The organism is Enterococcus sp. E5-162 (assembly GCF_035725965.1).
GTDB classification, from domain to species: Bacteria; Bacillota; Bacilli; order Lactobacillales; family Enterococcaceae; genus Enterococcus_B; species Enterococcus_B lactis.
On the sequence record NZ_JAPRFV010000006.1, the window covers coordinates 115,343 to 173,013 of the forward strand.

Consider the following 57,671-nt stretch of genomic DNA (forward strand, 5'->3'; position numbering starts at 1 on the left):
AAAGACAAAACAATCAAAATAAAAAAGAAATTCAGCCAACTGGTAAGGAAATTCAACCAGTTGGCTTTACTATTTACCTTAGAAAAGGTAAAATTTGTGCTGAGTGGCTTTAAATAAATGATATTTGAGAAGCCGTAACTGACGGAATTTTTACTGTTAGTCAAAGTCTAGTTTGAAAGAAGAGGAAGAAAATGACGAAAGTACGCGTACGCTATGCACCAAGTCCAACTGGGCATCTGCATATTGGAAATGCAAGAACTGCATTGTTCAATTATTTGTTTGCCCGCCACAATGATGGAGACTTTATTATTCGTATTGAGGATACTGACCAAAAACGTAATATCGAAGATGGCGAAAAAAGCCAGTTGGAAAACCTTGCTTGGTTGGGAATGGATTGGGATGAATCTCCTGAAAATCCTGGAGAATACGGCCCTTACCGTCAATCTGAACGTAAAGAAATCTATCAACCGCTGATTGATCAGCTGCTTGCTAGCAATCGAGCATACAAATGCTATTGCACAGAAGAAGAATTAGAAGCAGAACGGGAAGCACAACGCGCAAGAGGAGAAATGCCTCATTACGCAGGAACATGTGCGAACTTGACACCTGAAGAACAAGCAGAAAAAGAAGCACAAGGTCTAGAATCTGTTGTACGTTTCCGTGTGCCTCGCAATACAGAATACGCATTTACAGATATGGTAAAAGGCGCTATTTCGTTCGAATCCGATAATATCGGCGGCGACTTTGTCATCCAAAAACGCGATGGTATGCCAACCTATAACTTTGCTGTTGCGGTCGATGACCATTTGATGAAAATCACTCACGTTTTACGTGGAGATGACCATATTGCCAATACACCAAAACAACTGATGATCTATGAAGCATTTGGCTGGACGCCACCAACATTCGGACATATGACGTTGATCATCAACAGTGAAACAGGCAAAAAACTAAGCAAACGTGACGAATCAATCTTACAATTTATCGAACAATATCGCGAATTAGGTTATCTACCAGATGCAATGTTCAACTTTATTGCATTATTGGGCTGGTCACCTGTGGGCGAAGACGAAATCTTCGAACACCAAGAATTGATCAAAATGTTCGATCCAAAACGCCTAAGTAAATCACCCGCAGCTTTCGATGCGAAAAAACTGCAATGGGTAAACAACCATTACATCAAAGCAATGGATCTAGATGCATTTACTGACATGTGTCTGCCTTATCTAATCGCTGACGGACGTGTAGCAGAAAACCCAGATGAAAAGACAATCGAATGGGTGAAGAAGATCGTTAGCCTGTATCAACCTCAAATGAGCTATGCTGCAGAAATCGTTGATCTGTCTACGCTATTTTTCAATGAACATCCAGTATTGAATGAAGCAGCAAAAGAAGTACTTGCTGGTGAAACAGTTCCTACTGTTCTCCACGCATTTAAAGCACAGCTAGAACAAATGGAAGTAGTAGATGCTCCAACTGTAAAAGCTGCCATCAAAGCTGTTCAAAAAGAAACTGGCGTAAAAGGGAAAAATCTTTTCATGCCGATCCGTGTAGCTGTATCAGGACAAATGCATGGCCCAGAATTGCCTGAAACGATCGAATTGCTTGGTCGTGAAAAATCATTAGCACATTTAAATCAAGTACTGAACTAAACACGATGAACAGAAAAAAGTAAGCAGCTGATCATTACAAGAGAGATGCCGGGTGGTGCAAGGCGTCAATGAATAGTTGCCGAAATGCCTCTGGGAGTGGTCTTGGCGAAAACACAGAAAACAGGAAAAACTGTTTTACAGGAAACGAAGTAGCCAAGAACGTATAACAGGCGTTAGCTGTTAGAGATAATCGTTGATTATGAAGAAAAGTGGAACCACGCGGAAAGCGTCTTTTGATAAGGAAACTTATTTAAAAGGCGCTTCTTTTCTTTATAAGCTGTTTTCCTACATAAAATACTTACGAAAGGAGTGGAAAGTCATGAGTTGGTTTGCCCGAGCGATTGATGCAGCAAAGAGAAACGATCCGGCTGCACGTTCGACAGCGGAGATCGTTTTGACCTATCCCGGTTTTCATGCCTTGTTTTGGCATCGTTTCTCTCATTTTTTATATCAGCATCGGCTCTTTTTATTGGCGAAGATCAATGCTCAATTTTGGCGTTTCCTGACAGGTGTTGAAATCCATCCAGGAGCAACGATTGGAACAGGTGTGTTCATCGACCATGGAATGGGGATCGTCATTGGCGAAACCGCAGAAATCGAGGATGATGTGATTTTGTTCCATGGCGTAACATTAGGCGGTACGGGAAAAGAAACAGGTAAAAGACACCCAACGGTCAAACAAGGAGCCATGCTCTCTGCGAATGCGCAGATATTAGGACCGGTAACGATCGGAAAAAACGCAAAAATCGGCGCAGGTGCCGTTGTGTTGAAAGATGTTCCAGACGACGCTACAGCAGTAGGAGTACCAGCAAAAGTCGTTCGAATCAAAGGAGAAAAAGTGAGGAGATCAGAATGATAAAAATCTACAATACATTGACCAGAAAAAAAGAAGAATTCATCCCTATACAAAAGGGACATGTCGGTATGTATGTCTGCGGACCGACTGTGTATAATTATATCCATATTGGAAATGCTCGTAGCACCATTGCTTTCGATACGATTCGACGCTATTTTGAATATCGAGGCTATAAAGTCGATTTCGTATCGAATTTCACGGATGTAGACGATAAAATCATCCGTACAGCAAACGAATTAGGCATCACAGCACCAGAAGTCGCTGATCGTTTCATCCGAGCATTTGAAGAAGATACGAAAGCGTTGAATGTCGAGCCTGCTACACTGCATCCAAGAGTCATGGACCATATGCCAGATATTTTAGCATTTATTCAAGTGTTGGTTGAAAAAGGCTATGCTTATGAATCTTCAGGTGATGTGTATTACCGTACCCGTAAATTTGAAAACTATGGGAAATTAAGTGACCAATCCATCGATGAATTGGAAGTCGGCGCAAGTCAGCGTACTGGTGAAGAACAGCAGCAAAAAGAAGACCCATTAGATTTTGCTTTATGGAAACAAGCAAAACCAGGCGAGATTTCTTGGGATTCACCATGGGGCAAAGGGCGTCCCGGTTGGCACATCGAATGTTCCGTCATGGCGACAAAACATTTAGGCGAAACGATCGATATCCATGGTGGTGGGCAAGATTTGGAATTTCCTCATCACGAAAATGAAATCGCACAAAGTGAAGCGAAAACAGGGAAAAAATTCGCTAATTACTGGATGCACAATGGCTATGTAACGATTGGCGAAGACGATGAAAAAATGAGTAAATCTCTAGGGAATTTCATCACTGTACATGAAATGATCCAAAACGTTGATCCACAAGTCTTGCGTTTCTTCATGGCGACCACACAATACCGTCGTCCGATCCGTTACAGTGAAACGACGATGAAAGAAGCAGCCACCAATTTACAACGACTGAAGAATACGTTTGACAATTTGAAATTCCGCCAAGAAACTGCCTCAGAGAATTTGGCAGATGATGCGGATAAAATCACTTTGTTAGAAAATTTGGAACAGCGATTCATCGAAGAAATGGATGATGATTTTAATGCAGCAAATGGGATCACAGTGGTCTATGAGCTTGCTAAATGGCTGAACACTTATCTAGACCAAGCGGAAGTTTCTGCCGCTGTCTTGGCACAGGGAGAAGCTTTATTCTCGCAATGGCTTTCGATCTTCGGTATTTTATTTACAGCAGAAGAATTATTGGATGAAGAGATTGAACAATTGATCGAAGAACGAAATCAAGCAAGAAGCAATCGTGATTTTGCCCGAAGCGACGAAATCCGTGATTTGTTGAAAGAAAAAGGGATCTTATTAGAAGATACACCCCAAGGAACCCGATGGAGAAGAGAAGCATGAGAGATTACACACAATTGAACGGTTTAGCCCTGGCTTACGTGGGTGATGCGATTTACGAAATCTATGTTCGTGACCACCTGATCAATCAAGGAGAAACAAAACCCAATAAGTTGCATCGTGCGGCAACGAATTATGTTTCTGCAAATGCACAAGCTTTTTTGATTCAGCAAATGCTGGAGGAACATCTTTTGACAGAAGAAGAAGAGCTTTATTATCGCAGAGGAAGAAATGCCAAAAGCCATACGAGTGCAAAAAATGCTGATGTTACGACTTACCGGGTCGCAACAGGATTCGAAGCACTGATGGGCTATCTGCATTTGACAAAACAAACCGAGCGGATGGAAGAATTGATCCGCTGGTGTATTCAGAAAGTTGGTGAAAAAAATGGGTAAAGAAAGAACAAACAAACATCAATCGAAACGTGGATTTGAAGACAAAAAACAAAATAGATATCCAAATAAAAAGCAAACTGGACGAAATCAGTCAGTTTCTGATCAAAATGAAGAAGCATTAGAAGATAATTTCGTCTTTGGACACCACGCCGCAGTAGAAGCGCTACAACAAGGGCGAGGGAATAAACTCTTTCTTCAAGAAGATTCACGAGGAGAAAAAGTAGAAGAACTGAAAGAAATCGCACGTGAGCAAGCTGTACCGGTCAAATGGGTCCCTAAACAAAAGTTAGAAACTTTGAGCGATCATGGCGTGCATCAAGGAGTCGTTCTTGCGATTACACCTTATGAATATTTATCCCTTGACCAACTGATTGAACGAACAAAAGAGAAAAAAGAAGCCCCCTTCTTTTTGATTTTGGATAGCATCGAAGATCCACACAATTTTGGGTCGATTTTACGGACAGCAGACGCAAGTGGCGTCGATGGTGTGATCATACCAAAACACCGAGCAGTTGGAATCACGCCTATCGTAACAAAGACTTCCACTGGTGCAGTGGAATATGTGCCTGTTGCACGTGTGACGAATTTGGTACAAGCTGTGCAACAGCTCAAAGAGACAGGATTTTGGGTATTTGGCACAGATATGACCGGCACAAACTTCCAAAAATGGAATGCCAAAGGATCCATTGCTTTAGTCATTGGTAATGAAGGCAAAGGAATGAGTCCAGGATTGAAAAAAGAAATGGATGAATTACTGACGATTCCAATGACTGGGCACGTCCAAAGTTTAAATGCCAGTGTTGCCGCTGGATTGCTGATGTATCAGGCTTTTTCCCAACGTCAGGGGGAGTAGGTCATGAAAAAACAGCTGTTGATTGTAGATGGCTACAACATGATCGGTTCGTGGCCGGAACTGGTCCAGCTTAAAAAGCAGGACAAAATGGCAGATGCAAGAGAAGCTCTTTTGCATCGTTTATCAAATTATGCGAAATATGAAGGACTGGAAGTCATCGTTGTCTTCGATGCTCAATTAGTACCAGGCATCCAGCAAAATTATAGGAAATATCAGTTGGATGTTGTTTTTACGAAAGAAGATGAAACGGCTGACAGTTATATCGAAAGAATCGCTGGGCAGCTGAATGATCGTTTGACACAAGTAACAGTGGCGACAAGCGATCTAGCAGAACAGTGGATGATTTTTTCTCAGGGGGCGTTGCGGACTTCTGCTTATGAATTATATAAAACGATTAAAAAAACGGAAAAAACAATAGCCCAAGAAAATAAAGATATGCATTTTGTTGATTTCCGACGTAATTCTCCGTGGAATGAAGAGCAGTTAAAAAAATTGTCCCAAAAATTGGACGATTTAATGAGAAAAAATAAATAACATATCGTTCTAATCAGTTCGATGAATCATTGATGATAAGATTCCTCCATAAACGAATTTATGGAGGAATTATTTTATGTCTGAGGAGTTATTGCGCGCTGCACGTAATGGTGACGAAGAAGCATTTGCTGCCCTGTATCAAAAATATTTTCCACTCTTACTACGTTTGAAAAACACTTATTATTTAAGAAATTATGTTACTGAGGATTGGGAACAAGAAGCGAGGATCGCTTTATATCAGGCATTGAGAACTTACGAAAAAAGCAAAGGAGTTAGCTTTGGAAGTTATTATAAAAGTATTATAAGCAATCAAATTTATTCTTTATTGAGAAAACAGAACGCGCTGAAGCGCCGTGACCAAAAAGATGAAGTCTCGATCGACCAAAAAATAGAGACAGAAGGACCAGATTTTTTAGCAGAGATTACCTTGCAGGAACCTTTAGCGATTCAGCATCTTTTGTTAAAAGAAGCAATCGAAAATTGCGAGATCCGATTTTCAAAAAAAGAAGCACAAATTTTTCATTATTACATGCAAGGGGTTGATTTTGCGGAGATGGCTGAATGGTTGTCAATGGATCACAAGCAAGTGATGAGTGCATATGGAAGGGTAAAACTCAAAATAAAAAAACACTTGAAATTTTATAATGAGGAATAATTTAGAAAAATCTTAATGAGCTTCTTATTTATTTTTATTGCATTTCTTTTTTTTTTATGGTAAACTTGAAAATTTTAAAAATATGTGGTATAGTTGGTAGTAGAGGTGAACTGTATGCCAACAACTTTAGCTTCAATCAAGAAAGATTTAGAAGGTCGTATCGGCAGCCCAATCATGTTGGTTGCTCAGACAGGAAGAAAGCGTCAAACAGAACGCCGCGGCGTTTTAACAGAAACCTATCCTTCAGTATTCGTTGTTGACTTGGATCCTGAAGAAAATTCTTTTGAACGAGTATCTTACAGCTATTCAGATGTACTTACTCGAACAGTTGAGATCGAATTTTTAACTGAAGCAGTTTAAAAAGCAAACGAGCCTGAGATTCGTAAGGTTCGTTTGCTTTTTTGTGTATGAATCGGTATGCTAATAATAAAAAAGTAGGAGGCGTTTACTTAGTGGAATATCAGGTAAAGAAATTTGAAGAATTGTCGACAGCAGAGTTTTATGCAATCGTCAAAGAACGGATTGCAGTCTTTGTTGTGGAGCAACAGTGCCCTTATCAAGAAGTTGATGATATCGATGGACAAGCTTGGCATACGTATTTCCAAGATACTGATGGGAAGATCCTTGCCTACACGCGGGTATATGAAGAAGCAGACAGCATCCATTTTGGTCGCGTTCTTGTTCATCAAAATAACCGTAAAGACGGCTTAGGAAGAAAGATTGTCCAAGAAACGATCAACATGATCCAGAAAAAATTTCCAGAAAAACCAATTGTGATCGGTGCACAAGAATATCTACAGGCCTTTTATGAGTCTTTTGGATTCAAGGCAATCTCAGATGTGTATTTGGAAGATGATATTCCGCATATCGACATGAAAAAAGAACAGGTAACAAGTTAAGAATCTAAAAAAAGAAAGCCGACACTGAAAATCGGCTTTCTTTTTTTAGATTCTTCATTATTTAGAAGTATCTGAAAGATTTGTTTGCTCTACCGGATGCGTATTGTCTTCTGCCACTTGTTTGGCAAGAAGATCGCGTATGTCACTAAGATAATCTTCTGCAGTAGGTGCTTCTTCCACTTCTTCTTCTGCTTCTTTGGCGCGTAAATTCTTCGCACGGTTTGCCGCTTTGACAACTAAGAATAAGACAAAACCAGTAATCAGGAATGTAATGATAGCACTAATAACGTTACCAAACGCAAATGTGACACCTTTTGTCGGCGACCAGTCAAGAATTGAAAGTGCTCCTTCTAAATCAGAAGTTCCTGTGATCATAGCGACAATCCAACCAATTAGCGGAGTGATTAATCCTTGCACCACTTGGTTTACGATACTTGTAAACGCACTCCCGATAACAACACCGACAGCAAGATCCAAGACATCTCCACGCATGATGAACTCTCTGAATTCTTTTATCATGAATGACCCTCCCTTCTTTTGTATGTCTTTAGTATATCGAAAAATAAAAAATAAAAAAACGATATACGCTTTTAGCTGTCTGTCCCTTTTGATAAAAAACTTCTATGCTATACTATAAAGTGTAACATCATTTAGAAAAATCGGCGAATTGTCTGAACTTATATATATTTCAAGCAGATGCATAAGTAAAAAAGGCCGATTGTCCTACTAAAAGAGTAAGGGGCAATCATCTATGAAAAGGAGCATATAAATATGGTGTATCAATTGGCAGAAGGCGTGAATCTTCATGTCTTACCAACAAAACAATACAAAACGATTCGGATTTTTATCCGTTTTACGGCACGTCTGCAACAAGAAGTCATTACAAAACGTTCACTACTCAGCAGTATGTTGGAAACAAATAGTTTGAATTATCCGGATCAGACAAAGTTAAGTGCGAAACTTGCTGAGCTTTATGGTGCAAGCTTCGGACTATCAGTAAGAAAAAAAGGGAACTTGCATTGGCTAAACGCAGGAATCAGCTTTGTGAACGGCGAATATGTCAATGATCCTAACCTTTTCTCTCAAGCGGTGGATTTTTTAAAAGAGGTTTTATTTTATCCAAATATCAAAAATCAACAGTTTGATCAGTTGACGTTTGACTTGGAAAAGAACAATCTGCGTCTCTATTTGGAAAGTTTGAAGGAAGATAAACAAACTTTTGCTTCCTATGCACTGCAAGAACTTTATTTTGAAAACAGCCCGGAACAAAAAATCCCAAGTTTAGGCGTAGTGGAAGAACTAGACAAAATCACTGCTCGCTCACTAGCGGCTTACTATCAAGAAATGATGGCGAACGATCAAATTGACATTTTTGTTGTCGGCGATGTTGATCCGGACAAAGCAGCCGAAGCTGTTGGGCAATTACCATTTGAGCCGCGTGAAACAGCTCATCCAGAATTGTTTTATACTCAGCCTCAAGTGAATATCGTCAAGGAACGACAAGTCCGTGAGCCAATCGTTCAAGCAAAGCTGAATCTAGCTTATCAGACAAATGTGTATTATGATGAGCCAGAACGTTTTGCGCTAATGGTCTTCAACGGTTTATTTGGCGGGTTTCCTCACTCCAAACTGTTCATGAATGTGAGAGAGAAAGAAAGTCTAGCTTATTATGCCTCTAGCAGCGTGGATACATTCCGAGGGTTCATGAGTGTCCAGACTGGTATCGACGAAAAAAACCGAAATCAAGTACTTCGCCTGATTCACGAGCAATTAGAAAGTTTGCGAAACGGTGAAATAACAGATTTGGAACTAGCTCAGACAAAAGCGATGCTAAGAAACCAATACCTGCTTTCTCTAGACTCTCCGCAAGCGGCAATCGAAGCTTCTTTTTTGGACAGCTGGCTGCCGGAAACAAAATTATCTGATGAAGAATGGTTGAAACGTATGGAGAGTGTAACGATCAAAGAGATACAACAAGTAGCTGAGCAAATCGAATTGCAAGCAATCTTCTTTTTAGCAGGAGGAAATGCAAATGAATAAAACAGAATATGAGCAAATCAATGAAACGCTTTATCATGAAGTACTGCCAAACGGTTTGACCGTGTATTTGTTACCTAAAAACGACTATCACAAGACATATGGTTTGTTCAGTACGAATTATGGTTCGATCGATAACGAATTTATTCCTTATGGTGAAAAAGAAAAAGTGAAAGTCCCAGATGGCATCGCTCATTTCTTAGAACACAAGCTGTTTGAAAAAGAAGACGGTGATGTCTTTCAATTATTTGGACAGCAAGGTGCTTCCGCTAATGCTTTCACGAGTTTCACGAAAACTAGTTACCTGTTCTCTACGACTGATCAGGTAGAAAAGAATCTGACGACCCTGATCGACTTTGTACAAGCACCTTACTTTACAGAAGAAACTGTAAACAAGGAGAAAGGAATCATTGGTCAGGAAATCCAAATGTATGAAGACGACCCTAACTGGCGGATGTTTTTTGGTATCCTAAATAACTTGTATCCTACACACCCGTTGCATATCGATATTGCGGGCACGGTTGAAAGTATCGACAAAATCACAGCTCAAGATTTGTATACGTGCTATCGGACGTTTTATCAGCCAAGCAATATGGTTTTATTTGTAGTTGGTAAGATGGAGCCTGAGAAATTGATGAAACTTATTCGGGAAAACCAAGAAGAAAAAAATTTCCCGCCAAAGCAAGAAATTGTACGTTATTTCCCAGAAAACACAAAAGAAATCATCAAACAAAGTGCATTGGAAGCAGCCATTACACGAAATAAATTTGTACTTGGTATTAAAGGATTAGACACATTGCCGCAAGAAGGAACAGAACTACTACGTTATAAAACAGCTATTAATCTGTTGTTCCAAATGATTTTAGGTAATACTTCTCGAAACTATTTAGCTATGTACAATCAAGGAATTATCGATGACAGCTTTGGTTTTGAATTCAGCTTGGATCGTGAATTTCACTTTGCGGACTTCAGCGGAGATACGGATGAACCAGAGAAAGCAGCAGAAAAAATCAAAGAAATCATTCTTGGATTCGCTGATGATCCTGAAGTGTCAGAAATGAATCTCGATTTGCTGAAGAAGAAAATGCTTGGACAGTATTTCCAATCATTGAATTCAATCGAATATATTGCTAATCAATTTACGCAAAGTTTATTTGGTGATCGAACATTATTTGATCTTCCTGAAATCATCGATTCGATCCAAATGAAAGACGTACTGGTAGCTGGAGAAGCATTTATAAGTGAAGAGGCCTTCAGTGAGTTTTATATGAGACCAAAATAAACCAGTGTTTTATGGAGAAAAGTCTTAAATTTCGTTTTAGACTTGTAGCAAGAACCTCCTCCAAAACCAGCTTTTATGGTATTCTTAGATGTGTTGGAAATATTAATGAGAAAATAAAACAAATCATGCTCTCTTTTAATCAACTTATATTAAAATAAAATTAAACGAAGTAATCAAAGAGGTTGTGACAGAAGTGGTCAGCTTCAAGAAATAAGAAGGAATTGACGAAAATTGCTTCTCAAATTTTTGTGAAATTTCGGCTTATTGCCGAAGAAGCTACTTCTGGAACGCCGTTTATACGGAAAAAGGAACTGTGACACGACTTTTGTCACAGCCCCAAACATAACGTCTTTCGTTGCAACAGCAGATGCTTCGGAGAATCAAACAGACTGGAGAAGATGAACGAGTGGCTTTTGAAACCATCGGAGAAAAATTACGGCAAGCACGCCTGAATAAAAAGATATCTTTAGATGAATTACAGCAGATTACAAAAATTCAAAAACGTTATTTGGAAGCAATCGACAATGATGATTTTGATCAATTGCCTGGTAAGTTTTACGTACGGGCGTTTATTAGGCAATACGCTGAAGCTGTAGGAGAAGATGGAGACCATTTAGTCGATGTTTTTGATGGAAAAAGCAAATTGACAGGATCGGTCCCTGAACGTCCGCAGCCTGAAACAGTAAGTACTTCCAGAAAAGCAATACATCAAGAAGAATCGCATCCAAGTCGTTTTTGGACAAGTCTTCCTGTCATTTTATTAGGATTGGTCGCTTTGGCAATCGTCGTTGTCGTAGGCTATATGACTTGGCAAGATCGTCAAGCTGATCCAATAATCGGCGATACAGCTTCTTCGCTCAAAGTAGAAGGATCAGTTGAGGAGTCCTCTTCCTCAGAGCAAAGCACGCAGACCCAAGAGTCTTCTACAGTAGAGTCAACAACAGAATCAAGTGAAGAAAAGAAAATGGCAATAGCTGCAGGAGAGGATTCCGGCAGTGCCATCGCAGTAAATATTACAGATGCTACCAAGCCTGTCACTCTTGAGTTTACCGCTGTTAATCGTGTGTGGATCGGTGTACTAGTAGACAATGCTTATGTTTATCAAGGAACACTGGCAGCAAATGAAACACAAAGTACCGTGTTACCGGAAACAGCGGCCAATGCGACCATTACGATCGGTGCAGCAAGCAATGCGACGATCAAAGCGAATGGAGAATCCGTACCAGTTAATCCAGGGGAAAACAATCAGAGTCCTAAAAATGTGAACCTGACTCTCCAATACGCAGAGTGATCGTACAAATGAGTTTATTCATCTATTTACTTGTGGCATAAAAAAGAAGGATCGTGACAAATCTGTGTCGCGGTCCTTCTTCATTATTTTCAAAAGATCAGTTTCAATAAAAATGCTCCGTTGAATAAATTCGTTTGGAAAAGTAAATAATATCGGTGGAAACTTCGCGGATAGTCACGTAGAATAGGGAAGAAAGGAGTCGATAATGTGAATTTACCAAATAAATTAACTGTACTTAGAATTTGTATGATCCCGATTTTCATTTTGGTTGTAGGATTACCGTTAGATTGGGGACAACTTAACGTAGGGGACACCACACTGGCTGTCACGCAGCTAGTAGGCGCAGTTATTTTTGCATTAGCCAGCATCACAGACTGGTTAGACGGAAAAATTGCCCGTGCACGAGGTCTTGTCACTAACTTTGGCAAATTTGCGGACCCACTGGCAGATAAAATGCTAGTTATGACCGCTTTTATCATGTTGGTTGACCAAGGAAAGGCCCCAGGTTGGGTAGTCGCGATTATTGTCTGCCGCGAATTAGCCGTCACAGGCTTACGTTTACTACTTGTCGAACATGGAGAAGTCATGGCTGCTGCTTGGCCGGGAAAAGTCAAGACGGCTACACAAATGGTTGCTATTATCTTGCTGTTTATCAATAATATCCCATTCAATCTGATTAGTATTCCAGTAGACCAAATCATGCTCTATGCTTGTCTGATTTTTACTATCTATTCAGGTGCGGATTACTTCATCAAAAATAGCGGCGTGTTCAAAGGATCAATGTAGGTCTTGTTTTGTGGATGGTCAGATTCGTCGGTTCTTGATAAAGTGAAAATAATTTGATCATATAATGAAAAAAGAACTGGGGAGAGGCTGGTCCATGGATCAGCCTTGCCCTCTTTTTAAATAAAAAAATATATAAGTACAGCGTATACTATATAAGGGAGCGGGAAGTAATGAAAGCAGAAATAATAGCTGTCGGAACAGAACTTTTACTAGGACAAGTCGTGAATACGAATGCCACTTTCTTGTCAGAACAGCTAGCTGATCTAGGTATCGAAGTTTATTATCAGACCGTCGTAGGAGATAATCAGCAGCGTTTAGAAGAGTTGATTGCTCTAGCTGAAACAAGAAGTGAACTCATACTCTTATGTGGCGGATTAGGGCCGACAGAAGATGATCTGACAAAAGAAGCAACTGCGGCTCACCTCGGTAAGTCTCTCATACAAAATACGGAAGGATACAAAAAATTATTGGCATATTTTGAAACAACCCATCGAAAAATGACCAAAAACAATCTGCAACAGTCTCAAATCATCGAAGGTGGGGTTCCTCTACCAAATCGTACAGGGCTTGCTTTAGGGACTTTTTATCAAACAGATACACATGCATATATCCTTCTTCCCGGTCCGCCTAATGAGTTGAAACCAATGTTTGTGGAACAAGTACGTCCTTTACTAGAGGAACGTTTTCCTTCTGAAGAAAAACTGATTTCTAAAGTTTTGCGCTTTTATGGGATTGGTGAATCGCGACTGGTCACTGAACTAAAAGATCTAATCGAGACACAGATTAATCCAACGATCGCTCCTTATGCCAAACCAAATGAAGTGACATTGCGTCTAACAGTAAAAACAAAGGATGTTCAGGCAGGAAATCAAGCTCTTTTAGCATTGGAAGAAAAGATTCAAGAACGAGTAGGAGAATATTTTTATGGATATGGCGATGATAATTCGTTAGCAAAAGTCGTAGTGGAACTGCTGAAAGAAAACAAGCAGACTGTAACAGCGGCGGAAAGCTTGACAGCCGGTGCCTTCCAAGCCGCATTGGGCGATATTGCTGGTGTATCTGAAGTATTTCCAGGCGGCTTTGTTACCTACTCGCTCCAAACAAAAGCTGGTTTTCTGGAGATTGATCCGGAGCTATTAGCAGAATATGGAACAGTCAGCAAAGAATGTGTGGAGCAGATGGCCATTCAAGCACGTGAGATAGCAAGAACAGATTACAGTGTAGCTTTCACCGGAGTGGCTGGACCGGACACATTAGAAGGTCACCCTGCAGGAACAGTATGGATCGCTATTTCATCTAAAGATGGCGTGGTTTCAGAAAAATATCATTTTGCCAGAGACCGTGCGGCTATCAGATATAATACGGTTATGCAAGGATTTGATCTTTTGAGAAAACAGCTTTTAAGAAAATGATAAATGCGAATATTTGTTCGGTTTTTTCTTGCTTTTTATTACTAAAAACGATATGATAAGGATAATGAAATGTTGCTCTGATTTGTAAATATAAGGAGGATTATCGTATTGGCAGATGATCGTAAAGCAGCCTTAGATGCTGCACTGAAAAAAATTGAAAAGAGCTATGGTAAAGGCTCTATTATGAAATTGGGCGAAAAAATCGACCAACAAATCTCTACAATTCCAAGTGGCTCTCTTGCGTTAGATGTCGCTTTAGGTGTCGGCGGTTATCCCCGTGGACGTATTATCGAAGTATACGGTCCTGAAAGTTCAGGTAAAACAACAGTGGCGCTACACGCTATTGCAGAAGTACAAAAAAATGGCGGAACGGCCGCTTTCATTGATGCTGAGCATGCGTTAGATCCGCAATATGCACAAAAATTAGGTGTGAATATCGATGAACTACTTCTTTCACAGCCTGATACAGGAGAACAAGGTCTGGAGATCGCTGATGCTTTAGTATCAAGTGGAGCTGTAGACATCGTAGTAGTCGATTCAGTTGCCGCTTTAGTTCCACGAGCAGAAATCGACGGCGAAATGGGTGACTCACATGTCGGGTTACAAGCACGTTTGATGTCTCAAGCATTGCGTAAACTCTCTGGTTCGATCAACAAAACAAAAACAATCGCTATTTTCATCAACCAAATCCGTGAAAAAGTAGGCGTAATGTTTGGGAATCCAGAAATCACTCCTGGAGGACGCGCATTGAAATTCTACGCAACGATCCGTTTAGAAGTACGTCGTGCAGAACAATTGAAACAAGGTACAGATATTGTTGGTAACCGTACAAAGATCAAAGTCGTAAAAAACAAAGTAGCACCTCCTTTCAAAATCGCTGAAGTAGATGTCATGTATGGTTTAGGGATCTCACAAGAAGGAGAACTTCTAGATATGGCAGTAGAAAAAGACATCGTTGATAAAAGCGGTGCTTGGTATTCTTATAAAGAAGATCGGATTGGTCAAGGACGGGAAAATGCTAAAATCTATATGGCTAATCATCCTGAAATGATGGCAGAAGTTTCTGCTCTAGTTAGAGCAGCTTATGGCATTGGTGAAGAAGTGGCTGTCCCAGAAGATACAAAAGGACAAGAAGAATTGCCTTTAGAAGAATAAAAATCATGATAAACAAAAACGGCTGGTCTGAAGAGTAGATACTCTCCTTGATCTGCCGTTTTTTTATTGAATAAAGAACAAAGAAATCTTGAGTTATTTAATCATACGAGTAGCTACATAAAATAAAAAATATCTATTCGACTACAAAAAGTAATTTAGTGAAAAAGTTTCTCAACTTAAAGGTTTACTTATATGAAACTAGTGTCATTTATTCTAAAAACCACCGTTTAATGAATGAACAGAAAGCCGTTTCTTTGTTTATTTAAAGTTGACACTACGGGGTACAAACATTAGAATAAAGTTGTGCATGTTTTTTGTACACATATATGCGAAGATGCATATTGACAAGTTTAGAATAATTTATCATAGAAGCTGTATAGATGATAAAAATGAAAAAGATAGTATGGAGGTGGATTTTATGGTATTCAACATTCTCCTCGCTATCATCGGTTTAATTGTCGGTCTTGGTTTAGGGTTTATGGTCGCAAAGTCACGTCACGAGAAAGAAATAGCTGGTGCACAATCATCAGCTGCTGGGATCATCGATAGTGCAAAGAAAGAAGCAGAAACTCTAAAAAAAGAAGCATTGTTAGAAGCTAAGGAAGAAAATCAGAAATACCGTTCTGAAGTTGAAAGTGAGCTGAGAGAAAGTAAGTTAGAATTAAAATCTCAAGAGAATCGTTTGATTCAACGCGAACAAACGCTGAATCGTAAAGATGACTCGTTAGAAAAACGCGAGAACTCACTTGAAAGTAAAGAAGAAGCACTTAGTTCAAAACAGCAATTAATTGAAGAGCGAGAAAAAGACGTTGAAAAAATGATTGAAGATCAACAAAAAGAACTAGAAAAAATTGCTGGTTTATCAAAAGAGGACGCACGAGATGTCATCATGAAATCGACTGAAGAAGAGCTGAATCATGAGTTAACTCTAATGGTAAAAGAATCTGAACAGCGTGCCAAAGAAGAAGCAGATCGCAAAGCGAAAAACTTATTATCATTAGCGATTCAACGCTGCGCAGCAGATCAAGTTTCAGAAACGACTGTTTCAGTCGTTACCCTTCCGAATGATGAAATGAAAGGTCGTATCATTGGACGAGAAGGTCGTAATATTCGAACGCTTGAGACGCTGACTGGTATCGATTTGATCATCGATGACACACCTGAAGCAGTTGTTCTTTCCGGATTTGATCCAATCCGAAGAGAAATCGCACGAATGACCTTGGAAAAACTGATACAAGATGGACGAATCCATCCAGCACGAATCGAAGAAATGGTCGAGAAATCTCGTAAAGAAATGGATGAACGTATTCGTGAATATGGGGAAGAAGCAGCATTTGAAGTCGGTGCCCATACACTTCATCCAGATCTAATCAAGATCATCGGACGTCTGAGATTCAGAACTAGTTACGGACAAAACGTCTTGAAGCATTCGGTCGAAGTTGCAAAATTAGCTGGTATCTTAGCAGCAGAACTTGGCGAAGATATCCAATTAGCAAAACGTGCCGGGTTGCTTCATGATATTGGAAAAGCACTTGACCATGAGATTGAAGGATCTCACGTTGAGATCGGTGCGGAATTAGCTGCCAAGTACAAAGAAAACCCAGTAGTAATCAACGCAATCGCTTCTCACCATGGCGATGTGGAAGCGACTTCTGTTATCTCTGTCCTTGTAGCTGCAGCAGACGCGCTTTCAGCAGCAAGACCTGGTGCGCGAAGTGAATCATTGGAAAACTACATCCGTCGTTTAAGAAGTCTGGAAAATATTTCGAACAGCTTCGCCGGTGTAGAATCAAGTTACGCAGTTCAAGCTGGACGCGAAGTTCGGGTAATGGTCAAACCAGAAGAAATCTCGGATCTGGACGCTGTTCGTTTAGTACGCGATATCCGTAAACGAATCGAAGAAGAGTTGGATTATCCTGGACATATCAAAGTAATCGTTATTCGGGAAACTCGCGCAACTGATTATGCTAAATAAGAGTAAACACAAAAGAAGAGTCGCGGCAAAAGCCGCAGCTCTTCTTTTTTTGTAAGGTACGAAAAAACATTGCTATTATTATTTTTTATTCAACATCTCAAGATCTTTCTCGATCGTCGTATTGATTCCTTTGATGATTGCTGGGATGAATCCTGCTTCTTCTAGGGCAACTACACCGGCAACGGTCGTACCACCAGGAGAAGAAACTTGGTCTACAAGTTCCCATGGATTTTTATCACTTGAAAGGAATTTTTGACAAGAACCCATGATTGCTTTTGCAGCAATTTCAGTGGCCGTCTGTTTGGACAAACCATTTAATACACCAGTCCGTCCCATCGCATCGATCAGCATATAAATGAATGCGGGCGAGCTGCCAGCAAGGCCGATGAATGTACTGAAATCTGCTTCTGCTAAGGGATAGACGCTACCAATTGCTTCAAAAATTATCGTGGCTTGTTGAAGCTGTTCCTCCGTGGCAGCTTCATTTTTGCAAATCGCAGAAACGCCTGCTCCTACGCTGACATTGACATTCGGCATCACACGTACGATGGAGGCCTGAGGATCTTCAAGCGCTGTTTCTAAATCTGTTAATGATTTTCCTGAAGCAATAGAAATGAATAAGACCTTCTGGCTGTATTCTTTTAGTTCTTTCAATACTTTTTCAATGATTTTTGGTTTCACGGCTAAAAGAACGATATCTGATTTTGATGCAACTTCTTGGTTGCTTTTGCACGCATGGACGCCAGTTTCAGCAGCGAATGTTTGTGCATTTTCAAAATGACCACTGGAAACGAACACTTCTTCTTTCGAGACTGTTCCTGTTTTCAATAAACCATCAATAATAGCTTGTGCCATATTCCCTGTACCGATAAATCCTACTTTCATGTTATCCTCTCCTTTAGCATTAGGATATCTTTCTTTTTCTATGATCGCAAGCAAAGAACAGGTCTAAAGTGGAAAAATTAAAATAAATAAGATAACATTGGGGTATAACACAAAAGTATACAAGTTAGGAATGGGAAAATGTGAAAAATAAACGATACTTGATGCTGCAATGGATAAAGGAACATAGTCTGATTTTAAAATTGATTTTTTTCGGCTCCGTGTTAGTCTTTGTGGCAAATCAAGTCGCAAATATTGCTAATGGCATGAGTTGGCAAGATATTTGGCAAAGGATGGGACAACAAAGCCACATGACGATTCTGCTCATGATTCTGGCTGGACTGCTGGGTGTCACTCCGATGTTGTTGTATGATTGGGTGACGATCAGAGTCTTAGAAAAACAAGGAAAACCAAAAATGGAAAGAAAAGAGTTCCTTCTTGCTGCGTGGGTAACAAACACGATCAACAATCTCGCCGGTTTTGGTGGTGTGGTAGGAGCCAGTCTTCGGGCTAGTTTTTATGGAAAGCAGACAAATAGGAAAATGGTGTTAGTGACTGTTTCAAAAGTCGCGCTATTTATGCTGACTGGTTTGTCTGTATGGTCGTTTCTTACATTTATTGATGTCTTTTTTATTCAGTCAGAAAGTATTTTTCGGAGCTATTGGATCTGGCTTTTCGGCGGTAGTTTTTTAGCGCCAGTCATTTTCTTTTTTGCTTATCTAAAGAGAAAGTCCTTGTTCTCTGAGTTTTATCCAAAAGGCTTGTTTGGTCTGCTACTGGCATCTTTTGGACAATGGACAGGGGCACTTGCGGTATTTCTGACTATCGGCAAGTTGATGAGAATAGATATTTCCATGTTTTCGATCTATCCTATGTTCATGATTGCGACGCTGATAGGAATGTTGACAATGGTCCCAGGTGGAATGGGGACTTTTGATGTTTTGATGATTTTAGGAATGAGTCAATTGTCTGTTCGGCAAGACGTAGCAGTAGTTTGGTTGTTATATTATCGGTTGTTTTATTATATCCTGCCTTTTTTGACGGGACTTCTATTGTTCATCACACATACAGGAGTCAAAATCAATCGATTTTTAGATAATATACCGCGATTATTTTTCCAAAAGGTTGCGCATATCGTGCTCGTAAGTGCTGTATATTTTGCAGGAATCATGATGGTACTCCTGTCAACGATCACTAATCTGTCTGCAATTAGTCGGCTGTTTCAGGTGTTATTGCCGTTCTCGTTCAACTTTTTAGACCAGACATTGAACCTATTAGTGGGCTTTTTATTGCTCGGTCTTGCTCGAGCGCTTTCAGTAAAAGTCAAAAAGGCATTTCTGCCTACGATTGCTTTACTAGCTTTTGGTATTTTAAATACAATCACACGTACACTATCTTGGCAATTGTTATTGGTATATGTCTTGATTCTATTAGCTGTGTGGTTATCTAGAAAAGAATTTTATCGAACAAAATTCGTTTATTCTTGGGGAGCTATACTATTTGATGCTAGCTTGTTCGGTTTCTTGTTTATTGTTTACGCAATTGCAGGTTATCATAGTGGACGCTTTTTAGTTGGACGGATAACAGGTAACCATTTTATTTTGTTTCCTTCAGATGATGTGTGGTTCTCAGGGCTCATTGGTTTGGGCATCTCATTGCTAGCTTTAGTGGCGCTTTATCAATACTTAGCAGAAGATACTACGACGCTTGGCAGTGAGTACGAAAAAGAACGTTTTGACCGTTTATTGGAAACATATGGAGGCACAGCTACAAGCCATCAGCTTCGCTTGCCAGGATACAGTTATTTTTATTACCAAAAAGACGACCATGACCAAGTCGTTTTTGGCTATCAAATCAAAGGGAATAAATGCTTTGTTTTAGGAGATCCAATTGGTAATCCCAAAATGATGCAGGCAGCAACGAATCAGTTCATGAAACGAGCAGATTGTTTAGGTTATCAGCTTGCTTTTTATAAGATATCAGAAAGCTACGTAGTGATGCTTCACGAATTGGGCTTTCATTTCACGAAAGTAGGTGAAGCAGGAATTGTTGATCTAGCGACAGAAGACTTGTCTCGGCTGAGTCAGCAACTTGAATATCAACGTTTGATGAAAGAAGGATACCATTTCACTTGGTATGACCAACTACCAGAAGAATTACATCAAGCTGTAAATGAAGTTTCACAAAAATGGCTTCACGGTGCACGAGAAAAATACTTTTCTGTGGGACGATTCGATGAATCCTATGTATTGTCTAGTGGCGTCGGTATTGTCCGTAAAGAGCAAAAAGTCGTGGGCTTCATCACCGCTCAACCGATGACGAAGGAGCAAGCGGGGTATGATTTACTGCGAATCTTGCCTGAAGAGCCTGAAGAATTAGCGGATTATCTATTAGCTAATTTGTTCATTGTATACGAGAAAATGGGCTATCTGGAAGCAAATCTAGGATTAGCCCCTTTAGCAAATGTTGGAGAAACAGATTTTTCTTTCTTTCAAGAAAAAGTCATGCATATCGTATATAATTATGGTAATTTTTTCTATTCCTTCCAGTCTGCTTATGAAAAGAAATTAAAATATGTCGATCATTGGGAAGGTCGCTACTTTGCATATCGGAAAGGAAGTAATTTCGGATTTGCTACCATGCAGCTGCTCAGTCTGATAGGGAAAGAAAAAGGAAATGTGCCGAGTTTGGCAGAAGAAGTGCTCACAGAATTATAAGAATCACTAGAGTTTATTTGGATTATGAAGAGAAAATTCTATGAAAGCTGTTGAAACGATGACAAAATCAACCACTAGGCAGACATAAGCTATACTTTTATTTTTCCCTATGATAGAATACTTGCGACTTAGACTTTTCGAATGGGTGAGAGGATGGAATTGATTGAAAAAGCGCCAGCCAAGATAAATTTAGGACTGGATGTATTATATAGACGGCAAGATGGGTATCATGAGTTGGAAATGGTAATGTCGAGCGTAGACTTGGCAGATCATCTATTTTTTGAAGAAATAACAGAAGACAAAATCATTGTAGAAACAAATAAAGCATTTTTACCGGTAGATGAACGGAACAATGTTTATCAAGCTGCTTTATTGTTAAAAAATAAATACAATATCAAAACCGGTGTCAAGATCTTTGTTAAGAAGAATATTCCAGTAGCAGCTGGATTAGGCGGAGGAAGTACAGACTGTGCAGCTGCTCTAAGAGGGATCAACCAATTATGGAATTTGGGCTGTTCGTTAGAAGAACTGGCAGAAATCGGTTTGGAAGTCGGTACAGATGTTCCTTATTGTGTCTACGGAAGTACGGCATTTGTCGGTGGCAAAGGGGAAGAAATCCAAGTATTACCTTCTATGCCACAGTGCTGGGTTGTGTTGGTCAAACCAAGAATGAGTGTCTCTACACGTACAGTGTTTAGAGAAGTAGATACGCAAGCCATCCAACATCAAGACATCCACGGACTTGTTGAAGCCATCCGAGAGCAAGATTATCAGCAGATGATCAAAAAAATGGGAAATAGTTTAGAAGATATAACGGGAAAGCGGCATCCAGTCATCCATCAAATCAAAGAGCGTATGATCAAGTACGGAGCAGATGCTGCATTAATGAGTGGAAGTGGACCAACCGTTTTTGCCTTGTGTCAACATTATTCAAGAGCGCAGAGAGTATATAATGGGTTAAAAGGTTTTTGTGAGGAAGTTTATTTAGTACGAACCCTGCAATAAAACATAAAAAGTAAAATAGGTGATGAAAAACTGAGGAATCCTAAAGTGGTATTCTTCAGTTTTTTATTGTAGTGAAATGACTAGATATGAGCAGCAACTCATCCATTTTACGATTTAATCAAGAATATACATGTTTAAATCAGAAATTGATGGATTTCTATTGACTGTGTTTTTTTATTTTGATACATTAGTTTTCGTTAATAAATCGTAAAATTCCGATTTGTTCATTGAAAGGAGCATATAAATGAAAAAATATCTTTTGACAGCTACGGTAATGATAGGTGCTTTACTGTTTGCAGCATGTGGAAATATGAACAAGGAAGCAGACAAAAAAGAGGATTTGACGATCGTTACGACTTTTTATCCGATGTATGATTTTACAAAAGAAATCGTAGGGGATGAAGGAAACGTGAAACTTTTGATCCCTGCTGGAACGGAGCCGCATGATTTCGAACCAAGTGCAAAAGAAAGAGCAGAAATTTCCGATGCAGATGTTTTCGTGTATAATAGTTCAGACATGGAATTTTTCGTGGATTCATTAAAGGATTCAGTGGATAGCAAACAGACCTTGATGATCGAAGCAGCTAAAGGAATCGACCGTTTAGAATCGCAAGAAGCAGACGAACATGAAGAATCAGAAGAAGGGCATGGTCATTCACATGAATACGATCCACATGTTTGGCTCGATCCGGTATTAGCTATAAAAGAAGTCAGAACGATTGCTGAAGAATTAGGCGAAAAATATCCAGATAAAAAGGAAACTTTTACGAAGAATGCCGATGCTTATATCAAAAAGCTTGAAGCACTGGATCAAAAATACTCCGATGGGCTAAAAGATGCAACAAACCGCACATTTGTCACTCAGCATGCTGCTTTTGCTTATTTAGCGAATCAATACGACTTAAAACAAGTAGCGATTTCGGGCGTTTCACCAGATCAGGAACCCACACCAAGCCGCTTAGCTGAACTAAAAGAATTTGTGAAGAAAAACAACATCAAAGTGATTTATTTTGAAGAAAATGCCTCTTCGAAGGTAGCTGAGACATTGTCGAATGAAACAGGAGTGAAGCTAGAAGTGTTGAATCCTTTAGAAAGCTTGACTAATGAACAAATCAAAGCAGGCGAAAATTATATTTCTGTCATGGAAAAAAATCTGGAAGCTTTAAAAGAAAGTATCAATTAAGTTTTAGAATGGAGGTTGTATGGTGCGTTATATCGAAATATCTGATTTGACCTTTTATTATGATGATGAGCCTGTACTAGAAGATGTCTCTTATCATGTAGATGCGGGTGAATTTGTCATTTTAACTGGAGAAAATGGAGCAGCCAAGTCAACCTTGGTGAAAGCATCGTTAGGATTACTGAAACCTTCAAAAGGAATGATAAAGATTGCTGAGAAAAATCAAGAAGGAAAAAAATTAAGTATCGGCTATATTCCTCAACAAGTTGCATCTTTCAATGCAGGTTTTCCTAGTACGGTGATCGAATTAGTCCGTTCAGGAAGATATCCAAGAGGCCGCTGGTTCAAGCGTCTCTCTGAAAAAGATCATCAACATGTACAGCGTGCTTTAGAAGCTGTAGGGATGTGGGATATGCGAAATCGGCGAATAGGTGAATTGTCTGGCGGACAAAAGCAGCGAATCAGTTTAGCGCGTATTTTTGCTACTGACCCTGACTTATTTGTTCTTGATGAACCAACAACAGGAATGGATGAAGAATCCAGAAATGAATTTTATCGTCTTCTCCGACATAGTGCGCATGTCCATGGGAAATCAGTTCTAATGATCACTCATGATCATGAAGATATCAAACAGTATGCGGACAGACAGATCCGACTGGTGAGAAAGGAGGATTCTCAATGGCGTTGCTTTCATATGAATTCATGAGAAGAGCTTTTCTTGCGGCTATCTTCATAGCGGGGATCGCCCCGATGCTAGGTGTGTTTTTAGTGATCAGAAGACAATCGCTGATGGCTGATACACTTTCTCATGTCTCTTTAGCAGGGGTAGCGTTAGGATTCTTTTTGAACCTTAATCCTACACTTACGACCATGCTAGTCGTTGTATTAGCAGCTGTGATATTAGAGTATCTGCGAACGATCTACCGAACCTATTCAGAAATCTCCATTGCCATTTTAATGGCTGGTGGTTTGGCGCTAGCATTAGTATTGATGAATTTGAGCGGAGGGAATTCAGCAACAAGTATCCAATCTTATCTGTTTGGTTCGATCGTGACCATTACATGGGAGCAAGTCATCTTTTTAGGAATCTTATTCGTTGCCATCGGTATATTGTTCTTTTTATTCAAACGGCCGATGTATGTTCTGACTTTTGATGAAGATACTGCCCACGTGGATGGGCTACCCGTTCATTTGATGTCGATGATGTTCAATGTGATTACTGGTGTGGCTATTGCTGTGATGATCCCGATTGCCGGTGCACTTTTGATATCCGCAATCATGGTTCTTCCCGCAGCAATCGGTATGCGATTAGGCAAAAGTTTCAATGTCGTGATTGCTATCAGTGTTTGTGTCGGGTTTCTAGGAATGCTGTCAGGACTAACTAGCTCGTTTTATCTAGATACACCTCCAGGAGCAACAATCACATTAGTCTTTATTGCTTTGTTCCTGATTGTCAATATCATCAAACGAATATTGGTTGCCTTCAGAAGAAAAAATAACTAAATTATAAAGAAAAGAAGCCTGATAAAAACGAAAAATTTTTTATAGGCTTCTTTTTATTTTAATAAATACCGAACTATTTTCTTATTTTTTCATAAAATGCTCGAATTTTTGAAGAAAAACTTATATAATGTAAAACGATAAAATTTCTTAAAAGGAGTTGGAATAGGTGAAAGTACGTCGCAGTGAACGTCTGGTTGACATGACACAGTATTTATTGAATCACCCGCATGAATTGATTTCCTTAACAAGCTTTGCCGAACGTTATGAATCTGCTAAATCTTCCATCAGTGAAGATTTGGGAATCATCAAGAAAACATTTAAAGAACGAGGGTATGGGACCTTGGAAACAATCCCAGGTGCTGCAGGTGGTGTATTGTTCATCCCTGAAATTTCATATGAAGAGGCGAAAAAATATATTGAATCTCTAGCAGAACGTCTATCAGAACAAGATCGTCTGCTTCCAGGAGGATATGTTTATCTCTCTGATTTGTTAGGAGAACCTGAACTGCTGCGTCAAGTTGGAAGAATCATTGCTTCTAAATACCTTGGTGAAAAAATCGATGCTGTAATGACTGTAGCCACAAAAGGCGTACCTATTGCCCAAGCTGTGTCCTATTATCTGAATGCACCATTCGTTATTGTACGCCGAGACTCAAAAATAACAGAAGGGTCAACAGTAAGTGTCAACTATGTGTCCGGTTCTTCTGAAAGAATTGAAAAAATGGAATTGTCTAAGAGAAGCTTGAAACGTGGTTCACGTGTCCTTGTAGTGGATGATTTCATGAAAGGCGGCGGAACAGTCAACGGAATGAAGAGCTTGATCGAAGAATTCGAATCAGAACTTGTTGGCATCACTGTATTTGCCGAATCGAAATTCAACGGACATCGCGCTATCGATGATTATACGTCACTGCTTTATGTCAAAGATGTAGATACTCAAACGAAAAACATCACGGTTGTGCCGGGAAATTATTTTTCAGAATAAGAGGTTGTGAAAAAGCCGCTTAGTTTCGAGTAGTAAGAAAAATTTTGTGAAAAGGGCTTTCCACATTTTTTCATAAATTTGGCTTAATACCGAGAAACTGGCTTTTGAACACCGTTTATCGAGAGGTTGTGAAATCAGCGTCCTGACCTGAGTATAAGAGAAACAAAACGAAAAAATAGCTCCTCCTATTTTTTGTTTGGTTGAGCTTATTACCGCAGATATAAGCCTACCGTTTAACTCTAAGTCACAAGGAGCAATTTCAAAAAACAGCTTTTCTTGTTTTATGAGTAGTGTGACTTGTGACCGAGGAGCTGGCAGGAGAGCACCGGTTACCCAATAGATAGGCCCTTTATGGTCTATCTATTTTTTTATCCAAAGAACACCGTGATGAAAGAAAATCACTTGTTTTGTTGAAAAAATGGGTATACTGGGATAAACTGAAATCAGCAAACTATATTTAGGAGTGACGCAGTTGGACGCACGTTATGCAATTATTTTGGCGGCAGGTAAAGGTACCCGCATGAAGTCAAAATTATATAAAGTTTTACATCCCGTCTCTGGTAAACCTATGGTAGAACATATCATCAATCGGGTCAGTGAAACGAAACCAGATGAAGTGATTACCATCGTTGGACACGGAGCAGAACAAGTCAAAGCACAACTAGGAGAGCGCAGTAAATATGCGTTACAGGCGGAGCAATTGGGAACAGGACATGCTGTTTTGCAAGCCGCTTCTTTCTTGGAAGGAAAAAAAGGAACGACGTTAGTTATCAGTGGCGATACACCGTTATTGACTACTGAAACGCTGAACAATCTTTTTGAATATCACCAAGGAAAAAATGCAAGTGCGACAATCTTGACGGCACAAGCAGAAAACCCAACAGGATATGGTCGGATCATTCGTGATCATATTGGGATCGTAGAAAAAATCGTGGAACAAAAAGACGCAACACCAGAAGAAGCACTTGTACAAGAAATCAATACAGGAACATACTGTTTTGACAACGAAGCTTTGTTCGATGCGTTAAGCAAAGTCGGAACAAACAATGCTCAAGGTGAATACTATCTGACCGATATCATCGAAATCTTAAAAGAAGAAGGCAATACAGTTGCTGCTTATCAAACAGATGATTTCGAAGAATCAATGGGAGTCAATGATCGAATCGCGTTAGCTAAAGCAAATGAGATCATGAGAAAGCGGATCAACCAGATGCATATGGTCAATGGCGTAAGCTTTGTCGATTCAGCAACGACATACATCGATGCAGGCGTAGAGATTGGTCCAGACACATTGATCGAAGCAGGTGTACAAATCCAAGGCAATACAGTCATCGGTTCTGATTGTGTCATCGGGGCACATTCAAAAATCGTAGACAGTAGGATTGAGGATCACGTCGTCATTGAAAACTCAGTCATTGAAAGCAGCCATGTCAAGAAACATGCAGATGTGGGACCTTATGCACATTTACGACCAAAAGCTGAAATTGGCGAAAACGTCCATATCGGAAACTTTGTGGAAGTGAAAAATGCTCAAATCGGCAAAGGAACGAAAGTCGGTCACTTGACTTATGTTGGTGATGCTACGTTGGGAGAAGAGATCAATGTCGGATGTGGTGTTGTCTTCGTCAACTATGATGGAAAGAACAAACATCATACGACTGTCGGTGACCACAGCTTTATTGGTTCTAGCACGAATATCATCGGACCTGTCGAGGTAGCTAAAAACAGTTCGATTGCTGCCGGGTCAACAATTACAGACAATATTCCAGAATATGCGTTGGCAATTGCGAGAGCAAGACAAGTCAATAAAGAAGGATATGCAAAAAAACTCCCTTATCTAAACTAAGACTTTTGCAAAATCACTTGATTTATTTAAAAAATATGACTACTATTTATTAGGTAGAATTCTAGAGTTGTGAAAAAGAAAGTGGAGGTCCCCATGTCAAAACATTACTTTGACCCAAGATTAAAAATTTTTGCGTTAAATTCCAATCGCCCATTAGCAGAGAAAATTGCAGCAGCAGTCGGTGTCGAGTTAGGAAAATCATCTGTTACTCAATTTAGTGATGGAGAAATTCAAGTAAACATTGAAGAAAGTATTCGTGGATCGCATGTCTATGTGATCCAATCAACGAGCAGCCCAGTCAATGATAACTTGATGGAGTTGCTGATTATGATTGATGCACTGAAACGAGCAAGTGCGAAAACAATCAACGTAGTCATGCCTTATTATGGTTATGCGCGTCAAGATCGTAAAGCACGTGCACGGGAACCAATCACAGCGAAATTAGTAGCAAACATGATCCAAAAAGCCGGTGCAACACGAATGCTGACTTTGGACCTTCATGCAGTCCAAATCCAAGGTTTCTTTGATATTCCAGTCGATCATTTGATGGGTGCACCACTTATTGCTAATTATTTCTTGGAAAAAGGAATCAAAGGTGATGATGTTGTCGTTGTTTCACCAGACCACGGTGGCGTTACACGAGCACGTAAATTAGCGGAATTCTTGAAATCTCCGATTGCGATCATCGACAAACGCCGTCCAAAAGCAAATGTTGCAGAAGTAATGAACATCATTGGACAAGTCAAAGGTAAAACTTGTGTACTGATCGACGATATGATCGATACAGCAGGTACGATCACGTTGGCTGCCAATGCTTTGAAAGAAGCTGGTGCAACAAGTGTGTATGCTTCATGTACCCATCCAGTATTATCTGGTCCTGCTTTACAAAGAATAGAAGATTCAGCTATCGAGCGACTAGTTGTCACAGACTCGATCTATCTTCCAGAAGATCGTAAAATCGATAAAATCGATGAAGTAAGTGTTGGCGGATTAATGGGAGATGCAATCAAACGTATCCATGAAAACAAACCAGTTAGTCCATTATTTGAAACAAAAAATAAATAATAAATAAACTCACAAAGGGGAGTCCAATTGGGCTGAGATTGAATCTATTTCTAAACCCTTCGTACCTGTTTCGGTTATGCGAGCGTAGGAATTGTGAAAAAACAGCTATTTGAAATTTTTCGAAAGCTGCTTCCTCCTTTGTGACTTTTTTATTCAAAGGAGGAAGTTTTTTTATGGGAAAAAATAGAGTTTGGGTAGAAGGAACGATTGTTGCAGCGTTAGCGATGGTGCTGTCATTGATACCAATCCAGATTGGCAGCAGTTTTTCTATTTCATTGGGGCAGATTCCGTTGACGCTTTTTGCATTAAGAAGAGGGACAAAGGCAGGTATGCTAGCAGGTTTCATTTGGGGGATCTTACACTTTCCGTTGGGACAAGTTTATTATTTAAGTGTCGTTCAAGTGTTGATTGAGTATCCGATTGCTTATACTTTTGCAGGTGCAGCAGGGCTCATGGCTTCAAATGTCCAAAAAAGCTATGCAGATGGAAATACGAAACAAATCAGAAAAAACATAGTGTTTGGTGCATTGATTGGCGCACTTTCCAGATATTTTTGGCATTTTATTGCGGGAGTTGTTTTCTGGGGAGCCTATGCACTATGGGGAATGAATCCTTGGCTCTTTTCTTTCGTAATGAATGGTGCTAGCGGGTTGAGCACAGCGATTGTGACGATGATCGTTTTATTAGGGATCCAACAAACGATTCCATCACTTTTTGTGCCAGATAAACGACAGAATCTTTAAATAAAAAGGAAACAAAAAACTTGAGACAGAATCATGTCCTAGTTTCTTGTTTCCTTTTTGTTTTTCGGCAAGAAATAGATTCACTTCAATGGCAGATAAGAAAGACCGGCATCTTCTACCAATTGCCAGCGCCGATCGTTGACAGAGTAGATTAAAGTAGCGACGACTTCTTCTTCCCGATACCGAGTACCTTTCAATTTCCAAATATAGTCCTCAATCACATAAATAGGAATACGGTATTCGTCATCGATCAAACCAACTTGATCAAAAGAAAAAATGATCCCTTCCTGCATTAAATTACGCATTTCTTTCAATAATTCCACACTGATTTTTTCAACAGGTGTTTCCTTTTTGAAAAAGGATTTTTTTACATTGATCTTATCTGACAGGATAGAACTTAATTTACTAGCAAAAATCCTGTAAAATTCATCTAAATAGCGATAATAAATTCGGTTCAATTGATCGTTCAGGTCGAAGTACACGAAATTATTTTGTAGCTTATAAAAAAATGGTGAGTGGAGATGTGTTTTCATATGGCCAAAATATAACAATTCTGAAATTTCTAAAGGTGTCAATTCTTTCAGCATCGTTAAATCAGTAAAGTCAATCCACTTCAATTCATCGAATCCACGCCTGTTTCGAGAAGAGGAAAAGAAACGCTGGATATTTTCTGTACCACGGATTACTTTCAGCCCTGTATGAGATTCGTATTCTCCAGCAGAAGCAGATGGATCGAGTAAGAGCAAGTTTTGAGGAAAATGCACGATACTGTTTGCAAAATCAGTAGCAGTCAGTCCTTTTGTTAAAACAGCATTACTTGTGGTATCAATATGTACATAAACTGACTCAGTCATCATGTTCCTCCTCTTATTTCCTCTTAATCTCTTTTATTTTACAACATTTGCATAAAAAAAGCTTGTTTCTTTTATTTTAAAATTCCATTACAAAATCACGTTTTCATTGAAAATACTCTCATTTTCAATTAATTTTTGTATTTTTTATTTAAAGGAGGTTTTATGAATTGTTTTCTTATGGAATATCCAAAGTCGAATACGATACTCATGACCTTTTTTCGACGTACTGGTATACTTGAAGAAAAAGGAGAAAGCGATGGAGATAAAAAAAGTTTACTTTTCACAGAAAATGTCGCTGTATTCGCGTATCAACCAAGCAAAACAACCTCTTCCGTTTTTTCAAAGCCATCAAGAAAGTAGAGAAGCATTTTGGCGTTCTGCAAAAAAGCAATGTGCCTTTGAAGCAGTATCAAAAAAATATACCATCTATTTTGCTATTGATAAAAGTAGAGAAGATGTTATTTTTAACAACTTGCTGATCGAAGGCGAAACTTTTAAATGGCAAAAACTTTTTCAGCATATGGAAGCTTGTGCTCGTTTTTTTATTAAAGAAAACTGTTGTTTTTTATTTCAATCTCCTCTATCAGAAGAATGGTTGCGTATTTTTCATAAAAACGGCTATCAAGGAACCATGAAACTAAATAAAAAGCTGGTCTATCACACAGCACTTGTATTAGGAGGAGGGGGAGCACACGGTGCCTATCAGATTGGTGTATGGCAGGCGCTGAAGGAACATAACATCCGCTTTGAAATCATTACTGGGACCTCGGTAGGTGCGCTGAACGGCGCATTGATTTTACAAGGAGACATGGAAAAAGCTGTGGGTTTATGGAAAAAGCTATCAACAAGACAAGTGCTTGCGTTGCCAGAAATGGCTGCCGTTGAAGACTTGCGTGAACGTTTCTATCAAGAAAGACGCCAAATGACGAAAACGGCACTAGTTGAAGGTGGGGTTTCGTCTGCGCCATTGGAAAAGCTGGTCAAGGAAAATTTAGATTTGTCTTTGCTCAAATACAATTCCAAAATACGTTTATACACGGTGTCTACTAAATTGCCGGAACTAGCGGAAGTAGTGACTGCTATCCAACAGACAGAAACAGAAGAAATACCAGATTGGATACTTGCCTCTGCTTCATTTTATCCTGCTATGGCTTACCGAAAGATCGGAAAAAATAAATACGCAGACGGTGGATTTCGTAACAAAATCCCTATTGACATCGCGATTAACGAAGGCGCAACAGAGGCGTTTGTCGTGGATGTGCAAGGACCAGGGCCAGTGAAAAGAATCCGTGTGCCAGATACGTTTATCCATTGGAGATGTCAAACATTGTGGACGCTTGGCAGCTTTCTGCTTTTTGATAGCCAAAGAAACCAATTAAATTTACAATTAGGCTATCTGGAAATGAAAAAACGATTAGGCTGTTATTACGGGAATTGGTATACATTTGATTCTGTCAAACAAGCAGGAACATGCTGGCGTGGATTTTTATCTTACTTAATAAAAGAACTTCAGTTAGAGCTATCTTTTTTCAAAACCATAAAATTTTGGCAAAAACTGCGTAATGTATATAAGAACAGGGTCGAACCAGAAACAGGCGGACTGGCGATGCTGGAACTTTTAGCAAAAAAACATTTTTTATTGCCAAACAAAGTCTATGAGGTAGATTGGATGTTTCAAATGATCTGCCAACAAGATAGAAAAAGTATGCCAGACGATTTATTGGCACAAGTTGGTCAATTAAGTACAGAAGAATGGCGGAGGTATAGAAAATATCAGCAGAAAATACAAAATGAACGCACGAAAGCCGTTTATTTTGAAAAACTGCTGCAAGAAAAATGTAAGAATCGTTTGCAGCGTGAACTGCTTGAACAGCCAGTTGACACATTACTGATCCTATATTTATATTATCTCAAGGAGGAACAACCATGGCACAAGAATTTTCATATGAAATCGTAGAAGAAATCGCTGTTTTATCAGAAAACAACAAAGGATGGCGTAAAGAGCTGAACTTAGTCAGCTGGAATGGTCGTCCGCCGAAATTCGATCTTCGAGATTGGGCACCCGACCATGAAAAGATGGGGAAAGGGCTGACACTGACGAACGAAGAGTTTGAACAACTGCAAAAAGCAATAGAAAATATGTAATGAGGAAGGACCCTGTCGAATGAAAAGTATGACTGGTTTTGGCAAGGCCATCCGCGAAACAAAAGCATATCAGCTAGATATCGAAATAAAAAGTGTCAATCAGCGTTTTCTAGATGTCCAAATACGAAGTCCTAAAATCCTGAATTTTATTGAAAACGATTTTCGGCAGCTTATCAAACAGCAGTTAAGCCGCGGACGGATCGAGGTATTTGTGAATCTAGCTTATATTGGCAAAAACGAAAAGCAGATCGTCATCAATTGGGAATTGATTGATTCACTTATCACCCAATTGACAGACGGGATTCAACAACGATACGGGAGTCAAAATCAAGTGTCAATTCGTCGGCTGGCGGAACGCTTCGCGCTGGATGAAAACTTCGTAACGGTAGAAGAAAAACCGGAAGAGAGCATGGAAGAATTGGCACAGTTAGCTCTAGATACATTGAAAAGTGCACTTGATTCTATTGAAGCCAGTCGAGAAAAAGAAGGACAAGCCTTAGCTTCGGTGCTGAAAAAGAACACGGAAGAATTCAAACAAGTACTAAAAAAACTCAATAGTTTTGTAGACGTCTATGAACAGGAGTTTCAATTAAGGTATCAAAAAAAGCTGGAGGAATTTCTTGGAGCGAAAGTGGATGAGCAACGGTTGCTGACGGAGTTGGCTATCTTGCTGGAACGTGGAGATATCCACGAGGAACTGGATCGTTTGGCAATCCATGTCCAAAAACTAGATGAACTTATCGAGGCCCAATGTCCTGTAGGTCGGGAATTAGATTTTCTGATCCAGGAAATGAATCGGGAAATCAACACGATCGGTTCCAAATCAAACGCAATCGAAATTAAAAATCAAGTCGTCCAATCCAAGACGATCTTAGAAAAAATCAGAGAACAGGTCCAAAATATTGAATGACGAAAGAGGTTGAGACAATGAAATACTATGACGTAACGTTCCACGAATTAAGTGGAAAAACTGTTGTTAAACGGGATATCCCTTCTGAAAAAAACGGCTTTGACGTATGGAAAGATGCCTGTGCAGACTATAATGAGAACGAACTGTTTATTTTGATCAACGACGGTGCTTACGTGACGATGAATCGGAAATTTATTGTTCGAATCGACACAGAAGAGGTAGAAGATCCGACAGAAAAAGCACGTTCTCGAAAAGATGAGATCATGGGTGTAGTGAATACTTTGTCCAATATGGGCTTTTAGCAAGGATGCTGAACAAAGAAATACAATAAATAATCAGAATTGAATTTCTTCGCTTAGCTTATTTGCTCTAGGAATACATTTAAAGGTTGTGACAAAATTCGAGTCACAACCTTTTTTTATTTTGAATAAGTGATGTTCAAAAACCATTTTCTCGGTATGGAGCCAAATTTATGCAAAAATATGAGAAGCCATTTTTGTTTGGCTGTTCTTATTACTTGATGCAGGACAGCTTTTTCACGACCTCTCATACACGGCGTTCAAAAGCTTGCATCTGCGGTAATAAGCCCAACCAAACGAAAAGCATGACAAGCTGTTTATGTTTGGTCGTTCTTATTACTTGATGCAGGGCAGCTTTTTCACGACCTCTCATACACGGCGTTCAAAAGCTTGCATCTACGGTAATAAGCCCAACCAAACGAAAAACATGAGAAGCTGTTTATGTTTGGTCGTTCTTATTACTTGATGCAGGACAGCTTTTTCACGACCTCTTGGTACAGGGTAGCTTTTTTACCAATTTCTAGCTATAATTAAAGATAACCTTGAAAGTTGCAGAAAAAAAGTGCAAAATAAACGATAAGTACAAAAAGACTAGTTGAAAGGACGTCGTCATGTCAGAGCGTGGATTATTAATCGTGTTGTCTGGTCCATCCGGTGTAGGAAAAGGCACAGTACGAAAAGCAATTTTTGAGAGTGAGGATAATGATTTTCAGTATTCAATCTCAATGACTACCCGTAAAATGCGTGAAGGGGAGGTCGAAGGCATTGATTATTTCTTCCGAAGCAAAGAGGAGTTTGAATCAATGATCGAAGCTGGAGAGATGCTGGAATACGCAGAATATGTCGGGAATTATTATGGAACGCCTTTGTCATATGTCAACAAGACATTGGATGAAGGAAAAGATGTTTTCTTGGAGATTGAAGTCCAAGGAGCAAAACAAGTCAAAGAAAAAGTGCCCGATGGTGTATTCATTTTTTTGACTCCGCCAGATTTAGCGGAATTAAAATCACGAATCGTAGGCCGAGGAACAGATGCAGACGAAGTAATCGAAGAACGAATGAAAGTTGCAAAAGAAGAAATCGAAATGATGGCTCTTTACGACTATGCTGTTGTAAATGATGAAGTGCCGCTAGCAGTTGAACGAATCAAACACATTATTGCCAGTGAACATTTTCGAGTAGATCGCGTAATCGGTAAATATATTAAAATGTTAAAGGAGATGTAGTCTTATGATGTTAAAACCTTCAATTGACTCACTATTAGATCGTGTAAATTCAAAATATTCTCTAGTAATTTTAGCAAGCAAACGCGCACATGAGTTGGATGCAAGTGCACAACCTACACTAGATTCTTTTGATTCAGTAAAAAGCGTTGGTCAAGCTTTAGAAGAAATCGATGCAGGGAATGTAGTCAATGATCCTCATCCTGAATTAAAACGTGAACGTTTGAAGATGGAAGAAGAGGAACGTCAAGCTCAAAAAGAGCGTGAACAACATGAATTGGAATCACGTATCCGCGAAGAGCAAAAAATGTAATAAAGAAAAGTAGAGCGAACATCTAAAAAGAAAAGCAAACCCAGCTGTTTCCTTTTCAAACATTCGCCACTTATTGTCTGGTAGAAAAGGCTGTGTCTGAACTTTTTGACACAGTTCTTTTTTTTCTTATCTGCTGTTAATTTTTTGTTAGGATTTGGCAGAAAATAAGACAAATCCAGCGATCTCTAGTAAAATAGGCAAGGAACTTTTTGTCGCTTGATATGAAAAGACAAAAAAAGGAGGAAACGAACCATGACATTAACAGCTGAAGTCATTGTGGACGTACCTACTATGCAGACCGATCAGCCATTCACCTATCTGGTTCCCTCTGAAATGGAAACAGCTTTGCAAGTCGGGATGCGGGTAGAGGTCCCTTTTGGTAATGGCAATCGTCATGTCCAAGGATTTGTTATGGCTATCCAAAAATCAGAAGAATCAGCTAACCCATCGTTGAAGGCAGTGATCCGTTTGCTGGACCTTGCTCCGGTGGTCAATGAAGAATTACTTTCATTAGCTGATTACATGAAAAAAATCACTTATGCATTCAAAATCACTTGTCTACAAACGATGCTTCCGAGTGTGATGAAAGCAGAATATGATAAATTGATCTATCCTTTGGCAGATACACCAGAAATTCAGGCATTGTTTGGTCAACGGGAAGTGATTTCCTGGAAAGAAGCAGAAGAAGAAGGCAGCCTTTCTCAATTGATTCGTTGGCGCCAAGAGCAATTAGTAGATATCAAATACGAAGTCCATACACGAAATAAAGTAAAAACAATTCGTTTGGTCCGTTCCCTATTAACTGAAAAGCAAATCGAAGAAGAATGGGCAAAATTACGGCAAAATGCCAAGAAACAAAAAGAGCTTCTTTTGTGTTTATCTGAACTGAGCCAAGAAGAACCAATCGCTTATTTCAAAGATAAAGAAATCAGTACTGCTGTCTTGAATCAAGGAAAAGAAAAGGGCTGGCTGGAGTTTGTAGAATCAGAACGTTATCGCGACCCTTATCAAGACCGAGTATTTGACCAAACGACGGCATTGGAACTGAATACAGAACAAAAAAATGCTGTCGAACAAATCATCACAGCAGGTCAGCAACAAAAAGATCAGGTCTTTTTGCTAGAGGGAATCACCGGTAGTGGAAAAACAGAAGTATATCTTCAATCAATCGCTGATGTTTTGTCAGAAAATAAAACGGCTATAATGTTAGTGCCTGAAATCGCATTGACTCCGCAAATGGTCGAGCGATTCAAAGGACGCTTCGGTGAATCTGTTGCGGTCTTACATAGCGGACTTTCCCAAGGTGAAAAATATGATGAATGGCGCAAGATCGAGCGTGAAGAAGCACAAGTAGTAGTAGGCGCACGCTCTGCTATTTTTGCTCCGCTGAAAAATATAGGATTGATCATTATCGATGAAGAACATGAATCAAGTTATAAACAAGATGAGACGCCGCGTTATCATGCGAGAGATTTAGCTATTTGGCGCAGTAAGTACCATCATTGCCCAATAGTCCTTGGAAGTGCGACGCCCTCTTTGGAATCAAGAGCACGAGCTCAAAAAGGCGTTTATCAGTTATTGCAATTGAATCACCGAGCCAAAGTAGCTGCACAACTTCCAGCTATTGAGATCGTAGACATGCGTGAAGAGTTTCAGAATCATCGGACCTCTACTTTTTCTGCTAATTTGCAGGAAAAGATACAAGATCGGTTAGACAAAAAAGAACAAACTGTCCTACTGCTCAATCGTCGAGGATATTCGTCTTTTGTGATGTGCAGAGACTGCGGATTTGTTCTCCCATGCCCTAATTGCGATATCTCTCTTACCTTGCATATGGATACACGTTCGATGCGCTGTCATTATTGCGGACACGAAGAACCTATTCCTAATCGCTGTCCCAATTGTAGGGGCAACAAAATCCGTTACTATGGGACAGGCACCCAAAAAGTAGAAGAGGAACTCCGAGAACTTTATCCGCAAGCTAGGATTTTGCGTATGGATGTAGATACCACCCGAAGAAAAGGGGCACACGAACAGATTTTACAAAAATTCGGTGCAAAAGAAGCAGATATTTTATTAGGGACACAAATGATCGCTAAAGGCTTGGATTTTCCAGAAGTCACATTAGTTGGCGTGTTGAATGCCGATACCTCCCTGAATTTACCGGATTTTCGTTCTAGCGAGCATACATTCCAATTGCTGACCCAAGTTTCAGGACGAGCAGGACGAGCGGAAAAACCAGGCGAAGTCGTGATCCAAACGTTCAATCCTCAGCATTACGCCATAGAATTGGCTAAAAAACAAAACTATGAACAGTTTTATCAGCAGGAAATGCATGTACGGCATCGAGGAGGCTACCCTCCTTATTACTTTACTGTGAAAATAACTGCCAGCCATCCTGAAGAACAAGTGGCGGCAAAGAAAATCTTTCAGATTGCCAATCAACTAAAAGAAGTATTAAGTCCTCAAAGTTTGTTACTAGGACCAACACCCAGCATGATTTTGAGAGTGAAAAATCGATACTATTATCAACTGATCATCAAATATAAACATGAACCGAATCTGCCCCATGTTTTGGATGAAATCTTGAATGGAAGCCAGAAAGAACAGCGGCAAGGTCTTTTTGTGGCAATTGACAACGAACCATTAAACTTTATTTAAGAAAGGACCAACTTATGCGCTATCCTATATTGATCCACCCTAATGATAAATTAAAAATACCTGCTCAGCCAATCGACGTGATCACGGACGAAACGATTGCTTTGTTAGACAACTTATATGAGACGATGATTGCGAATGACGGAATAGGGATTGCTGCTCCTCAAGTAGGACAAAACAAAAGAATCGCTGTGATCGAAGTAGATGAAGGCGAAAAATTCGAACTGATAAACCCAGAAATCATTGAAGCAAAAGGTGAAAGCATGGACGTAGAAGGCTGTCTCAGTATCCCGCATGTCTATGGAACAGTTAAGCGAGCAGATGAAGTGACTGTACGCTATTATGACTGCGATGGAGAAGAGATAGAAGTGACAGCTTTCGGCTATTTAGCCCGTGCCTTCCAGCATGAAATCGATCACTTAGACGGTATTCTGTTCATTGAGAAAATGGTACAGCAGATCCCGGAAGAAGAACTTGAAGAATATATGGAGGAACATCTTGATGACTAAGTTAGTATTTATGGGCACACCTGCTTTTTCTGTGCCAATTCTTGAAGGGCTGATAGAATCAGGCTACGAGATCCAGGCAGTAGTCACACAGCCCGACCGTCCAGTTGGGCGGAAACGAGTAATTACGCCGACACCGGTAAAAGAAGCTGCTCTAAAGCACGGTATCCGTGTGTTGCAACCAGAGAAAATCTCCGGTTCGCCAGAAATGGAAGAAATCATTGAATTGGCACCTGATTTGATCGTCACTGCGGCGTTTGGCCAGTTCTTGCCTGAAAAGTTATTGCAAGTGCCAAAATTAGGGGCAATCAATGTCCATGCTTCTTTACTTCCTAAATATCGGGGAGGTGCGCCTGTTCATTATGCCATCATGAATGGGGAGGAAGAAACTGGTGTAACGATCATGGAAATGATCAAAAAAATGGATGCAGGCGGAATCTATGCGCAAGAAAGCATGCCAATCACTAAACAAGATGATGTGGGGACGATGTTTGAAAAGCTCAGCCTTTTAGGAAGAAAGCTATTATTAGAAACATTGCCTAATATTTTGAATGGACAAAAACCAGTCCCTCAAGACGAGTCAAAAGCCACTTTTTCGCCAAACATCACACGTGAACAAGAAGCGGTCGATTGGCATAAAACTGCAGAAGAAATCGACAACCAAGTACGCGGGATGCGTCCTTGGCCGATTGCATTCACGACCTATGAAGGTACACGCTGGAAATTATTATCGGTTGAAGTACTGGCAGAAAGTACAGACGAAGCACCAGGCACGATCATCCGAAAAGACAAAAAAAATCTATGGATTGCTTGCGGCAAACAGACCGTATTAGCCATCAATGAATTACAGCCAGCTGGTAAAGGAAAACAAGCCGTACACGATTTTCTTAACGGAAGCGGTCAGCAAGTTCAGATTGGTCAGCAGGTGAAATAATGAAAAAAATCCCTAAAAAAATGAAAAAATCTGTACGATATATGGCATTACTGACATTAGAGCGAGTGAACAAGGGCGGCGCCTACTCGAATCTTTTGCTGAATGAGATGATCAAACAAAGCGAGCTAAATCAAAAAGACGTGGGTCTATTTACAGAATTGATCTACGGTACGATTAGCCATCAGCGACTATTGGAATTTTACGTTGCATCATTGATCGCTAAAGCAAAAAAAGTGGATGACTGGGTCAAGACGCTTCTGTATCTTTCTGTATATCAATTAGAATTTTTAGATAAAGTCCCTGCACATGCTATTTTAAACGAGGCGGTCGAAATCGCGAAAGTAAAAGGAAATCCTGGAACAGGAAAATTTGTAAATGGTGTTTTGAGGAATTATCAGCGTCAAGGAGCACCAGATCTGCAAGGCATTGCTGATCCTATCGAAAGACTTTCTGTCAAAATCAGCCTGCCTCTATGGATGACGAAACGGTTGGTGGATCAAATCGGTTACGAAGAAACTGAAAAGCTCGGTTTATCGCTATATCAGCCTAGCCATGCTAGTGCCCGAGTAGATACACGCCGACTTTCCAGAGATCAGGCCATCACTGTTTTGCAAGAAGAAGAGATCTCAGCTGAAAAAAGCCAAGTCAGTCCATACGGTATAGTAGCGAAAAAAGGGCATTTAGCTTCTAGCTCATTGTTCCACGATGGCGTCATGACGATCCAAGATGAAAGTTCGATGCTTGTAGCGCCGTCTATGCAAATCGAGCCTGAACATCATGTCTTAGATGCCTGTGCAGCACCCGGAGGTAAGACGACACATATTGCTTCTTTTTTGGATCCTTCATGCGGTGGGGAAGTGATTGCTTTAGATGTACATGAACACAAAGTCAAACTCATTGAAGAAAATGCAACACGTCTGGGTGTCTCTTCTGCTGTTTACGCTCAAAAGATGGATGCTAGAGAAGTCAGCAAGCAGTTTGAACCAGAGCAGTTCGATCGGATTTTAGTAGACGCGCCTTGTTCAGGTCTCGGGCTCCTTCGGCGAAAACCAGATATCCGTTATAAAAAACAGCCGGATGAATTAGCGAATTTACCAAAAATCCAATTGGAAATTTTAGAAAGCTGCGCACCAGCTTTAAAGTCTTCCGGTATTCTGACTTATAGTACTTGTACGATCTTAAAAGAAGAAAACCAAGACGTTGTTTCTGCTTTCTTGGAAAGACACCCTGATTTTGAGAGGATTGATGTTTTGACCAATCCTATGCTACAATCATCAATCGTAGAGAAAATGTTGACTTTGTATCCGCATCAGTTTTACACAGATGGATTTTTCATTTGTTGTTTGCGCAAAAAGTAATGAGGTGAAAAAATGCAGATTGAATATCAATCAGATGTAGGAAGACGACGTAACACCAATCAAGACTATGCCAGTGTATTTACTAGCCGTTCAGGTCTCAAGCTTGCTGTATTAGCAGATGGGATGGGTGGGCACCGTGCTGGAGACATTGCTAGTCAAATGGCGGTAACAAATCTAGGCGAAGCTTGGGAAGAACAAGAAGCTGCCGACGATGAAAAAATCGCCCAGTGGTTCATTCAATCGATTCAAGAGGAAAATATGCTGATTTATCAGCGAGGACAAGAACAGCCGGAATATAACGGTATGGGAACAACAATCGTAGCGGCAGCTCTGTCAGATGACTGGTTCACGATTGCGAATGTTGGCGACAGCAGAGCGTATTTGATTCGCGAAGATAAAATCATGCAATTGACAGAGGATCATTCTTTAGTTAACGAACTAGTCAAATCAGGGGAAATCAGCGAAGAAATGGCAGTGAACCATCCAAGAAAGAATATTTTAACACGTTCTGTCGGCATGCCAGGAACAGTCGAAGTAGATGTTTCTACTCATCTTTGGCAGCTAAAAGATCGCTTGCTGTTATGTTCAGATGGCTTGACGAATATGCTATCTGAAGAAGAAATAGGAACGATCATTAATCAAGAAGGCCCGTTATCCCATAAAGTAACTGAGCTGATTGATCGTGCCAATGAAGCAGGCGGAGCGGATAATATCACCGTTCTTCTTATCGAATATAAGGAGGACTGTGTATGATCGAGTTGGGAAAAAAATTAAATGGCCGTTATCAAATCACGGGGAATATCGGTAGTGGTGGGATGGCTAATGTATTTTTGGCGCACGATTTGATCTTGGATCGAGATGTAGCAGTCAAAGTCTTACGATTCGACTTTCAAAATGATCAAACCGCGATTCGACGATTTCAGCGAGAAGCTTTAGCAGCAACAGAACTCGTTCATCCAAATATTGTCAGTGTTTACGATGTTGGTGAAGAAGACAATATGCAGTATCTAGTGATGGAATACGTCAAAGGAATGGACTTGAAACGATATATCCAAACACATTATCCTGTTCCTTATGAAACAGCAGTAAATATTATGCAGCAGATTCTTTCTGCTATTTCTTTAGCTCATAACCATCAAATCATCCACCGAGATTTGAAACCCCAAAACGTATTGATCGATAACGAAGGTGTAGTAAAAATCACGGATTTCGGGATTGCTATTGCTTTATCTGAAACATCGATCACACAGACGAATACGATGTTGGGATCTGTTCATTACCTATCTCCTGAGCAAGCAAGAGGGAGTATGGCAACGAAGCAGTCAGATATTTATGCTTTAGGGATCATTCTTTATGAGATGCTGACAGGTAGCGTGCCGTTTGACGGCGAATCTGCTGTGACGATTGCTTTAAAACATTTCCAAGATGATCTTCCATCCATAAAGGCACTTGATCCAAATGTACCGCAAGCACTGGAAAATGTGATTTTACGGGCGACGGCTAAAGAACCTGCAGACCGTTACAAGTCAGCCGAAGAAATGTCTGATGATCTTTCTACAGTATTATCACCAGCTCGTGCAAACGAAGAAAAATGGCAACCTCATGCGATGGATAACGAAACAAAAGTTATCACACCGCTTGCAGCAGATACACCAATGCCGGATTCATTCAAATCTATGCCTCTGCCAAAAGACGAACCGAGAAACGAAACATTGCCGGAAGAGGAAGAAGATCTGCCTGACCCTAAAAAGAAAGGACAGAAAAAATGGTGGCTGATCCTGTTAGCTGTCCTCGCTGTTTTAGGAATCGGAACAGCTGTATTCTTTGCTTCTGGCGGACGAGGAGAAGTTGTTGTTCCTGATGTTTCTGATCTTTCTGAAGCTTCTGCCAGAGAAACACTCGCAAAAGCGAAATTAGAAGTAGCAACAAAAACAGAAGAAATTGCAGATGACAAAATCGAAGAAGGCAATGTGGTGAAGACAGACCCTGCAGCGGGAACCACAGTCAAGCAAAAACGCGAAGTCACTCTTTATATCAGCAGTGGCACGAAAAAAATCAAATTAGATGATTACAGTGGTAAAAGTTATGAAGATGCTGAAGCAAGTTTGAAAGAATTAGGATTTTCTGCTGATTTGATTCAAAAAGAAGAGGAATTCAGTTCAGAGGTAGAAAGCGGAATGATCATTTCGCAATCTCCATCAGAAGATACAGAAGTCGATCCTAAAACAGACACGATTACTTTCACAGTCAGCAAAGGACCAGAAACAGTGACTTTGAGTAGTCATGTAGGAGAAAACTACGAAACTGTCCGTAATTGGCTTGTTACACAAGGATTCAATATCAATAACATTAGTGCTACTTATGACTATAGCGACACTGTGCCATCGGGTTCGATCATTAGTCAGGATCCAGCCTCAGGTGAAGTTGTAGCAGAAGAAACTTACATCAGTTTTGTCGTAAGCCAAGGAACAGAACCTAAACTGAATGACATCTCCGGCTATACAAAAAGCGAAGCACAAAGTTATTTGGCTAGTATTGGTGCAGAATATATCGGTCATGAGACTTCTGAATATTCAAGTACGGTGGATAAGGACAAAGTAATCCGTACAGTGCCAGGGGCAGGTACGACGATTACCAAAGGAATGGTTGTAAACGTGATTTACTCTAAAGGATCAGACCCAGTGTCTTCTAGTTCTGAGAAAGATTCTTCAGACAGTTCTAGCAGCTCAAGTAGCTCTAGCAGTACGAGTAGCTCTTCCAAAGAAGAATCTTCCAGCACTGCAAGTTCATCAGATAGTACCTCAGAAAGCTCAAAGTAAGTTTTTAATAAAATAGAACAAAGAGGTTGTGACAGAAGTGATCAGCTTCAAGAAATAAGAAGGAATTTACGAAAATTGATTCTCAAATTTTTGTGAAATTTCGGCTTATTTTTCGAAGAAGCTACTTCTGGAACACCGTTTACTCGGAAAAAGGGACTGTGTCACAGTTCCTTTTTTTGTGTTTTCTATCCCTTTTGATTAGTTTTCAAGCCTTTTACTTTGAGAAGTTTGCGTGGAACGACACCTACTTTCCTTTTCATATGGTAAAATAAACAAAAACGGAGGTGGCACTTATCAAAGGACAAATCAGAAAAGCAATCAGCGGTTTTTACTATGTATACGCAGACGGAGAGACCTATCAAACAAGAGGAAGAGGGAATTTCCGGAATCGGAAAATCACGCCGCTTGTCGGAGATCAGGTAATCTTTGAGAGTGAAAATCAAACAGACGGCTATCTTCTGGAAATTTTGCCGAGAAAAAATCAATTAGTTCGCCCGCCAGTCACAAATGTTGATCTTGGAATCATTGTCACAAGTATCGTGGAACCTGCATTTTCTTATAATCTGCTTGACCGCTTTCTAGTTACCTTGGAATATGAATCAATCGAACCGCTCATTTTTTTGACGAAGACCGACTTGTCAGACGACCCGAAAAAAATCGAAGAAATCAAACAAACCTATACTAAGATAGGCTACCCAGTGATTGTACCCAATCATGCGGGTGACACGACAGAATTGATTCGTTACTTTCCAGAACGGCTATCGGTCTTCATGGGACAGTCTGGAGCAGGAAAATCAACACTACTGAATCAAATATCTCCAGAACTGAATTTAGCAACAGGAGAGATTTCTGATGCACTTGGAAGAGGGCGGCATACAACACGGCATGTGGAGCTACTCCCTATCTATGATGGATTAGTAGCAGACACACCAGGATTCAGCTCGATTGACTTTTTGACTATCGAAGCAGGAGAATTGCCAAGACAATTTCCGGAATTTGTGGAAGCTTCTGCCCATTGCAAATTTAGAGAGTGCATGCATGCCAAAGAACCTGGCTGTGAAGTGAAACAAAGAGTAGAAACAGGTGATATCGCACAGACACGTTACGATAATTATTTGCAATTCTTACAAGAAATCGAGAAAAGAAAACCCATGTATACGAAAAAAGAAGGTAAACGAAAATAGGAGGAACCAAGAATGAAAATAGCACCATCCATTTTGAGCGCAGATTTTGCCAATTTACAAAGAGATATTGAGTTAGTAGAAAAAGGAGGCGCAGATTACATCCACGTAGATGTCATGGATGGCCAATTTGTCCCAAATATCACGTTAGGGCCAAATATTGTTCAGGCAATCCGACCTGTCACTAAATTACCGCTAGACGTTCATCTGATGATCGTTGATCCGGAAAATTACATTCCAGCATTTGCGAAAGCTGGAGCAGATATCATTACTGTCCATGTAGAAGCAACTCCTCATATCCATCGGGCACTCCAAATGACAAAAAGCTTAGGTGTCAAAGCTGGATTAGTTATTAATCCAGGGACACCAGTCTCCATGATCAAACATGTTTTGCCTTTGGCTGATCAAGTGCTAGTCATGACTGTCAATCCGGGGTTTGGCGGACAAAGCTTTATTGAAGAAACGGTAGAAAAAATCGCAGAACTCGCTGATCTACGTAAAGAGAACAATTGGTCTTATGCAATCGAAGTAGATGGAGGAATCGTTCCAGAAACAGCAAAAGTCTGTAAAGATGCAGGGGCGGATGTCTTTGTTGCAGGATCATATATCTATGGAGCCGAAAATCCAGTCGGACAAATCGAACGGTTAAAAGAGGCATTAGATTAAATGAAAATTTTATTAGCTGCTGGAGGTAATCCGGAAAACTGGCCGCAGCCTTTACTGACCAAATACGATGCCTATGTCGGAATAGATCGTGGTGCGCTGTATCTGCTTCAAGCAGGCTACCCAGTAGATCTGGCAGTAGGTGATTTTGATTCATTGTTGAACGAAGAGCAGGAGGAAGTATTTGCAAAAGCCAAAGAGTATGCCCGTTCACCCGCAGAAAAAGACGATACAGATACACAATTGGGGATCTTAAAGACATTTGAACGTTATCCGCAAGCTGAAGTCACTTTGATCGGCGCCACAGGCGGAAGATTGGATCATCTTTTAGCCAATCTCTGGTTAGGTCTGGAACCTCGCTTCAAACCGTTTGCCCATCAGCTTATTATTAGAGATCGTCAAAATTATTTGGCTTATTATTTGCCTGGAAAGCATATAGTAAGACAGGTTCCAAGTATGAAGTATCTAGCTTATTGCTGTTTGACGCCCGTCTCGGATCTTACATTGAAAGGCAGTAAGTATGTATTGGAAAATAAAGCAGTTGAATACCCGACATCTTATGCAAGTAACGAGTTTCTTTCAGATACCGCTGAATTTTCTTTTTCAGATGGTATGATTGCAGTTATTCAAAGCAAAGACTGACCAATGAACAAAAGGAAAAATTTTGTCTTTCAGGCTAAAAATGACAGAATCTATTATTTACTAAAAAAAAGCTTAAGAGGAGCAACTTGCCTTTTGTTTCCCGGCATTTAGTGATAAAATTGAACACAAGAGTCTAATTAATTCGAGGTGTCTTTGTGAAGAAGTTCAATCCTAATAAAAATATTATTATTACCTTGGTTATTGTTATCATCGTGGTGACGATACTAAGTGTGACCGCTGCACAGCGAGCGAATGAAGGAAAGCCTAATTTCTTCCAATCCATCGTTAATGACAGTGTTGCAATGGTTGATAAAACAATTTCTGCCCCAGTACGGTGGGTGAGAAACGGAGTAGATTCTGTCCATAGTCTTTTTTCAACTTATGCCGAAAATGAGCGGCTAAAAGAAAAAATCGATAGTTATGATGACGTTGCACAGCAAAACAAGAATTACGAGAGAGAAATCGAATCTTTGAAAAAAGAACTTGATTTGAACCAAACGCTGACGAGTTACGAAAAAGTAACGGCAAATGTCATTACTCGTTCACCAGATAGTTGGCAGGACATGCTGATCGTAGACAAGGGTTCTAAAGACGGTATCGAAGCAAATATGGCAGTCATGTCGCAAAAAGGATTGATTGGCCGAGTGATCGAAGTCAATACAGCTTCGTCTAAAATCGAATTACTGTCATCCTCTAACGAAAGCTCCAATCATTTTCCAGTACGGGTATCTTCGGCTAATGGCGAAGCATTCGGTTTGCTTAAAAACTATGATGAAAAACTCCATGCATTAGTGGTGACCCAATTGACTGGTGATACGGATATCAAAGAAGGGGATGTTGTTCAGACATCCGGTCTTGGAGGAAATTCTCCAGCTAACTTGCCGATCGGTACGGTTATCAAAACGAAACCAGACAGTTATGGTCTGGATCGGGAAGTGTATGTGAAACCTTATGCAGAAATGTATGATGTGTCAGTTGTGACGATTGTCCAACGGCTAGCGGAGGATTAGTCCATGTTGAAAAAAGAAACAATGAAGTACTATCTGCCAATCGTTCTTTTCTTTTTGATGTTGCTAGATGGCCATTTAACAAGAATGCTAGGAGAGTGGTCGAAAGGCAGTTATATGTCAAATGCCCACTTTCTGATCTTGGCATTGTTATGTTGTAGTATGGCATTTGAAAAACGCTATTTGCTAATCACCACGATTGTTCTCGGTGCAGTCTATGATGCTTACTATATCGGTGTTATCGGTATCTATGCAGTAGCTCTCCCTTTAATCGTATGGTTGATGTACGTAATGAAAGATGTCATCCACGTCAACATCTTTACTGAATTTTTCAGTATGATTATCTTTGTCACGGGTTATGAACTGTTTACGATGGTGGTCCAATTGATTTTTAAACTAGCAGTAGTAAATAACACGTATTTTATTACAAGGTTCTTAGGGCCTACACTACTGTTGAACATGATTATTTTTGTATTATTCATTTTTCCATTTAAGAAATTATTCAGTGATGAATAATTTCTTTTTTTGTTTTTCGTCTGAAAGTAAAAAAGAATTATTGTTATCTTAAAAAAAGCCCGTCTTAGCATGCCTTTTTCATGATCATTTTCTGAAACGAACAGTTTTGTCATTTTTAGAGGTTGTTTTGAAACATTTTTGTAACATAACTATTATATCGCTGACATACTGCTATGGTACAATTTTTATATCGTTAAGAAAGACTTAAATATATTTAGATATTTATTAAATTAAGCCAGTCGGAGGAATGAAGAGTGAAAAAGAGTTTAATATCAGCAGTAATGGTATGTTCAATGACCTTGACTGCCGTAGCATCACCGATCGCTGCCGCGGCGGACGATTTTGATTCTCAGATACAACAACAAGATCAAAAGATTGCAGACTTGAAAAACCAACAAGCAGATGCACAATCACAAATCGATGCCCTAGAAAGCCAAGTTTCTGAAATCAACACACAAGCACAAGATCTATTAGCAAAACAAGACACATTGCGTCAAGAATCTGCACAATTAGTAAAAGATATTGCAGATTTACAAGAACGTATTGAAAAACGTGAAGATACAATCCAAAAACAAGCACGTGAAGCACAAGTAAGCAATACAAGCTCAAACTATATTGATGCTGTATTGAATGCTGATTCATTAGCAGATGCTATCGGACGCGTTCAAGCAATGACAACGATGGTAAAAGCAAACAACGACTTGATGGAACAACAAAAACAAGATAAAAAAGCTGTAGAAGACAAAAAAGCTGAAAACGATGCTAAACTAAAAGAATTAGCTGAAAACCAAGCTGCTTTGGAATCTCAAAAGGGCGATCTTTTATCTAAACAAGCTGATTTGAACGTACTGAAAACTTCATTAGCTGCTGAACAAGCAACTGCTGAAGACAAGAAAGCTGACTTGAACCGCCAAAAAGCAGAAGCTGAAGCAGAACAAGCACGCATTCGTGAACAACAACGTCTAGCAGAACAAGCACGTCAACAAGCAGCACAAGAAAAAGCTGAAAAAGAAGCACGCGAACAAGCAGAAGCTGAAGCACAAGCTACTCAAGCTTCATCAACTGCACAAAGCTCAGCATCAGAAGAATCATCAGCTGCTCAATCTTCAACGACTGAAGAATCATCATCAGCTGCTCAATCTTCAACAACAGAAGAATCAACAACAGCGCCTGAATCTTCAACAACAGAAGAATCAACAACAGCGCCTGAATCTTCAACAACAGAAGAATCAACAACAGTGCCTGAATCTTCAACAACAGAAGAGTCAACAACTGTACCAGAATCTTCAACAACAGAAGAGTCAACAACTGTACCTGAAACTTCAACAGAAGAATCAACAACACCTGCGCCTACAACACCATCAACAGATCAAAGTGTTGATCCTGGGAACAGTACTGGTAGTAATGCAACTAATAACACAACTAATACAACACCAACACCAACGCCTTCTGGAAGTGTGAATGGTGCAGCAATCGTAGCAGAAGCTTACAAATATATTGGTACTCCATATGTTTGGGGCGGTAAAGATCCAAGTGGATTTGACTGCTCAGGATTCACACGCTATGTTTACTTGCAAGTAACTGGTCGTGACATTGGTGGTTGGACAGTTCCTCAAGAATCAGCTGGAACAAAAATCTCAGTTTCTCAAGCAAAAGCTGGAGACTTATTATTCTGGGGTTCACCAGGCGGAACTTACCACGTAGCGATTGCTTTAGGCGGAGGACAATATATCCATGCTCCTCAACCAGGCGAAAGCGTAAAAGTTGGTTCAGTTCAATGGTTTGCACCTGACTTTGCTGTCAGCATGTAAGAATGATTAATCAAAAAGAGTTAGCCCTTTTCTGGACTAACTCTTTTTTATTGAGAGAAAATAGAAATCAGATGAATTCTTCTGTCAATTCCATGAACGTTTGGATATCTTCCATCACCATATCGATACCTGCTTGCCAAAAATCTGGTTGAGTGAGATCAACATTCAAATGTTTCTTTGCAAGATCTTCCGTCGTCATTGAAGCAGTATCACGTAGTAAATGGATATATTCTTCTTCGAAATTTGCCCCTTTTTGATTAGCGTAAGCATAAATGCCTAAACTAAACAGGTAGCCAAAGGTGTATGGGAAGTTATAAAACGGTACGTCATCAATAAAGAAATGTAATTTTGCAGCCCAGAAATATGGATGATAAGTGGCTAAAGCTCCTTGGTAGCCTTCTTTTTGTGCTTCAACCATCATCTCTGTGATCTTATCTTCTGAGACTAACCCTTCTTGCCGTGCTTCATAGAATCGATTCTCAAAAATGAATCGAGAATGGATATTCATGAACATAGCTAAAGCATTTTGCAGTTTTGTATCTAGCAAATTGATTTTTTCTTCTTTTGTTTTTGCGGCTTTTAATGTAGCATCGGCTACGATCAGTTCTGCGAATGTACTTGCTGTTTCTGCGACATTCATTGCGTATTCACGATTTAAAGAAGGTAAGTCCCACATCGTGCTGCTATGGAAAGCATGACCCAATTCATGAGCAAGTGTCGCAACCTCATTAACAGAATTGCTGTAGGTCATAAAGATCCTCGATTCTTTTGTTTCTGGTAACTCAGTACAATAACCACCAGGACGTTTTCCAGGACGATCTTCTGCTTCAATCCAGCTCTTTTCAAAAGCAGATTGTGCGAATTTAGCCATTTTTGGACTGAATTTATTAAAGTTTTCGATAATAAATGTAGCTGCTTCGTCAAAACTAAAGGTTTTTTCTTTCAAATCGCCTAAAATAATAGGTGCATCTTGATCCTGCCATTCCATTTTTTCTTTACCGAAAAGATTGGCTTTTCTAGTCAAGTAATCAACAAGGGGTTGTTTGTTTTTTTGGATCGTCTCCCACATGACAGACAATGTTTCTTTTTTTAAACGGTTGTATTCTAATGGTTTTTGCAGAAAATCCGTGATGCCATGGAGTTCATAGTTAGAAAGTCTGAAACCATCTAAATGATTCAAAGTATCTGTGAAGAGGGGGGCCTTTTCTTTCCATGCTTTTTCCCATGCTGCGAAAAGTGCTTCTCTGATTTTTGGATCTCGATCGCCCATCATCTTATTGAAGGCTTGGCCAGCAGATAATTCGACTACTTGACCATCTTGTTCGAAGGGAATCGATATGCTGGCTACAATCGTATCATAATGACTGCTCCAAGCATTTAGACCATCTAATGAGAGCGTGTTGATAATGTTCTCTTCAGCTTCTGATAATAATTGTGAACCGTCACGACGGATCTCGTTTAAACGAAACGCAATTGTTTCAAACGAACCCTGGGAAAGCATCTGATTCCAATCATTGTCAGATATTTCTGCAAATTTCTTCGACAATACTGTTTCGGCTGATTGTAGACGAGGAAGTATGGCGTAAAGCTTCCCTGATAAGATCTTTGCATCTGAATCATTGACATTGGCAGAAAGCAATGCAGTAATATAGCTGTTGCATTGGGTAAAGCCGTTCGTAATCGTTTCTTGCAATTGAAGAATCGCGTTTAGCTGCTCTGCATTGTCAGAACTAGGTGACCATTTTGTTACACGTTGATAATATTCGTTCGTTTGGTCTTCCAATTGCTTCATCCGTTGGTTCAAAGCATCAGAATGACTTCCTCCGGGGAAAATAGAATCTAGATCCCAATTTAATGAATAACTCATGAAAAAACTCCCTTCATATTGTAATACAAAATTAAGTATAGCACTTTTTTATAGAAGAAGTCTCTATGAAAATGATTGTTGTTTCCTCAAAAAAAGTCTAAGATAAATACAGAGGTGACTTATGAATTCTTCAAAAAAACAACTGAAAAACGGAAATATTTATTTAGTGATCGCACTTATAGTCGTTGCCATCTTATTTTACAGTTCTTCTCAAACTTACGGACAGCAATCACAAGTTTCGCGATTAGAAAGCTGGCTTCCTAATCAGCCATTTAAGGACACATTAGCAGGTATACGTTTTAATTATGGTGGAAGTATCGTGAGTATCGACCATCTGGGCTACGCCAAATTTGTAGAGTTCTTTTTAAGAAAGGGCGCACATTTTGGTACTTATTTTGTTTTGGGTGGCAGCTTGTTTTTAGGTGTTTTCCCTAAACTAAAGATTTGGTGGCTGACAGCGATCCTTGCTTGGCTTTCAGCAACAGGGTACGCAGGTTTGGACGAATTCCATCAGATGTTGACCGGTGGACGAACACCTATGTTCCAAGATGTCATGCTGGATTCGATCGGTGCTCTGACTGCTGTGGTATTATGTGTGCTTTTTGCGACATTCAAGAAGCGTTTATAGATTGGCTGTGGCTTTGTTTTTTTGTGAAATAGTACTAGAATAGAAGTGTATTCTCAAAAGAACAAGGGAGGAAAAATCATGTCAGGACATAGTAAGTGGCATAATATCCAAGGAAGAAAAAATGCCCAAGATGCGAAACGAGGAAAAGTTTTTCAGAAACTTTCTCGTGAAATCTATATGGCAGCTAAAGCAGGCGGTCCTGATCCATCCATGAACCCAGCTCTGCGGCTTGTTGTGGACAAAGCCAAAGCTGCAAATATGCCAAACGACAATGTAGAACGGGCAATTAAAAAGGCTACCAGCGCCGTAGATGAAACGAATTACGATGAAATCACGTATGAAGGATATGGCCCGGGTGGAGTAGGAATCTTAGTCCATGCATTGACGGATAACCGTAATCGGACAGCGACAAATGTCCGAGTAGCTTTTACTCGAAACGGTGGGTCACTGGGAGAAACGGGTTCAGTCAGTTACTTGTTTGATCGTAAAGGGTATATCGTCATTGAACGCGATGGGTTGGCTGTTGATGAAGAGACGATGTTTGAAGATGTATTAGAGGCGGGGGCAGAAGATCTGCAAACTTCTCCTGAAGTGTTCGAGATTTATACTGCACCAGAAGATTTTGCTGCTGTACGAGATGAGCTGGAAAAAGAGTTCACTTTAGCGCAAGCAGAATTGACGATGATCCCACAAACGACGATCGATTTAAATGAGGAACAACGGGAGCAATTGGAACGTCTAGTAGATAAGCTAGAAGACGATGATGATGTCTCAGAAGTCTTTACTGCTGCTGAAATGTAAGCAAGTGCATAGTTGATATAATAAGTAAGAACGCACCTGTACGATTCGTACAGGTGCGTTCTTTTTATAAATTCTTTTTTGTTAGAAGACCAATACAGGTGTTCCTTTTTCGACCATCCCGAATAATTCCTTCATTACACTTGGCGGAGTGTTGATACAGCCATGTGAACCGCGGGTTTTCCATAAATCTCCGCCGTATTCAGGTTGCCAGTCAGAATCGTGGATACCAACACCTGTCCAGTCAATCGGCATCCAGTAATTTACTGGACTCTCGTAAGGTGTTCCGTCGTCATTTGTTCCTTTTAAAGTTGCATCTTCTTCTTTATTCCAAACATAGAAGACCCCAGCAGGTGTAGGTGTAGATGGCTTTCCGGAAACGATATCTGTTTCAAGGGCTACTTTTCCGTCTTTATAATACCACATATGCTGGTTCTCTAGATCAACTTCGATATACGTATCTTCGATCAATGGATGATCAGCGGTTGTGCCACCTTGCACAATCGGAGAACGAGTAAAGTCTTGGCCTGTCAGAATAGCTTTTTTCAGCGCTTCTGTCTCGCTATCTGTTTGGATCGTCCAGCTGTAAGTGCCAACTGGGACTGTAACTTCTCCTCTTTTTGTACTTTTAAATTTTGTGTCATTCGTACTTGTGTTATACTTTGTGCCTAAATCTGTTACATATTGACGTACTTGTTCTGTATCTAAATCGACTTTTCCGTCGTAGGTCAGCCAGCTCATGATATCACTTGATGGGATCTGGAAAGTCTCCCCGTTTATACTGTAAGTAGCTTTTACTTTTGCGATAGCATTCATGGATTCGAGCTGTTCTTTCAGTGAACTGTCTCCGGAGGTTACTTTTGGTTTTTCTTTGAACTCAGTTAATTCAATCGTATCTTTACCGGAATTTACTGCACTTTTTACTTGTTTGACCGCAGCATCGACGTTGATGGTATTTCCATTGACTTCAGGCTTGATAACAAAAGAGTCGCCTGATTTTTCAATTGTTGCATCAGTTGTAGGTGTCCGGTCTTTATTCAGATCAGTCAGTTTAGTTGTCAATGTCTGAACGGTAGTATCCAGTTTCTGGTGGTCTTGACTGATAGGATCGATTTCTTGTTTTTCAGCTGCTGAAACATAAGTCATTCCCCAAGTCCATCCGTTTTGTTCATTTAGGATCGGAGAAAGCTCAGAAGTGAAATCATCTTTATAGCCGAGCTCAGATTTTGGTACTTCCTGCCAGACTTTTCCATCTTCTTTAATAGCTAATTTTTTATCGGAATAAGCTTCTTTTAATTTTTCATTTGCTTTTTCGACTGTTAGATTGCTGACATTTATTCCGTTGATTTCCGTATTCGGCAAAAAATGCTTTGTGTAGTATGTACTGCGATAGGTATAAAAGCTAATCAGCACCAAGAGAACACCAAGAGCTGAAAGCAAAGCAACATGTTTCGATTTTTTTCGATGCGAAGATCTTGTCATATCGACAACTCCTTAAGTAAAAGTTTAGGGTGGAACGGTCTCATGATAGCATAATTTAGACGAAAAGACGAAGGTTATCTCTTCTTTATGAAAAAATTTAGAAACCATAAGAGTGATAAAATAAAAAAACGGAAAACACCGTTTAGATGTTTTCCGTCATATTCAAAGATTATTCAGCGTCTAGTTTAGCAAAAGCTTCATCTAGAATTTCTTTTAATTGTTTAGCAGAAGCAGCCATACGGTCTTGTTCGCTGTCGCTTAAAGGAATTTCGATTACTTTTTGGATACCTTGACGGTTGATAACAGCAGGTGCACCAATGTAGATGTCGTTCAATCCATATTCGCCATTCATGAAGACTGATAAAGGAAGAACAGCATTTTCATCATCTAAGATGGCACGAGTGATACGTGCTAATGCTACTGCGATACCATAGAAAGTAGCACCTTTTTTCTCGATAATTGTGTAAGCAGCGTCACGTACGCCGAAGAATAGGTTAACCATAGCTTCTTCATCGATTTCTGGGTTGTTTTTCACCCATTCATAGATTTGCAAGCCGGCAACATTTGCATGTGACCAAACTGGGAATTCTGAATCTCCGTGTTCACCTAAGATGTAAGCATGGACGTTACGCGCATCAACGTCAACTAATTCCGCAAGTGCTTGACGGAAACGAGCAGAGTCAAGAGACGTACCTGAACCGATAACGCGTTCTTTAGGGAAACCTGAGAATTTCCAAGTTGAGTAAGTCAAAATATCTACTGGGTTAGCGGCAACTAAAAAGATACCGTTAAATCCTGATTCAACGATTTGTGTGACAACATCGCGGTTGATTTTTAGGTTTTTGTTTACTAAGTCTAAACGAGTTTCACCTGGTTTTTGTGGTGCGCCAGCTGTAATAACAACTAAGTCAGCATCATGTGCGTCTGCGTAAGTAGCAGAGTAGATTTTTTTAGGTGAAGTAAATGCCAAAGCGTGAGACAAGTCAATTGCGTCTCCTTCAGTTTTAGCAGTATTGATATCCACGATACCTACTTCTTGAGCAATATTTTGAGTAACTAGAGCAAAGGCATAGCTAGAACCTACGGCGCCGTCTCCAACAAGAATAACTTTTTGATGATCTTTTTTTTCTGCAGCTGCAGTCATTTAGTATCAATCCTTCCATTGATTTGTTTTTTCCCATGCTTATGCTAACATTTCTCAAGCCCCATGTCACGCTATTTGGCTATAAAATATAACAGATAACAAGGTTGTATCATATGTAAAAGCTTACATGTGTGTTATTTCACTATTTTTATAATTCAATTATTTCATTAAACTTTGAAGAAATTTTTAATTTCTTTATCATTTATTAACGATTCTCTTTTAGCCGAAACGCTTTGTTTTGTGTTATACTATACATTGACAGTATAAAAAAGAAAAAAAGCTCGATGGACTGGACCGCTAATTAGCAGTCCAGCCTTTTGTGCTGTTTTTAGAATTAGGTGGAAAAACAAAAATGAAAATGATTGTCGGGTTAGGAAACCCAGGTACCAAATACCAATATACTAAACACAATATCGGCTTTATGGTCGTGGATCAAATTGCACGCGAACATCAAGCTGCTTTCAAAAAAAATCCATTCGAAGCAGAAGTTGCCGAATTTTTTCATAATGGAGAAAAGATCCTTCTAGTCAAACCACAGACATTTATGAATGAATCTGGTCGTGCAGTCGGACCGTTAATGACTTATTTTGGGATTTATCCAGAAGAATTAGTCGTCATCTACGATGATTTGGATCTGGCAGTAGGAAAGATCCGGCTCCGTCAAAAGGGGAGTGCCGGCGGGCATAATGGTATCAAAAGTATCATTTCCCATTTGAATACGAATGTCTTTGATCGAATCAAGGTGGGAATCGGCAGACCAGAAGGAAAAAAAACAGTGGTCCAACATGTGCTTAGTCCTTTCAGCAAAGAAAACCAGCCTTTGATAGAAGAAAGCATATTTCAATCTGTTAAAGCAGTCGAATATCTCATAGAAGGGCATTCGTTCGTGGATGCGATGAATCAATTCAATTGAGAAAGGAGGAAAAGGAATGGATATCATTCAATTAGTCGGAAAAGATCCGCAAGTAAAAGAATGGATCAGCAATTTAGAAGAAAAAATGCCTAGACAACTAATCACAGGATTAGCTGGCTCAGCGAAGACGCTTCTATTTGCTCGAGCATTTAAGAAAACAAATAAAAATATGATCATTCTGATGCCAAATTTGTATTATGCCAATCAGTTAGCAGAAGATCTGCAACATGTGATTCCGCAGGATCAGATCCATTTATTTCCAGTGGATGAAGTGCTTTCTGCTGAAATGGCCTTTTCTTCTCCAGAAGCGCGAGGCGAGAGAGTCGCAACGCTCAACGCACTTCAAGAAAAAAAAGCAGGTATCTATTTGTTGCCAGTCGCAGCTTTGCACAAGCGACTGCCGAATAAGAAAACTTGGCTACAGGCGCAATTGAATTGGCATGTTGGTGATGAGATAGATGTGGAAAATCTTCCTCGCCAATTGACTTTGATGGGCTATGTACGAGAAGAAATGGTCGCAAAACCCGGAGAATTCAGTATTCGAGGAAGCATCGTCGATATTTACCCATTAACAACAAACTATCCTATTCGTGTAGAATTATTTGATGTAGAGATAGATTCTATGCGGTATTTTGAAGCAGAAACACAACGTTCAATCGAAAAAACGGAAGAAATCTGGGTTTCTCCAACGAGTGAACAAGTCTATGGACCAGAGGATCTGGAACATGGAATAGAGCAAATGCAAAAAATGCTAGAAAAACGGCTTGCTGCGACCACAGAAGAAGCAGACCGCGAGTTTTTACAAGATTACTTCGGTCAGATGACTTCAAGCTGGCAAGTAGGTATCCCGACAGAAGAAGCAAAATTCTACTCAGATCTTCTTTACCAAGAATTTGTAACGATCTTGGATTATTTTCCTTCAAATAGTTTACTAGTCGTTGATGATTACCAGCGGATCATGGAAACAAATCGGGAAATCGAAAGGGAAGCGGCAGAATGGCATACTCAAAAAATCAGCGAATTGCGGGTTTTTTCTGAGCAGTCATTTTCAGCAGATGTACAAAGAATCGTTCAAAAGGAAAAATTTACTACAACCTTTTTCTCACTCTTCCAAAAAGGGATGGGAAATCTTCGTTTCCAAGCAATCCATAATTTTCAATATCGGACGATGCAACAGTTCTTCGGACAAATGCCATTGCTGAAAACAGAAATGGATCGTTGGCGCAAGCAAAAACAGACTGTTGTGATCTTTATTCCGACAAAGGACAGAATACGTAAAGCAGAACAAATGCTTCGAGATGAAGATATATTAGTAGTAGAAACAGAAAAAAATGCATTGATCAGAGGACAGGTACAATTAGTTGAAGGAGCTTTGCAGGCTGGTTTTGAACTTCCTCAAGAAAAAATAGTAGCTATCACAGAAAAAGAAATTTTCCAAAAAACGACGAAAAAACAAACGAGACGTCAAACAGTAACAAACGCAGAGCGATTGAAAAGCTACAATGAGTTAAAAGCAGGAGATTACGTTGTCCATGCCAATCATGGTATCGGGAAATACATTGGGATGGAAACGCTAGAAGTAGATGGCGTTCACCAAGACTATATGACTATTTTGTATCAAAACGACGACAAACTGTTTATTCCTGTTACTCAACTGAATCTGATCCAAAAATATGTCGCCTCGGAAGCCAAAGCACCTCGCATCAATAAGCTAGGCGGAAGTGAATGGACGAAAACTAAACGAAAAGTATCTTCGAAAATCGAAGATATCGCTGACGATTTAATCAAATTATACGCAGTAAGAGAATCAGAAAAAGGATATGCTTTTGGTCCTGATGACGCCTACCAAAAAGAATTCGAAAATGCTTTCCCTTATTCTGAAACAG

At 39.8% G+C, this 57,671-nt stretch carries 54 protein-coding genes, 1 riboswitch and 1 other annotated feature (2 of these 56 running past the window's edge); of the genes, 48 read left to right on the plus strand and 6 right to left on the minus strand.

The window, feature by feature from the left end; translation table 11 throughout:
• The 10 genes from OZZ83_RS07760 to OZZ83_RS07805 all read left to right on the plus strand — a co-directional run.
• Positions 1–22, plus strand: the final stretch of a protein-coding gene (locus OZZ83_RS07760) for a PIN/TRAM domain-containing protein (protein ID WP_002287448.1). It extends 1,136 nt beyond the left edge of the window; 22 of the gene's 1,158 nt are visible here — the last part of the coding sequence; its start codon lies beyond the left edge, outside the window; the stop codon is at positions 20–22.
• A 169-nt stretch (positions 23–191) separates the two neighbouring features.
• Positions 192–1,652 carry a glutamate--tRNA ligase gene (gene gltX / locus OZZ83_RS07765; protein ID WP_002293095.1) on the plus strand — a complete coding sequence of 487 codons (1,461 nt, stop codon included), beginning with the start codon at positions 192–194 and terminating at the stop codon, positions 1,650–1,652.
• Positions 1,649–1,889 (plus strand) — a binding site (T-box leader). (Overlaps the previous gene by 4 nt.)
• 82 nt (positions 1,890–1,971) lie before the next feature.
• Positions 1,972–2,508 (plus strand): serine O-acetyltransferase EpsC, encoded by a 537-nt coding sequence (epsC, locus tag OZZ83_RS07770; RefSeq protein ID WP_002293094.1) that lies wholly within the window; start codon positions 1,972–1,974, stop codon positions 2,506–2,508.
• Positions 2,505–3,917 (plus strand): cysteine--tRNA ligase, encoded by a 1,413-nt coding sequence (cysS, locus tag OZZ83_RS07775; protein WP_002310455.1) that lies wholly within the window; start codon positions 2,505–2,507, stop codon positions 3,915–3,917. The genes epsC and cysS overlap by 4 nt, the downstream gene beginning before the upstream one ends.
• The gene (locus tag OZZ83_RS07780; RefSeq protein ID WP_002316867.1) at positions 3,914–4,309 is read left to right on the plus strand and encodes a Mini-ribonuclease 3; all 396 of its coding nucleotides are present in this window, start codon (positions 3,914–3,916) and stop codon (positions 4,307–4,309) included. The genes cysS and OZZ83_RS07780 overlap by 4 nt, the downstream gene beginning before the upstream one ends.
• Positions 4,302–5,162 (plus strand): 23S rRNA (guanosine(2251)-2'-O)-methyltransferase RlmB, encoded by an 861-nt coding sequence (rlmB, locus tag OZZ83_RS07785; protein ID WP_278023590.1) that lies wholly within the window; start codon positions 4,302–4,304, stop codon positions 5,160–5,162. Before OZZ83_RS07780 ends, rlmB begins: the two co-directional genes overlap by 8 nt.
• Positions 5,163–5,165: 3 nt before the next feature.
• The gene (locus OZZ83_RS07790) at positions 5,166–5,696 is read left to right on the plus strand and encodes an NYN domain-containing protein (protein WP_002293089.1); all 531 of its coding nucleotides are present in this window, start codon (positions 5,166–5,168) and stop codon (positions 5,694–5,696) included.
• Positions 5,697–5,772: 76 nt separating this feature from the next.
• Positions 5,773–6,351, plus strand: coding sequence for a sigma-70 family RNA polymerase sigma factor (locus OZZ83_RS07795; RefSeq protein ID WP_002310450.1), 579 nt, complete (start codon positions 5,773–5,775; stop codon positions 6,349–6,351).
• A gap of 114 nt (positions 6,352–6,465) precedes the next feature.
• Complete coding sequence (locus tag OZZ83_RS07800) at positions 6,466–6,711, plus strand: Veg family protein (protein ID WP_002287434.1); 246 nt, start codon at positions 6,466–6,468, stop codon at positions 6,709–6,711.
• Positions 6,712–6,803: 92 nt separating this feature from the next.
• Complete coding sequence (locus OZZ83_RS07805; RefSeq protein WP_065772554.1) at positions 6,804–7,250, plus strand: GNAT family N-acetyltransferase; 447 nt, start codon at positions 6,804–6,806, stop codon at positions 7,248–7,250.
• A gap of 57 nt (positions 7,251–7,307) precedes the next feature.
• Here the strand turns inward: OZZ83_RS07805 and mscL are convergent, their stop codons facing one another.
• Positions 7,308–7,769 carry a large conductance mechanosensitive channel protein MscL gene (gene mscL, locus OZZ83_RS07810; RefSeq protein WP_002310448.1) on the minus strand — a complete coding sequence of 154 codons (462 nt, stop codon included), beginning with the start codon at positions 7,767–7,769 and terminating at the stop codon, positions 7,308–7,310.
• Positions 7,770–8,021: 252 nt separating this feature from the next.
• On the opposite strand from mscL, the gene yfmF reads away from it, so the two are divergent.
• From yfmF to rny, 7 genes are all read left to right on the plus strand, one after another.
• Positions 8,022–9,290 (plus strand): EF-P 5-aminopentanol modification-associated protein YfmF, encoded by a 1,269-nt coding sequence (gene yfmF, locus OZZ83_RS07815; protein ID WP_002310447.1) that lies wholly within the window; start codon positions 8,022–8,024, stop codon positions 9,288–9,290.
• On the plus strand, positions 9,283–10,569 hold the full coding sequence (gene yfmH / locus OZZ83_RS07820; protein WP_002320446.1) for an EF-P 5-aminopentanol modification-associated protein YfmH: 1,287 nt from the start codon (positions 9,283–9,285) through the stop codon (positions 10,567–10,569). Before yfmF ends, yfmH begins: the two co-directional genes overlap by 8 nt.
• Positions 10,570–10,936: 367 nt before the next feature.
• Positions 10,937–11,860, plus strand: a complete 924-nt coding sequence (locus OZZ83_RS07825; RefSeq protein WP_002310444.1) for a RodZ domain-containing protein — start codon at positions 10,937–10,939, stop codon at positions 11,858–11,860.
• A gap of 207 nt (positions 11,861–12,067) precedes the next feature.
• Positions 12,068–12,646: a CDP-diacylglycerol--glycerol-3-phosphate 3-phosphatidyltransferase gene (gene pgsA, locus OZZ83_RS07830; protein ID WP_002310442.1), complete on the plus strand. Its 579-nt coding sequence runs from the start codon at positions 12,068–12,070 to the stop codon at positions 12,644–12,646.
• A 170-nt stretch (positions 12,647–12,816) separates the two neighbouring features.
• Positions 12,817–14,058 (plus strand): competence/damage-inducible protein A, encoded by a 1,242-nt coding sequence (locus tag OZZ83_RS07835; RefSeq protein WP_002310441.1) that lies wholly within the window; start codon positions 12,817–12,819, stop codon positions 14,056–14,058.
• Between the two features lie 108 nt (positions 14,059–14,166).
• Complete coding sequence (recA, locus tag OZZ83_RS07840; protein WP_002310440.1) at positions 14,167–15,213, plus strand: recombinase RecA; 1,047 nt, start codon at positions 14,167–14,169, stop codon at positions 15,211–15,213.
• Between the two features lie 418 nt (positions 15,214–15,631).
• On the plus strand, positions 15,632–17,188 hold the full coding sequence (gene rny / locus OZZ83_RS07845) for a ribonuclease Y (RefSeq protein WP_002287336.1): 1,557 nt from the start codon (positions 15,632–15,634) through the stop codon (positions 17,186–17,188).
• A gap of 78 nt (positions 17,189–17,266) precedes the next feature.
• On the opposite strand, the gene proC is transcribed toward rny, so the two are convergent.
• The gene (gene proC, locus OZZ83_RS07850) at positions 17,267–18,073 is read right to left on the minus strand and encodes a pyrroline-5-carboxylate reductase (RefSeq protein ID WP_002310439.1); all 807 of its coding nucleotides are present in this window, start codon (positions 18,071–18,073) and stop codon (positions 17,267–17,269) included.
• A 140-nt stretch (positions 18,074–18,213) separates the two neighbouring features.
• Here proC and mprF point away from each other — a divergent pair, with 140 nt between their 5' ends.
• The 9 genes from mprF (at position 18,214) to thiT (ending at position 29,114) form a co-directional block, all read left to right on the plus strand.
• Positions 18,214–20,787, plus strand: coding sequence for a bifunctional lysylphosphatidylglycerol flippase/synthetase MprF (mprF, locus tag OZZ83_RS07855; protein WP_278023592.1), 2,574 nt, complete (start codon positions 18,214–18,216; stop codon positions 20,785–20,787).
• A gap of 153 nt (positions 20,788–20,940) precedes the next feature.
• Positions 20,941–21,792 carry a 4-(cytidine 5'-diphospho)-2-C-methyl-D-erythritol kinase gene (gene ispE, locus OZZ83_RS07860; protein WP_002307715.1) on the plus strand — a complete coding sequence of 284 codons (852 nt, stop codon included), beginning with the start codon at positions 20,941–20,943 and terminating at the stop codon, positions 21,790–21,792.
• A gap of 244 nt (positions 21,793–22,036) precedes the next feature.
• A complete protein-coding gene (locus OZZ83_RS07865; RefSeq protein WP_002307714.1) occupies positions 22,037–22,975 on the plus strand; it encodes a metal ABC transporter substrate-binding protein in 939 nt (312 codons plus the stop codon).
• A 22-nt stretch (positions 22,976–22,997) separates the two neighbouring features.
• A complete protein-coding gene (locus OZZ83_RS07870; protein WP_002287343.1) occupies positions 22,998–23,678 on the plus strand; it encodes a metal ABC transporter ATP-binding protein in 681 nt (226 codons plus the stop codon).
• A complete protein-coding gene (locus tag OZZ83_RS07875) occupies positions 23,651–24,475 on the plus strand; it encodes a metal ABC transporter permease (RefSeq protein ID WP_002287344.1) in 825 nt (274 codons plus the stop codon). Before OZZ83_RS07870 ends, OZZ83_RS07875 begins: the two co-directional genes overlap by 28 nt.
• A gap of 166 nt (positions 24,476–24,641) precedes the next feature.
• Complete coding sequence (purR, locus tag OZZ83_RS07880) at positions 24,642–25,460, plus strand: pur operon repressor (protein ID WP_002287345.1); 819 nt, start codon at positions 24,642–24,644, stop codon at positions 25,458–25,460.
• A 472-nt stretch (positions 25,461–25,932) separates the two neighbouring features.
• Positions 25,933–27,306, plus strand: coding sequence for a bifunctional UDP-N-acetylglucosamine diphosphorylase/glucosamine-1-phosphate N-acetyltransferase GlmU (gene glmU / locus OZZ83_RS07885; RefSeq protein WP_002298200.1), 1,374 nt, complete (start codon positions 25,933–25,935; stop codon positions 27,304–27,306).
• 93 nt (positions 27,307–27,399) lie between these two features.
• Positions 27,400–28,371, plus strand: a complete 972-nt coding sequence (locus tag OZZ83_RS07890; protein WP_002287347.1) for a ribose-phosphate diphosphokinase — start codon at positions 27,400–27,402, stop codon at positions 28,369–28,371.
• 5 nt (positions 28,372–28,376) lie between these two features.
• Positions 28,377–28,479, plus strand: a riboswitch (TPP riboswitch).
• 65 nt (positions 28,480–28,544) lie between these two features.
• Positions 28,545–29,114, plus strand: a complete 570-nt coding sequence (gene thiT, locus OZZ83_RS07895; RefSeq protein ID WP_002293068.1) for an energy-coupled thiamine transporter ThiT — start codon at positions 28,545–28,547, stop codon at positions 29,112–29,114.
• A gap of 80 nt (positions 29,115–29,194) precedes the next feature.
• On the opposite strand, the gene OZZ83_RS07900 is transcribed toward thiT, so the two are convergent.
• On the minus strand, positions 29,195–29,968 hold the full coding sequence (locus OZZ83_RS07900; RefSeq protein ID WP_002293067.1) for a hypothetical protein: 774 nt from the start codon (positions 29,966–29,968) through the stop codon (positions 29,195–29,197).
• A gap of 256 nt (positions 29,969–30,224) precedes the next feature.
• On the opposite strand from OZZ83_RS07900, the gene OZZ83_RS07905 reads away from it, so the two are divergent.
• From OZZ83_RS07905 to OZZ83_RS07990, 18 genes are all read left to right on the plus strand, one after another.
• Positions 30,225–31,925, plus strand: a complete 1,701-nt coding sequence (locus OZZ83_RS07905; RefSeq protein WP_325066040.1) for a patatin-like phospholipase family protein — start codon at positions 30,225–30,227, stop codon at positions 31,923–31,925.
• Positions 31,895–32,113: a YdbC family protein gene (locus tag OZZ83_RS07910; RefSeq protein WP_002293064.1), complete on the plus strand. Its 219-nt coding sequence runs from the start codon at positions 31,895–31,897 to the stop codon at positions 32,111–32,113. The genes OZZ83_RS07905 and OZZ83_RS07910 overlap by 31 nt, the downstream gene beginning before the upstream one ends.
• A 19-nt stretch (positions 32,114–32,132) precedes the next feature.
• The gene (locus OZZ83_RS07915) at positions 32,133–33,023 is read left to right on the plus strand and encodes a YicC/YloC family endoribonuclease (RefSeq protein WP_002293063.1); all 891 of its coding nucleotides are present in this window, start codon (positions 32,133–32,135) and stop codon (positions 33,021–33,023) included.
• Between the two features lie 17 nt (positions 33,024–33,040).
• A complete protein-coding gene (locus OZZ83_RS07920) occupies positions 33,041–33,325 on the plus strand; it encodes a hypothetical protein (RefSeq protein ID WP_002287356.1) in 285 nt (94 codons plus the stop codon).
• A gap of 608 nt (positions 33,326–33,933) precedes the next feature.
• Positions 33,934–34,548: a guanylate kinase gene (gene gmk / locus OZZ83_RS07925; protein ID WP_002310431.1), complete on the plus strand. Its 615-nt coding sequence runs from the start codon at positions 33,934–33,936 to the stop codon at positions 34,546–34,548.
• A gap of 4 nt (positions 34,549–34,552) precedes the next feature.
• Positions 34,553–34,858 carry a DNA-directed RNA polymerase subunit omega gene (gene rpoZ, locus OZZ83_RS07930; protein WP_002287365.1) on the plus strand — a complete coding sequence of 102 codons (306 nt, stop codon included), beginning with the start codon at positions 34,553–34,555 and terminating at the stop codon, positions 34,856–34,858.
• A gap of 252 nt (positions 34,859–35,110) precedes the next feature.
• Entirely contained in the window at positions 35,111–37,519 is a 2,409-nt protein-coding gene (gene priA / locus OZZ83_RS07935; protein ID WP_002310430.1) for a primosomal protein N', read from the plus strand.
• 14 nt (positions 37,520–37,533) lie between these two features.
• Positions 37,534–38,025: a peptide deformylase gene (gene def, locus OZZ83_RS07940; RefSeq protein WP_278023594.1), complete on the plus strand. Its 492-nt coding sequence runs from the start codon at positions 37,534–37,536 to the stop codon at positions 38,023–38,025.
• On the plus strand, positions 38,018–38,956 hold the full coding sequence (fmt, locus tag OZZ83_RS07945; protein ID WP_002310428.1) for a methionyl-tRNA formyltransferase: 939 nt from the start codon (positions 38,018–38,020) through the stop codon (positions 38,954–38,956). Before def ends, fmt begins: the two co-directional genes overlap by 8 nt.
• The gene (gene rsmB / locus OZZ83_RS07950) at positions 38,956–40,314 is read left to right on the plus strand and encodes a 16S rRNA (cytosine(967)-C(5))-methyltransferase RsmB (RefSeq protein ID WP_002314334.1); all 1,359 of its coding nucleotides are present in this window, start codon (positions 38,956–38,958) and stop codon (positions 40,312–40,314) included. Before fmt ends, rsmB begins: the two co-directional genes overlap by 1 nt.
• Before the next feature lie 12 nt (positions 40,315–40,326).
• Entirely contained in the window at positions 40,327–41,067 is a 741-nt protein-coding gene (locus OZZ83_RS07955; RefSeq protein WP_002310425.1) for a Stp1/IreP family PP2C-type Ser/Thr phosphatase, read from the plus strand.
• Positions 41,064–43,133: a Stk1 family PASTA domain-containing Ser/Thr kinase gene (gene pknB / locus OZZ83_RS07960; RefSeq protein ID WP_065772548.1), complete on the plus strand. Its 2,070-nt coding sequence runs from the start codon at positions 41,064–41,066 to the stop codon at positions 43,131–43,133. Before OZZ83_RS07955 ends, pknB begins: the two co-directional genes overlap by 4 nt.
• 284 nt (positions 43,134–43,417) lie before the next feature.
• A complete protein-coding gene (rsgA, locus tag OZZ83_RS07965; protein ID WP_002344844.1) occupies positions 43,418–44,317 on the plus strand; it encodes a ribosome small subunit-dependent GTPase A in 900 nt (299 codons plus the stop codon).
• A 12-nt stretch (positions 44,318–44,329) separates the two neighbouring features.
• Positions 44,330–44,980, plus strand: a complete 651-nt coding sequence (gene rpe / locus OZZ83_RS07970) for a ribulose-phosphate 3-epimerase (RefSeq protein WP_278023595.1) — start codon at positions 44,330–44,332, stop codon at positions 44,978–44,980.
• Entirely contained in the window at positions 44,981–45,619 is a 639-nt protein-coding gene (locus tag OZZ83_RS07975) for a thiamine diphosphokinase (RefSeq protein WP_278023596.1), read from the plus strand. It abuts the gene before it with no gap.
• Positions 45,620–45,774: 155 nt separating this feature from the next.
• The gene (gene mreC, locus OZZ83_RS07980; RefSeq protein ID WP_002316855.1) at positions 45,775–46,629 is read left to right on the plus strand and encodes a rod shape-determining protein MreC; all 855 of its coding nucleotides are present in this window, start codon (positions 45,775–45,777) and stop codon (positions 46,627–46,629) included.
• Positions 46,630–46,632: 3 nt separating this feature from the next.
• Positions 46,633–47,142, plus strand: coding sequence for a rod shape-determining protein MreD (gene mreD / locus OZZ83_RS07985; protein ID WP_002310417.1), 510 nt, complete (start codon positions 46,633–46,635; stop codon positions 47,140–47,142).
• A 254-nt stretch (positions 47,143–47,396) separates the two neighbouring features.
• The gene (locus OZZ83_RS07990) at positions 47,397–48,953 is read left to right on the plus strand and encodes a C40 family peptidase (RefSeq protein WP_002345658.1); all 1,557 of its coding nucleotides are present in this window, start codon (positions 47,397–47,399) and stop codon (positions 48,951–48,953) included.
• 67 nt (positions 48,954–49,020) lie between these two features.
• Here the strand turns inward: OZZ83_RS07990 and OZZ83_RS07995 are convergent, their stop codons facing one another.
• Positions 49,021–50,820 (minus strand): M3 family oligoendopeptidase, encoded by a 1,800-nt coding sequence (locus tag OZZ83_RS07995; RefSeq protein WP_002310415.1) that lies wholly within the window; start codon positions 50,818–50,820, stop codon positions 49,021–49,023.
• A gap of 121 nt (positions 50,821–50,941) precedes the next feature.
• On the opposite strand from OZZ83_RS07995, the gene OZZ83_RS08000 reads away from it, so the two are divergent.
• Entirely contained in the window at positions 50,942–51,448 is a 507-nt protein-coding gene (locus OZZ83_RS08000; protein WP_002310414.1) for a VanZ family protein, read from the plus strand.
• Between the two features lie 78 nt (positions 51,449–51,526).
• Positions 51,527–52,249, plus strand: a complete 723-nt coding sequence (locus OZZ83_RS08005; RefSeq protein WP_002290927.1) for a YebC/PmpR family DNA-binding transcriptional regulator — start codon at positions 51,527–51,529, stop codon at positions 52,247–52,249.
• 81 nt (positions 52,250–52,330) lie between these two features.
• Here OZZ83_RS08005 and OZZ83_RS08010 read toward each other — a convergent pair whose 3' ends face one another.
• Complete coding sequence (locus OZZ83_RS08010) at positions 52,331–53,728, minus strand: L,D-transpeptidase family protein (protein ID WP_002316851.1); 1,398 nt, start codon at positions 53,726–53,728, stop codon at positions 52,331–52,333.
• 169 nt (positions 53,729–53,897) lie between these two features.
• Positions 53,898–54,872, minus strand: a complete 975-nt coding sequence (locus tag OZZ83_RS08015) for an L-lactate dehydrogenase (RefSeq protein ID WP_002287399.1) — start codon at positions 54,870–54,872, stop codon at positions 53,898–53,900.
• Positions 54,873–55,224: 352 nt separating this feature from the next.
• On the opposite strand from OZZ83_RS08015, the gene pth reads away from it, so the two are divergent.
• Together pth and mfd are read left to right on the plus strand one after the other, a co-directional pair.
• The gene (gene pth / locus OZZ83_RS08020; RefSeq protein ID WP_002310408.1) at positions 55,225–55,785 is read left to right on the plus strand and encodes an aminoacyl-tRNA hydrolase; all 561 of its coding nucleotides are present in this window, start codon (positions 55,225–55,227) and stop codon (positions 55,783–55,785) included.
• A gap of 16 nt (positions 55,786–55,801) precedes the next feature.
• Positions 55,802–57,671, plus strand: partial view of a transcription-repair coupling factor gene (gene mfd, locus OZZ83_RS08025; RefSeq protein ID WP_002314339.1) — the 5' portion only. It continues 1,652 nt past the right edge of the window; 1,870 of the gene's 3,522 nt are visible here — the first part of the coding sequence; its start codon is at positions 55,802–55,804; the stop codon falls past the right edge of the window.

Bases quoted from the DNA above. Each gene is read 5' to 3' on its own strand.
- OZZ83_RS07920 (WP_002287356.1), top strand. From the start codon at position 33,041: ATGAAATACTATGACGTAACGTTCCACGAATTAAGTGGAAAAACTGTT.
- fmt (WP_002310428.1), top strand. From the start codon at position 38,018: ATGACTAAGTTAGTATTTATGGGCACACCTGCTTTTTCTGTGCCAATT.
- thiT (WP_002293068.1), top strand. From the start codon at position 28,545: ATGGGAAAAAATAGAGTTTGGGTAGAAGGAACGATTGTTGCAGCGTTA.
- rpoZ (WP_002287365.1), top strand. From the start codon at position 34,553: ATGATGTTAAAACCTTCAATTGACTCACTATTAGATCGTGTAAATTCA.
- yfmF (WP_002310447.1), top strand. From the start codon at position 8,022: ATGGTGTATCAATTGGCAGAAGGCGTGAATCTTCATGTCTTACCAACA.
- rlmB (WP_278023590.1), top strand. From the start codon at position 4,302: ATGGGTAAAGAAAGAACAAACAAACATCAATCGAAACGTGGATTTGAA.
- mscL (WP_002310448.1), bottom strand. From the start codon at position 7,769: ATGATAAAAGAATTCAGAGAGTTCATCATGCGTGGAGATGTCTTGGAT.
- pknB (WP_065772548.1), top strand. From the start codon at position 41,064: ATGATCGAGTTGGGAAAAAAATTAAATGGCCGTTATCAAATCACGGGG.
- OZZ83_RS07915 (WP_002293063.1), top strand. From the start codon at position 32,133: ATGAAAAGTATGACTGGTTTTGGCAAGGCCATCCGCGAAACAAAAGCA.
- OZZ83_RS07910 (WP_002293064.1), top strand. From the start codon at position 31,895: ATGGCACAAGAATTTTCATATGAAATCGTAGAAGAAATCGCTGTTTTA.
- OZZ83_RS07905 (WP_325066040.1), top strand. From the start codon at position 30,225: ATGGAGATAAAAAAAGTTTACTTTTCACAGAAAATGTCGCTGTATTCG.
- OZZ83_RS08010 (WP_002316851.1), bottom strand. From the start codon at position 53,728: ATGACAAGATCTTCGCATCGAAAAAAATCGAAACATGTTGCTTTGCTT.
- pth (WP_002310408.1), top strand. From the start codon at position 55,225: ATGAAAATGATTGTCGGGTTAGGAAACCCAGGTACCAAATACCAATAT.
- mreD (WP_002310417.1), top strand. From the start codon at position 46,633: ATGTTGAAAAAAGAAACAATGAAGTACTATCTGCCAATCGTTCTTTTC.
- OZZ83_RS07955 (WP_002310425.1), top strand. From the start codon at position 40,327: ATGCAGATTGAATATCAATCAGATGTAGGAAGACGACGTAACACCAAT.
- cysS (WP_002310455.1), top strand. From the start codon at position 2,505: ATGATAAAAATCTACAATACATTGACCAGAAAAAAAGAAGAATTCATC.
- gmk (WP_002310431.1), top strand. From the start codon at position 33,934: ATGTCAGAGCGTGGATTATTAATCGTGTTGTCTGGTCCATCCGGTGTA.
- OZZ83_RS08000 (WP_002310414.1), top strand. From the start codon at position 50,942: ATGAATTCTTCAAAAAAACAACTGAAAAACGGAAATATTTATTTAGTG.
- OZZ83_RS07825 (WP_002310444.1), top strand. From the start codon at position 10,937: ATGCTTCGGAGAATCAAACAGACTGGAGAAGATGAACGAGTGGCTTTT.
- OZZ83_RS07975 (WP_278023596.1), top strand. From the start codon at position 44,981: ATGAAAATTTTATTAGCTGCTGGAGGTAATCCGGAAAACTGGCCGCAG.
- OZZ83_RS07900 (WP_002293067.1), bottom strand. From the start codon at position 29,968: ATGACTGAGTCAGTTTATGTACATATTGATACCACAAGTAATGCTGTT.
- proC (WP_002310439.1), bottom strand. From the start codon at position 18,073: ATGAAAGTAGGATTTATCGGTACAGGGAATATGGCACAAGCTATTATT.
- priA (WP_002310430.1), top strand. From the start codon at position 35,111: ATGACATTAACAGCTGAAGTCATTGTGGACGTACCTACTATGCAGACC.
- ispE (WP_002307715.1), top strand. From the start codon at position 20,941: ATGGAATTGATTGAAAAAGCGCCAGCCAAGATAAATTTAGGACTGGAT.
- rpe (WP_278023595.1), top strand. From the start codon at position 44,330: ATGAAAATAGCACCATCCATTTTGAGCGCAGATTTTGCCAATTTACAA.
- OZZ83_RS07865 (WP_002307714.1), top strand. From the start codon at position 22,037: ATGAAAAAATATCTTTTGACAGCTACGGTAATGATAGGTGCTTTACTG.
- OZZ83_RS07875 (WP_002287344.1), top strand. From the start codon at position 23,651: ATGGCGTTGCTTTCATATGAATTCATGAGAAGAGCTTTTCTTGCGGCT.
- OZZ83_RS07995 (WP_002310415.1), bottom strand. From the start codon at position 50,820: ATGAGTTATTCATTAAATTGGGATCTAGATTCTATTTTCCCCGGAGGA.
- OZZ83_RS07795 (WP_002310450.1), top strand. From the start codon at position 5,773: ATGTCTGAGGAGTTATTGCGCGCTGCACGTAATGGTGACGAAGAAGCA.
- yfmH (WP_002320446.1), top strand. From the start codon at position 9,283: ATGAATAAAACAGAATATGAGCAAATCAATGAAACGCTTTATCATGAA.
- OZZ83_RS07890 (WP_002287347.1), top strand. From the start codon at position 27,400: ATGTCAAAACATTACTTTGACCCAAGATTAAAAATTTTTGCGTTAAAT.
- def (WP_278023594.1), top strand. From the start codon at position 37,534: ATGCGCTATCCTATATTGATCCACCCTAATGATAAATTAAAAATACCT.
- OZZ83_RS08015 (WP_002287399.1), bottom strand. From the start codon at position 54,872: ATGACTGCAGCTGCAGAAAAAAAAGATCATCAAAAAGTTATTCTTGTT.
- OZZ83_RS07790 (WP_002293089.1), top strand. From the start codon at position 5,166: ATGAAAAAACAGCTGTTGATTGTAGATGGCTACAACATGATCGGTTCG.
- OZZ83_RS07800 (WP_002287434.1), top strand. From the start codon at position 6,466: ATGCCAACAACTTTAGCTTCAATCAAGAAAGATTTAGAAGGTCGTATC.
- rsmB (WP_002314334.1), top strand. From the start codon at position 38,956: ATGAAAAAAATCCCTAAAAAAATGAAAAAATCTGTACGATATATGGCA.
- rny (WP_002287336.1), top strand. From the start codon at position 15,632: ATGGTATTCAACATTCTCCTCGCTATCATCGGTTTAATTGTCGGTCTT.
- gltX (WP_002293095.1), top strand. From the start codon at position 192: ATGACGAAAGTACGCGTACGCTATGCACCAAGTCCAACTGGGCATCTG.
- OZZ83_RS07835 (WP_002310441.1), top strand. From the start codon at position 12,817: ATGAAAGCAGAAATAATAGCTGTCGGAACAGAACTTTTACTAGGACAA.
- OZZ83_RS07780 (WP_002316867.1), top strand. From the start codon at position 3,914: ATGAGAGATTACACACAATTGAACGGTTTAGCCCTGGCTTACGTGGGT.
- epsC (WP_002293094.1), top strand. From the start codon at position 1,972: ATGAGTTGGTTTGCCCGAGCGATTGATGCAGCAAAGAGAAACGATCCG.
- OZZ83_RS08005 (WP_002290927.1), top strand. From the start codon at position 51,527: ATGTCAGGACATAGTAAGTGGCATAATATCCAAGGAAGAAAAAATGCC.